General features: G+C 58.6%; 44 protein-coding genes (2 of these 44 only partly in view). 12 read left to right on the top strand and 32 right to left on the bottom strand.

What is annotated here, in order from left to right:
- Window positions 1-917, bottom strand: partial view of an aconitate hydratase AcnA gene (gene acnA, locus HFP54_RS06720; RefSeq protein ID WP_168564514.1) — the start only. 1,792 nt of this gene lie to the left of the window's left edge; 917 of the gene's 2,709 nt are visible here — the first part of the coding sequence; its start codon is at window positions 915-917; its stop codon lies beyond the left edge, outside the window.
- A 356-nt stretch (window positions 918-1,273) separates the two neighbouring features.
- Between acnA and HFP54_RS06715 the strand changes: the two genes are divergently transcribed.
- Window positions 1,274-2,080, top strand: a complete 807-nt coding sequence (locus HFP54_RS06715) for a hypothetical protein (protein ID WP_168564513.1) — start codon at window positions 1,274-1,276, stop codon at window positions 2,078-2,080.
- Window positions 2,081-2,115: 35 nt separating this feature from the next.
- Here the strand turns inward: HFP54_RS06715 and HFP54_RS06710 are convergent, their stop codons facing one another.
- Genes HFP54_RS06710 through HFP54_RS06685 form a run of 6 tightly spaced genes read right to left on the bottom strand, consistent with a single transcriptional unit; the run spans window position 2,116 to window position 7,196 of the window.
- Window positions 2,116-3,240, bottom strand: a complete 1,125-nt coding sequence (locus HFP54_RS06710) for a glycosyltransferase (RefSeq protein WP_168564512.1) — start codon at window positions 3,238-3,240, stop codon at window positions 2,116-2,118.
- Between the two features lies 1 nt (window position 3,241).
- On the bottom strand, window positions 3,242-4,090 hold the full coding sequence (folP, locus tag HFP54_RS06705; RefSeq protein ID WP_235951303.1) for a dihydropteroate synthase: 849 nt from the start codon (window positions 4,088-4,090) through the stop codon (window positions 3,242-3,244).
- Between the two features lie 60 nt (window positions 4,091-4,150).
- On the bottom strand, window positions 4,151-4,720 hold the full coding sequence (gene lptE, locus HFP54_RS06700) for an LPS assembly lipoprotein LptE (RefSeq protein WP_315853854.1): 570 nt from the start codon (window positions 4,718-4,720) through the stop codon (window positions 4,151-4,153).
- A gap of 20 nt (window positions 4,721-4,740) precedes the next feature.
- Complete coding sequence (locus tag HFP54_RS06695; RefSeq protein ID WP_168564511.1) at window positions 4,741-6,072, bottom strand: tetratricopeptide repeat protein; 1,332 nt, start codon at window positions 6,070-6,072, stop codon at window positions 4,741-4,743.
- Complete coding sequence (gene recO / locus HFP54_RS06690) at window positions 6,069-6,851, bottom strand: DNA repair protein RecO (protein ID WP_146410434.1); 783 nt, start codon at window positions 6,849-6,851, stop codon at window positions 6,069-6,071. Before recO ends, HFP54_RS06695 begins: the two co-directional genes overlap by 4 nt.
- A gap of 3 nt (window positions 6,852-6,854) precedes the next feature.
- The gene (locus tag HFP54_RS06685; RefSeq protein WP_168564510.1) at window positions 6,855-7,196 is read right to left on the bottom strand and encodes a tetratricopeptide repeat protein; all 342 of its coding nucleotides are present in this window, start codon (window positions 7,194-7,196) and stop codon (window positions 6,855-6,857) included.
- A 202-nt stretch (window positions 7,197-7,398) separates the two neighbouring features.
- Here HFP54_RS06685 and HFP54_RS06680 point away from each other — a divergent pair, with 202 nt between their 5' ends.
- Window positions 7,399-10,362: a DUF11 domain-containing protein gene (locus HFP54_RS06680; RefSeq protein ID WP_206036025.1), complete on the top strand. Its 2,964-nt coding sequence runs from the start codon at window positions 7,399-7,401 to the stop codon at window positions 10,360-10,362.
- Window positions 10,363-10,450: 88 nt separating this feature from the next.
- Here the strand turns inward: HFP54_RS06680 and HFP54_RS06675 are convergent, their stop codons facing one another.
- Window positions 10,451-11,632 carry a ribonuclease D gene (locus tag HFP54_RS06675; RefSeq protein ID WP_146410437.1) on the bottom strand — a complete coding sequence of 394 codons (1,182 nt, stop codon included), beginning with the start codon at window positions 11,630-11,632 and terminating at the stop codon, window positions 10,451-10,453.
- Window positions 11,633-11,814: 182 nt separating this feature from the next.
- Here HFP54_RS06675 and HFP54_RS06670 point away from each other — a divergent pair, with 182 nt between their 5' ends.
- Window positions 11,815-12,606, top strand: coding sequence for a (5-formylfuran-3-yl)methyl phosphate synthase (locus HFP54_RS06670; RefSeq protein WP_168564508.1), 792 nt, complete (start codon window positions 11,815-11,817; stop codon window positions 12,604-12,606).
- A gap of 28 nt (window positions 12,607-12,634) precedes the next feature.
- Here HFP54_RS06670 and HFP54_RS06665 read toward each other — a convergent pair whose 3' ends face one another.
- Window positions 12,635-12,862: a hypothetical protein gene (locus HFP54_RS06665; protein WP_145303641.1), complete on the bottom strand. Its 228-nt coding sequence runs from the start codon at window positions 12,860-12,862 to the stop codon at window positions 12,635-12,637.
- A 517-nt stretch (window positions 12,863-13,379) separates the two neighbouring features.
- Here HFP54_RS06665 and HFP54_RS06660 point away from each other — a divergent pair.
- Window positions 13,380-13,787 (top strand): hypothetical protein, encoded by a 408-nt coding sequence (locus HFP54_RS06660; RefSeq protein WP_197135813.1) that lies wholly within the window; start codon window positions 13,380-13,382, stop codon window positions 13,785-13,787.
- A 57-nt stretch (window positions 13,788-13,844) separates the two neighbouring features.
- Here HFP54_RS06660 and HFP54_RS06655 read toward each other — a convergent pair whose 3' ends face one another.
- From HFP54_RS06655 to HFP54_RS06630, 6 genes are all read right to left on the bottom strand, one after another.
- Window positions 13,845-14,672 carry a sugar phosphate isomerase/epimerase family protein gene (locus HFP54_RS06655; RefSeq protein WP_146410440.1) on the bottom strand — a complete coding sequence of 276 codons (828 nt, stop codon included), beginning with the start codon at window positions 14,670-14,672 and terminating at the stop codon, window positions 13,845-13,847.
- A 225-nt stretch (window positions 14,673-14,897) separates the two neighbouring features.
- Complete coding sequence (locus HFP54_RS06650) at window positions 14,898-19,019, bottom strand: hypothetical protein (protein ID WP_168564507.1); 4,122 nt, start codon at window positions 19,017-19,019, stop codon at window positions 14,898-14,900.
- 124 nt (window positions 19,020-19,143) lie between these two features.
- A complete protein-coding gene (locus HFP54_RS06645; protein ID WP_146410442.1) occupies window positions 19,144-19,383 on the bottom strand; it encodes a hypothetical protein in 240 nt (79 codons plus the stop codon).
- Between the two features lie 406 nt (window positions 19,384-19,789).
- Complete coding sequence (gene ettA / locus HFP54_RS06640) at window positions 19,790-21,469, bottom strand: energy-dependent translational throttle protein EttA (RefSeq protein ID WP_146410443.1); 1,680 nt, start codon at window positions 21,467-21,469, stop codon at window positions 19,790-19,792.
- 147 nt (window positions 21,470-21,616) lie between these two features.
- On the bottom strand, window positions 21,617-23,212 hold the full coding sequence (gene guaA, locus HFP54_RS06635; protein WP_146410444.1) for a glutamine-hydrolyzing GMP synthase: 1,596 nt from the start codon (window positions 23,210-23,212) through the stop codon (window positions 21,617-21,619).
- Between the two features lie 108 nt (window positions 23,213-23,320).
- On the bottom strand, window positions 23,321-23,911 hold the full coding sequence (locus HFP54_RS06630) for an RNA polymerase sigma factor (protein WP_168564506.1): 591 nt from the start codon (window positions 23,909-23,911) through the stop codon (window positions 23,321-23,323).
- Between the two features lie 471 nt (window positions 23,912-24,382).
- Here HFP54_RS06630 and HFP54_RS06625 point away from each other — a divergent pair, with 471 nt between their 5' ends.
- On the top strand, window positions 24,383-26,632 hold the full coding sequence (locus HFP54_RS06625) for a sensor domain-containing diguanylate cyclase/phosphohydrolase (RefSeq protein ID WP_168564505.1): 2,250 nt from the start codon (window positions 24,383-24,385) through the stop codon (window positions 26,630-26,632).
- Window positions 26,633-26,792: 160 nt separating this feature from the next.
- Window positions 26,793-27,416: a superoxide dismutase gene (locus tag HFP54_RS06620; protein ID WP_168564504.1), complete on the top strand. Its 624-nt coding sequence runs from the start codon at window positions 26,793-26,795 to the stop codon at window positions 27,414-27,416.
- A gap of 91 nt (window positions 27,417-27,507) precedes the next feature.
- Here the strand turns inward: HFP54_RS06620 and HFP54_RS06615 are convergent, their stop codons facing one another.
- Both HFP54_RS06615 and HFP54_RS06610 read right to left on the bottom strand, forming a co-directional pair.
- The gene (locus HFP54_RS06615; RefSeq protein ID WP_168564503.1) at window positions 27,508-29,739 is read right to left on the bottom strand and encodes an NADP-dependent isocitrate dehydrogenase; all 2,232 of its coding nucleotides are present in this window, start codon (window positions 29,737-29,739) and stop codon (window positions 27,508-27,510) included.
- Window positions 29,740-29,934: 195 nt separating this feature from the next.
- Complete coding sequence (locus HFP54_RS06610; protein WP_146410449.1) at window positions 29,935-31,734, bottom strand: 30S ribosomal protein S1; 1,800 nt, start codon at window positions 31,732-31,734, stop codon at window positions 29,935-29,937.
- 369 nt (window positions 31,735-32,103) lie between these two features.
- Between HFP54_RS06610 and rpiB the strand changes: the two genes are divergently transcribed.
- Window positions 32,104-32,577, top strand: coding sequence for a ribose 5-phosphate isomerase B (rpiB, locus tag HFP54_RS06605; protein WP_146410450.1), 474 nt, complete (start codon window positions 32,104-32,106; stop codon window positions 32,575-32,577).
- 38 nt (window positions 32,578-32,615) lie between these two features.
- Here rpiB and HFP54_RS06600 read toward each other — a convergent pair whose 3' ends face one another.
- Both HFP54_RS06600 and HFP54_RS06595 read right to left on the bottom strand, forming a co-directional pair.
- Window positions 32,616-33,053 carry an AP2/ERF family transcription factor gene (locus HFP54_RS06600; RefSeq protein ID WP_146410451.1) on the bottom strand — a complete coding sequence of 146 codons (438 nt, stop codon included), beginning with the start codon at window positions 33,051-33,053 and terminating at the stop codon, window positions 32,616-32,618.
- A 379-nt stretch (window positions 33,054-33,432) separates the two neighbouring features.
- Complete coding sequence (locus tag HFP54_RS06595; RefSeq protein WP_168564502.1) at window positions 33,433-34,437, bottom strand: superantigen-like protein SSL4; 1,005 nt, start codon at window positions 34,435-34,437, stop codon at window positions 33,433-33,435.
- Between the two features lie 287 nt (window positions 34,438-34,724).
- Between HFP54_RS06595 and HFP54_RS06590 the strand changes: the two genes are divergently transcribed.
- Window positions 34,725-35,303, top strand: coding sequence for a hypothetical protein (locus HFP54_RS06590; protein WP_168564501.1), 579 nt, complete (start codon window positions 34,725-34,727; stop codon window positions 35,301-35,303).
- 140 nt (window positions 35,304-35,443) lie between these two features.
- On the opposite strand, the gene HFP54_RS06585 is transcribed toward HFP54_RS06590, so the two are convergent.
- Complete coding sequence (locus tag HFP54_RS06585) at window positions 35,444-36,643, bottom strand: S1 family peptidase (protein WP_146410454.1); 1,200 nt, start codon at window positions 36,641-36,643, stop codon at window positions 35,444-35,446.
- A 155-nt stretch (window positions 36,644-36,798) separates the two neighbouring features.
- Window positions 36,799-37,416 (bottom strand): hypothetical protein, encoded by a 618-nt coding sequence (locus tag HFP54_RS06580; RefSeq protein ID WP_168564500.1) that lies wholly within the window; start codon window positions 37,414-37,416, stop codon window positions 36,799-36,801.
- A gap of 392 nt (window positions 37,417-37,808) precedes the next feature.
- Here HFP54_RS06580 and HFP54_RS06575 point away from each other — a divergent pair, with 392 nt between their 5' ends.
- Together HFP54_RS06575 and HFP54_RS06570 are read left to right on the top strand one after the other, a co-directional pair.
- The gene (locus HFP54_RS06575; RefSeq protein WP_146410456.1) at window positions 37,809-38,189 is read left to right on the top strand and encodes a hypothetical protein; all 381 of its coding nucleotides are present in this window, start codon (window positions 37,809-37,811) and stop codon (window positions 38,187-38,189) included.
- A gap of 160 nt (window positions 38,190-38,349) precedes the next feature.
- Window positions 38,350-39,246, top strand: coding sequence for a hypothetical protein (locus HFP54_RS06570; RefSeq protein ID WP_168564499.1), 897 nt, complete (start codon window positions 38,350-38,352; stop codon window positions 39,244-39,246).
- 129 nt (window positions 39,247-39,375) lie between these two features.
- Here the strand turns inward: HFP54_RS06570 and HFP54_RS06565 are convergent, their stop codons facing one another.
- From HFP54_RS06565 to HFP54_RS06550, 4 genes are all read right to left on the bottom strand, one after another.
- Window positions 39,376-40,626 (bottom strand): chorismate synthase, encoded by a 1,251-nt coding sequence (locus tag HFP54_RS06565; RefSeq protein WP_168564498.1) that lies wholly within the window; start codon window positions 40,624-40,626, stop codon window positions 39,376-39,378.
- A gap of 193 nt (window positions 40,627-40,819) precedes the next feature.
- Window positions 40,820-42,673 (bottom strand): sulfatase-like hydrolase/transferase, encoded by a 1,854-nt coding sequence (locus HFP54_RS06560; protein ID WP_168564497.1) that lies wholly within the window; start codon window positions 42,671-42,673, stop codon window positions 40,820-40,822.
- Between the two features lie 285 nt (window positions 42,674-42,958).
- Window positions 42,959-43,129 (bottom strand): hypothetical protein, encoded by a 171-nt coding sequence (locus HFP54_RS06555; protein ID WP_165701497.1) that lies wholly within the window; start codon window positions 43,127-43,129, stop codon window positions 42,959-42,961.
- A gap of 110 nt (window positions 43,130-43,239) precedes the next feature.
- Complete coding sequence (locus HFP54_RS06550) at window positions 43,240-44,616, bottom strand: glycerate kinase type-2 family protein (protein ID WP_168564496.1); 1,377 nt, start codon at window positions 44,614-44,616, stop codon at window positions 43,240-43,242.
- A 141-nt stretch (window positions 44,617-44,757) separates the two neighbouring features.
- On the opposite strand from HFP54_RS06550, the gene HFP54_RS06545 reads away from it, so the two are divergent.
- Window positions 44,758-47,244 carry a DUF3516 domain-containing protein gene (locus HFP54_RS06545; RefSeq protein WP_168564495.1) on the top strand — a complete coding sequence of 829 codons (2,487 nt, stop codon included), beginning with the start codon at window positions 44,758-44,760 and terminating at the stop codon, window positions 47,242-47,244.
- Window positions 47,245-47,334: 90 nt separating this feature from the next.
- Window positions 47,335-47,826, top strand: coding sequence for a DinB family protein (locus tag HFP54_RS06540; RefSeq protein ID WP_146410462.1), 492 nt, complete (start codon window positions 47,335-47,337; stop codon window positions 47,824-47,826).
- 42 nt (window positions 47,827-47,868) lie between these two features.
- On the opposite strand, the gene HFP54_RS06535 is transcribed toward HFP54_RS06540, so the two are convergent.
- The 7 genes from HFP54_RS06535 to HFP54_RS06505 form a co-directional block, all read right to left on the bottom strand.
- Complete coding sequence (locus HFP54_RS06535; RefSeq protein WP_168564494.1) at window positions 47,869-49,566, bottom strand: vWA domain-containing protein; 1,698 nt, start codon at window positions 49,564-49,566, stop codon at window positions 47,869-47,871.
- A gap of 66 nt (window positions 49,567-49,632) precedes the next feature.
- Window positions 49,633-51,057 (bottom strand): magnesium chelatase ATPase subunit I, encoded by a 1,425-nt coding sequence (locus HFP54_RS06530; protein WP_168564493.1) that lies wholly within the window; start codon window positions 51,055-51,057, stop codon window positions 49,633-49,635.
- A gap of 442 nt (window positions 51,058-51,499) precedes the next feature.
- Window positions 51,500-53,155 carry a hypothetical protein gene (locus HFP54_RS06525; protein WP_168564492.1) on the bottom strand — a complete coding sequence of 552 codons (1,656 nt, stop codon included), beginning with the start codon at window positions 53,153-53,155 and terminating at the stop codon, window positions 51,500-51,502.
- Between the two features lie 28 nt (window positions 53,156-53,183).
- Entirely contained in the window at window positions 53,184-53,999 is an 816-nt protein-coding gene (locus HFP54_RS06520) for a TIM barrel protein (RefSeq protein ID WP_235951302.1), read from the bottom strand.
- Window positions 54,000-54,203: 204 nt separating this feature from the next.
- Window positions 54,204-56,606: a carboxylesterase family protein gene (locus tag HFP54_RS06515; protein ID WP_168564491.1), complete on the bottom strand. Its 2,403-nt coding sequence runs from the start codon at window positions 56,604-56,606 to the stop codon at window positions 54,204-54,206.
- The gene (locus HFP54_RS25165; protein ID WP_206036024.1) at window positions 56,606-56,986 is read right to left on the bottom strand and encodes a hypothetical protein; all 381 of its coding nucleotides are present in this window, start codon (window positions 56,984-56,986) and stop codon (window positions 56,606-56,608) included. Before HFP54_RS25165 ends, HFP54_RS06515 begins: the two co-directional genes overlap by 1 nt.
- 272 nt (window positions 56,987-57,258) lie before the next feature.
- Window positions 57,259-57,671 carry the 3' portion of an RNA polymerase sigma factor gene (locus tag HFP54_RS06505; RefSeq protein ID WP_146410467.1) on the bottom strand. The gene runs 196 nt beyond the window's last position, so 413 of the gene's 609 nt are visible here — the last part of the coding sequence; its start codon lies beyond the right edge, outside the window — the gene reads right to left on this strand; it ends in the stop codon at window positions 57,259-57,261.

The following is a 57,671-nucleotide window of genomic DNA, read 5'->3' as shown; positions in this document are numbered from 1 at the left end:
ATGTTGGCGATCGTCGCACGGTCGGCGACGCTCATTTCGTTCATGCCGGTGCCGAAGAATTCGACGAACTTACCCACGACGCCTTCTTCGCGAAGGATTTCGACGACTCGCAGGACCATGTCGGTGGCGGTCGCCCCGCTGGGCAGGGCACCGGTCAATTCGAATCCGACGACTTCCGGCATCAACATGTACAGCGGTTGGCCAAGCATGTTGGCTTCGGCTTCGATCCCGCCGACGCCCCAGCCCAAGACGCCCAGGCCATTGATCATCGTCGTGTGGCTGTCGGTGCCGACCAGAGTGTCGGGCACGGCCACCGGACCATCGGGAGTGTCTTTCAACGCGACGACGCGGGCCAAGTATTCCAGGTTGACTTGGTGGACGATGCCGACATTAGGCGGGACGACGGAGAAGTTGTTGAAGGCTTGTTGGCCCCACTTCAAGAATTCGTACCGTTCGCGGTTGCGTTGGAATTCGATTTCAACGTTGTGCTGCAGTGCCGTGGCGTCGCCAAAGAAGTCGACTTGGACACTGTGGTCGATCACCAGGTCGACCGGGATCAATGGATTGATTTTTTCGGGATCACCACCGATTCGCTGCATCGCCGAACGCATGGCGGCCAAGTCGACGACGGCGGGAACGCCGGTGAAATCCTGCAGAACGACCCGGTAGGGCTTGAAAGGAACCTCGGCCTTGGCCGGTGCCGCCGCGTTCCAGCCGGCCAAATTCTTGACGTCGTCTTCGGTGACCTGGAATCCGTCGCAGTTTCGCAGCACGGCTTCCAACAGCACGCGGATGGAAAATGGCAACTGGCTGATTTTTCCCAGACCGGCGTCTTCCAGCCGGCTGAGACGATAAATGGTGGCGGAACCGTTGCCGGTATCGAAAGAATCACGAACGCCGAAGGGATCGAAAGTCACGGTCGAAGGTTCTCTGTCGTGCGAATCGGAAGGCTTCAAAACAACTGGCCCCGCAGTTTAACCGCGTCGTCGCGTTCTGTCTTGACGCCCCGAATCGGTGGCGTTCAGCCCAGTTTTGCCAAGCCACGCGGGCGGAATCTTTGCCCCAGCAGGCGTGAATCGGCATTTTCCTGGGGACTCTTGGGCGTCGATCGGGCCGGCGGCGACCGGCGCCCCGTCGGACCTGATCCGAGGTGACGCTGGTGGTTCAAAACGGGCAGTTTGGGAAAGGCGTTCCGCTTCTGCCGATTCTCTTGTTCGTCCGGGTTCTGTCGCGTCGATAAGCCCTGCTGTCAAGACAGAGCCTGAGGAATGCCATGACCTTTCGATCCAGTTTCATCACCCGCCGCCAGCGTTTGGCCGCCGCCCTGATGTCGGTCACCGTCGGTCTTTCGTCGATGATGATCGGCGGTTCCGCCATCGCGGGATCGGCGGACCACGGTTGCCAGTGCGGCCAATGCGCGACGGCGTCGATGGACTGTCCGTCGTGCGACTGTGGGTGCGAATCGACAGGCAAACGCAAGTTCAGCGTCGCGCAAACGCCGCTGTACAAGGCGCTGGACGCGTTGGCCGGCGGCATCGAACGGGCATTGTTTCTGGACCGTGACCACCACGGAAAAGTGACCCAGTGCGATGACATCAGCGGATGTGACGACGCCTGTGACGCGGCGACCCTGCAAACGCTGCAGCAGTGGGAACAGTCGCCACCGCTGGCGGTGCCGCAACCGATTCCGATTGATGCAATGCCCAGCAATGCAGTGCCAAGCGATGCAGTGCCCAGCGATGCAGTGCCAGTCCAGCCGTTGCCGCCGCCCGGATCGCAATACCAGCCGGCCCATCCCATGGCCCCACCAGCGGCGACGCCACAACCGATGCGTCGCATCACCACGCCGCCGGAACAAGATGCACCACTGGACCGTCTGGATCCGCGTGCCAATCCTTTCGCCGACGACCCGATGACGTACGACCAACCGACCGGCAGCGGGCTCAGTCCCGTTCGCTTTGACAGTGACGTGCGGCTGAAGACCGTTCCGGTCCGACAGGCGTCGCGGACCACCCAAGTCAAATCCAGTGTTTCGACATCGCGATCGACGAAGTCGCAACGCGGGGGGCGGTTGCGGTAACGCCTGCGATCATGCCAGATGATGCATCCGGTCGGTCATCTGATCCGTGATCGAGCAGCAAGCAGGTCTTGGTAGACTTGGCGATAGTGTTCGATCATGCCGACGGTCGAGAATTGCTCTTGAACCACACGGCGGTTTTCACCGGAAAGCAGTTGGCGCAATTCGTCGTCGGTCTGCAGTCGCTGAATCAACCGTGCCATGGTGACGGCGTCCTCCGGTGCAAACGTCTGTTCGTGATGCCGGTGCCCCAGCAGTTCTTGACTGCCTTCGACGCGACTGCACACAACCGGAGTGCCAACGGCCATGGCTTCCAAAACCACGTTGGGCATCCCTTCGTAGCGACTGGGTAAAACCAGCAACCTGGCAGCTTTCATCAGCGGTGCAACGTCGCTTTGCCACGGCAAAACCCGTACCCGGTCGTGCCCGACCGATTCGGACCAACGGGCCAAGTCGTCCCGCAGTGGACCATCGCCGACCAGGCAAAGCCGCTGGCGAGACCCGGCGGGTGCGATGGTATCGATCTGGTCTTGCAGCAAATCCAGGCCCTTTTGCGGGTGCAGACGACCGACGAACAGTGTGACCTGGCTGTCCCTGGGCCATCCCCACCGCGACCAGTCGGCCGGTTGGCAATCCGCGAAGCGGCCAACATCGATGCCGTTGGGGATCACGCGCAGTTGTGACGCTTTCGCACGCAGGTGCTCCGATGCAAAGGCTTGTGTTTGATTGCTGACGCAGACCAACAGGTCCATGCGACGCACCGCGGTTCGTTCCAGCCAGTTGCGCCAGCGAATCGGTTCGGCGACACGCAGACCACCGATTCGCACCGTCGACGGCGTTGCGGCCGCTGATGCATGAGTGCCAAGAACGTTGGCATGGAATAGAAAGGTCTGGCAGATGTCGGCGGGGCCCGCCGACATCCATCGTTTCAAGGTTGTGTAGGCCTTGGCCACGCCCCGCGGTTGCGAGGTTCCCGCCGTGGCGATGTCGATTCCGTAACCTGCCAAGCGTTCAACGAACTTGGCTTGCGGCCCTTGGGGCAGGGGGGCGATGGAAAACACACGAACGTCGTCGCCGGATCCATGGAGTCCGATGGCCAATTCGGTCAGGCATTTTTCGGCGCCTCCGACGAACAATTCGGTGATGACGAAATTGATCCGCATGTCAGGCTTTTCGGCTGCCCAAACCGCCGGAGGCTTCAAACAGGGTCAATGCGTCCCGGGTGGCTTTCACGTCATGGACACGTATGACGTGTGCACCGGCCGCCGCGACGGCCAGACTGACGCCCAATGTTCCTGCGGTGCGATCGGCCTGTTTGTCACCGATCAATTTGCCGATAAAGCCTTTTCGTGAATGCCCGATCATCACCGGTGATCCCAAGGCCACGAATCGATCGGTGGCTTTCAAAAGTTGCAAGTTGTGTTCGTGCGTTTTGCCGAAACCGATGCCCGGATCCAGACAGATTCTGGATTCGTCGATACCCGCGGCGACGGTGTCGCGACGACGCCCGGTCAGGTACTGCGCAATTTCGGCGACGACATCATCGTACGTCGGATCGTCTTGCATGGTTTGCGGGGTGCCCCGCATGTGCATGATGCAAATGCCGGCGTCACACCGCAGGGCGACGTCCAACATGTCGGCATCGCCCTGCAATCCCGACACGTCGTTGATGATGTCGGCACCCGCGGCGACCGCTTCTCGGGCAACCACGGCCTTTTGTGTATCGATGCTGATCGGGATGTCCAAGTCCGCGGCCAATCGTTCGATCACGGGCAACACGCGGCGGCGTTCTTCGTCGGCGTCGACGGGATCGGCGTAAGGTCGCGTGCTTTCGCCACCGATGTCGATGATGTCGGCACCCTCGTCACGCATCCGTGTGGCGGCCGCCACCGCCAAGTCGACGGTGTTGAATTTTCCACCATCGGAGAAACTGTCGGGCGTGACGTTCAGAATGCCCATGATGTGGGGAACACCGGTCAAGTCCAGCACGCGGCGTCCCAGATTCCAATGCATGGTGGGGCCTTTTGATGTGATCGATTCGCGGGATCTCGTCATGGAAAGCGAACGTGTTGTTTACCAGCGACTTTCCATTTGAGACACGATTCGCGAAGCGATGAATTCGACGTTTTCCAGGTTCGCGGTGTCGATCGACTGACCGGCTTCCGGGACCATACGCGAATCGCTACTGAAGGTGATGCCTGATAGTTTTTCCGGAATCACGCTGTCTTGCATCAACGCGACACCGCCGCGACCGATCCAGTTTGCATTGACGACAACGGCCGCGTCCAACGCACGGGGATCGTCGCTGTCGGTTTCGGTCAGCACATGCTTGATTTCCGATTGGATCGTGCACACCAGCGTGCTGTCGGCCACCGGACTGTCGGTGACTTTATAAGGCGTCCGCATTTCGATTTCACGGACGAGCGCTTCGTGCAACTGTGGTCCGAGTTCATGACGAAACGTTTCGTTGCGGACCGACGGCACGTGAACGGTGCGGATGCCGGAAGGAAACAGACCCGCGTTGCCGAACTGATAGGGGGCACACCCGATACCGCCGATCGTCATCACGATCAACGCCGAGGCCCACCACAAAACAACAGTGGGGCGGAAGCGACGACGGGCGGTTTGTATCAGAATGCACACGGCAAAATTTGCTCGCGGAACTATCGCAGAATGGTTTCGTAGGTCGGTTCCAGCGGCGGCTTGTTGTTGCCACGATCGGGGAACAGGTTCTGCAGCCACGACAAACGCTTGGCCGGACGTACCGGTTGATCATTGACGGCTTGCAATCGTTCGCGGGCGGTCTCGGCAAACGGCGTGTCGGGATAATTGTCCAAGATCCGTTGATAGTAGCCGGCCGCGGCGCCGAAGTACTTTTGCTTGTCACGATACTGGGCGCGTTTGAACAGCTTTTCGGCTTTCAAGTAATCAATTTCTGCGGCCGCACGCGCGACCATGTCGGCGTACTTTTGGTCCCGCATTTTGTCGGGGAAGCGGGTCCGCGTTTGTTGGACCAATTTGTCGGCTTCGTCCAACAGCAGGGCGCTGTAGTGCGGGCCGGCGTAAACTTCCAGCTTGCATCGAATGCCCATCAGGTGGGCCAAGAACAGGTGTTCGCTGTCGGGAAACGATTCTCGCAGATCGGTCAAGAATTCATCCGCCCGTTCGAACTTTCCTTGGCGAATGTATTCGGCGGCGGCGGCCATCGTCGCATCGTCGGCCAGCCGTCCGGTCGGGTCGTCGTAGCGGATTTGGTCCAGAACACGGACGGCATTGCCGTCGGCATCCAAACGCGGCTTGGTGCGATCAAAAAGGTCCAAGGTGAACCAATCATCTTCGGTCGCCCTTTCGACATCGATCCAGTAACGGCTGATCGAAAACAGCCGTGCGGCGACGCGGTCGTTGTGTCGGTTGCGTGGAAAGTCTTTTTGCAACGTTTGATAGACGTCGACCGCGTCGGGCAATCGATCGGCAAAGAACAGACTTTCACCACGCATCATCATGGCGTCTTGTTCGATCGCGGTACCCGGTGCGGCTTCGGCGGCACGTTTGAACAGTTTGGCTGCCGCCAGAAAGGCGTCTTGCGCTTCCTGCCGATCCATGCCGCTGGCACGCCGGAATTCTGCGTCACCTTGCTGGTAAAGTTCTTTGGCTTTTGAATGATCGACCTGTTCACGTCCGGTGACGAAGTTCATCACGCTGGTTGCCTGGTCCTGGGTGGCTTCCCAGGTGGTCTTGTCGGCGGCGGCCGGTTCGATGTCACTTTCGGTCGTGTGACTGACTTGTGAAATCAGGTTTTCGCGTGCCGGCGGCTCGGCTGTCGTGTCCATCGATTCGTCGGGGCGGCCAAAGATTTCGCCGAACCCCGTCGGCGTCCCCGGGATCGATTGACATCCGGTGACGCAAGCCAATGCAACCAACGACCAGGTCGTCGTCAATGCGGTATGGCGTCGCCGGGACGCCAAGATCGGACTTGGTTGTGGGGCTGATATCATTTCACGCCTCGACCGTTAAATTCCGTTTCCAGTTGGTTGGGCAGGTACGGCATCATCCGTGGCGATTTGCCCAGCAGCGATTGCAAGTATCGGTTGATCAGCGTCCGAATCGGACCGTAATGCCGGGAAGCAAACGGATCCGCCTGGGGGACGTCCAGGGGTAAGTTGAACAGCCCGCGAAGAATGTCGACCGTTTCGCGTCCCAGGGAGATCACCTGTTGTTGTCGCGATCGACACGTTTGGCAGACCAATCCACCGGCATCCAAAGCAAACGACAAACGTGATTCCGGCTGGACCGACGAACCACAATGCGTACAGCGATCCAAGCCGGGGGCATTGCCCAGCAGTTTCAGTGCCGCGGTGTCGAAACGCAGCAGCGCCATGGGAACGTTTCCGGTCCCGTCGATTTGCGTCAAGGTTTGGATCGTCAAGTCGTACAGTTCGGGCAGGGGATCGTGATCATCCGTCAGCAACCGCAGCATTTCTGCGACGTAGTAGCCGGCGTAGGTCCGTTGCAGCGATTTTTCAGCCGCGCGGAACCGGCGATGCAGCTTGGCCTCGGTCAACAGATCGAGTCCCGCATGCGGTTTGCGAATGACGACTACACGACAGACCGACAACAGGTCAAGCGAACCTTCGAAAGGACCTTTCGGGCGACGGGCCCCTTTGGCCAGTGCCGACAAGCGTCCGAAGTCCCGACTGAGCATCGTGACGATCAAACTGGTTTCGCTGAATTCGACCGTCCGTAGCACCACGGCGATGGAAGTTTCACCGACCAAGTTTCACAGCTCGTCGGATTCGTCGGATTCACCCAAATGGCCCAGCGAAGCCAGCAATTCGCTCATTTCAGCCGCCGCGTGGGCGTCATTCTGGGCCCGGGCTTGTTCGATCCCGTCACGCAAAAACGTGCGGGCTTCGTCGATACGACCCAGGTCGGCCAATTGCTGTGCGGCCATGAAAAACGCCGGAACGTAGGGCGGTGTTTCACGCGACAGTTCACGCAGACGACGGATGCTGTCTTCGTGTTGGCCTTCGCGACGCAGTTCCATCGCCAAGCTGTAGCGCAAGAAAACGTCCTTGGGATCCTCCGCCAACATGGCTTCGATCTTTTCTTTGCGATTCATCGTGGCGGTTCCGTCAAGGATTTCTGGGCTGGTCCGCGGCAGGCCGACCGTTGCGGCGCGGCGCCGCCGGGTGTCGTCAAAGTTTACGCGGTTGGAATTTTTGTTGCGAACCACCAATTTGGCTGAAAGGTCATAAGCTGAACAGCCGATAGCTTGGATGATGAACCAGATCTTCTTATGGACCTCCAAGCGAGATCGACGGATGCAACGCGGCACCCTTTCCCGTTATTTGATGCACGGCATGCTGGCCACCGCCAGTGTGTTTACTTTGGCCGTTCCAGCGATGGCGCAATCGGCGACGCAGGCTCAGCCAGCGGTGACACACGCTGTCGGCGGCAATGCGGCACACGACGGATCAATGATTCGCCAGGTGATCGGCAAGCAGCCCAGCAGCCAGCCGCGTCGTGCCCTGAATATCTTCGGCGGACGCACGACGTCGTCGTCCAGCAACAGTAGCAGGAGCAATAGTAGCGGCCGCGGGTTGTTGGACGGGTTGTTCGGCAGCCGATCGTCGTCATCCTCCTCACCCGGAACCGCTGCGGCACCGATCAATCCCGGCAGCGTGCCGGCGCCCGAACCGGCGGATTGGGACGGCATTCCCTATCACCAGGTGCAATCGTCCAACAGCCGCAACGTGCCACAGCCCATCCGGGATCCTTCGGCGACCGCGAGCACCTCGCGACCGGCGCCCATGCCGCGTCCGGCACCAGCACCCCGGACAACCGCGCCGCGATCGCAAGTGTCCAATATTCCCAAGCCGCCCGCCGATGACACTCGCATTGTTCGTCGTCGCACCACCAGCACGATCGACGTGCCCACGGTCGAACAACCCGCCGTCGTCAGTCGTTCGACCAGCCCTCTGTCGGATCAGTCCAGCAGCCGCCGGTCGTCGCGTCTGTCCAGTCGTGACATGACCGAGGAAAAGCTATCGGCCGTCGAAAGCATTCAACAGCGTCGTCGCGAGATCCGAAGCGACGATTCCATCGACGATTTGGTCCCGCGTGTCGCTCGCCGAAAATTAACGCCGACCGAAGAAACCAAGGCGAAGACGCAGACAAAGACCAACGCCCCGGCATCGGCCGACGTCGCAGAATCAAAGCCCGAGACGAGCGGATCGTCACGTCGCCAAGCCGAAGCACCGCAGTCGAAGAACACGGTCGCCAAAGCCGAAGCAAAGCCGGCACCGAAGCCCAAGCAGCCGGTGCCTTCGGCGGAAGTCACAACCATCGCCAAGACGCCGGCTGCTCCGGTGCAACAAGATGTCGCATTGACGCCGCCGGCCGACACCGCAATCGCGACCGAATCGGCAACGACACTGCAACCGCCGACTTCGCAGCCCTACGCGGCGTCGCAACCGTCGCCCAGCTTGGCGATTCCGCCGGCTCCCAGCGACGCGCTGGCGTCACCGACCGGCAGCGCCACCACCAACGGACAATTGACCGGTTACCCCAACAAAGACACCGTCAGTACGCCACCGGCACTGCAGATGCCGCCAGCGGCTAGCACCCCGGCGCAAACCGAATCGACGAACGGTTCCGATAATTTCGCGGCCACCGATCCATACGGCCAACGTGATGCCGCCGCCGTTTCGATGCCCGCAAACGCTGCATCGTCCACCGCGGCATCCAAACCAGCGACGACTGGGAATTCGTTGTCGGCCAGCGGTTCATCCATGACCGAGATCAACCAGGGCGGCATCCCGGCGATGTCGATCCCCGCGACCTCGGATCGGTCAGCACGCCAATTGAACGCCGGCGAGACCGCCGTCGCAACCGAATTGCCGTCCATCCGTGTGATCACGCAGGGCCCGGCGGAGATGATGATTCGCCAGACGCGACCCTACGTTGTCCGCGTGGAAAACCGGGGCAGCATCGACGCCGAAGGCTTGTTGGTGCGTGCGTTGGTCCCGGACTGGGCCGAGGTCAAAGGCCAGCAAACGACCGACGGCAGCGTGGAAAGTGGCCCCGAAGATTCCGCCGAACGTTTGGTTTGGACGATCGATCGCCTGCCCGCCGGACATAGCGAAACGTTGACCATGCAACTCAAAGCGATGCGTAGCGGCTTGTATGACGTCGATGTCGATTGGACGCTGGTGCCGCAGCGAAGTGTCGCCAAGGTGCGTGTCCAGCAACCGAAGTTGGCTCTGTTCATCGACGGTCCCGACGAAGTCGTCTACGGCGAATCGGAATCCTACAAGGTTCGCGTGCTGAACCCCGGCGACGGTGTGGCACCAAACGTCGTGTTCACGCTGTCACCAAATTCCGCAACGCCTCAATCGCAAAAGGTCGGTGACATTCCGGCCGGCAAGGAAGCACAGTTCGAAGTCGAACTGACCGCCCAGGACTTGGAAGATTTGCGTATCCACGGTTTGGCCGCGGGCGATCTGGAACTGCGTGCCGAAGCGGAAAAAGTCATCCGCGTCAGTGCCGCCAAGTTTGAAGCCGTGCTGAGCGGTCCCGAACTGAAGTACCAAAACAGCGAAGCGTCCTATCACTTGGACCTGCAAAACGTCGGCACCGCCGTCAGCAAGCACGTCGTGGCGACGCTGACCCTGCCGCCCGGTGTGAAGTACCTGGGTGGGTTGGACGGAGCCAGCGTCAACGGAAGCCAACTGCGATGGAAGATCGATTCGCTGTCGCCCAAGGCAGGACGCAGTTATGACTTCCGCTGTCAAATGACGACGACCGGCGAACAAGTCTTTGCGTTCGATTGCCGCGGTACCGCCGCCGGCAAAGCGGAAGTCAGCTTGGGAACCGCCGTCGAAGCCATCGCCGACCTGGTATTGTCGATCAACGACCCGCCGGCGCCCGCACCCGTCGACCAAGACGTGATGTACGAAATCGTTGTTCGCAACCGCGGTAGCAAGGAAGCACGTCAAGTGCGTGCCATTGCCCAGTTCAGTCACGGAATCGAACCCACCCGAATCACGGGACAAACCGGCGAAGTGCTGACCGGTCAGGTCTTGTTCGACCCGATCGATCGTATTGCTCCGGGGCAAGAAGTCCGGCTGCAGGTGGTCGCTCGAGCCCAGAATGATGGTCATCACCGATTCCGGACTGAAATCCGCAGCGGTGACATCACGCTGATGGCCGAAGAAGCCACCCACTACATGAACCCTCGCAGCGATCGCGTCAGCCGTCGCAGCACGGACGCCAGCAATCGCTGATTGTTCTGGACGCACGGCCCGCAGGCGGCATTGATTCGCCGGCCGGATTGACCGGCCGGGGTTGTGGCGATCGATTCGTCGGGTCGGCCTAAGGGTCGACCGAAATGAATTCCAGCGGCTGGGCTTCCTTGACGTCGGCGACTCGAATCGCCAGTTCGCCGGCCAGCAACTGGCGGAATGATTTGCCGACGATTTCACCCCGCCAGCCTTTCAATAGGCTGGGCGTCGGGTCACCCGGTTTGGGATCCAGTTCATAGCCCAGCAATTCACGCACGTCTTCGGCGTTACCGACGATCGATGGCGATAAACGATGCTGGCGACTGATACAGGCGATCGACGTCGACAGGAACTGGCTGAGCATCGGTGAAACAACCCGTCGTGATCCCTTGGCCTTTTGTGGCAGCTGTTCGTCGGGAACATCGATCGCTTTCTGAATCGCCGCAGCGATGTTTTCGTACTGCGATTGAAGGTTGCGACGTTCCATGCCGCGAATGCTGCGGATGCGTCGAAGATCGGTGCTGCCGCGGCGTGCCAGTTCGACGATCAGATCGTCCCGCAAGACACGCTTGGGAATCCGATCCCACTGTTGGGCGACGCTTTCGCGCCACAGCCACAGCTGTCGCACCATTTCCAGTTGTCGCGGACGCAGCCCCGACGAACCGCTGACACGACGCCAGTTTTCCTGAGTTTCGGCGCGGATGATTTTCTCTTGAAAGACCTGCGTTTCTTCATCAACCCAGGCTTGGCGACCCAACTGATCGATCTTGCGACGGATCTTGTCGTACAACGCACGCAGGTCGGTAACGTCCTGCAGCGCATAATCCAACTGTGCGTCGGAAAGCGGACGCTCGCGCCAATCAGTTCGGGTTTCACCTTTGGGTAACTTCTTGTTCAACAACCGCTGAACGAGTGTCCCCAAAGATGCAGGATATTCGATGCCGACGAATCCTGCGGACAATTGCGTGTCGAACAAGCCGGCGATCGGCCGTCCGGCGAAACGAAAACAGAAACGCGATTCTTCACGAGCCGCGTGGGCCAGGACCGTACGGCCTTCTTCGGCCAACAATTCCCAGAACGGTGTGGTGTCACCGGCCATGTAGGGATCGATGACCGCCAAAACGTCATCGGCAGCCACTTGGATCAGACACAATTCCGGACGATAGCTGTCCTCGGAAACGAATTCCGTGTCAAATCCGATGACGTCACATTGGGCCAGTTGATCGCAAAGGCGATTCAGCTGTTCGGGGGTCTTGATGGCTTGGTATTGCAAGGTCGACGATGGCGTTTGAAAACGTGGTCGGCTGGAAGCGATGAATGTAGTGCACGCGGAGCCGATGGCCTATCCGACAACCCCGCGCCACGGAACCGAAGTTGATCCGCGAAACCAGGCCCAGTGTCATCCGGTCCAATGTTTCCAGGCACAGTACCTACGGGCTCGGTAACACTCGACGCATGACCGCTGTGATGATGCAATCGGCGACCGGCGAGATCGACAACGCCAGCGGCAATAACGTCCCACAATTGTTGGTCAGCGTGCAGGATTGGCCAGAAGCGATTGCGGCGATCGACGCTAACGTGGATCTATTGGACTTCAAATCGCCTTCACGCGGTCCATTGGCACCAGTATCGCCGGCCTTGTGGCAAAGGGCTGCGTGTCAAATCGGGACCAGCACCCACGGTGGACCATCCAACGTTCCGCGATTGTCTGCTGCCCTTGGGGAAACGGACCAGGCACGTGACGTGGCGGCGTCGGTCCCGCCCGAATTCGCCTACGCCAAGGTCGGCCCATCGGGTTGCGGTTCCCGAGCCGAATTGATCCGGCTTTGGGACCAGATTCGAAACGATCTTTCGCCACACACGCAGCTGGTTGCGGTTGCCTATGCGGATCACCAAGCCGCGAAATGTCTTCCCTGGGACCAGGTGCTGATGGCGGCGCTGTACGCGGGGATGACTCGGTTTTTGGTCGACACTTTCGACAAGACGTCCGCGTCATCGATCCAGTTGATGGGGTGGCACGGCATGGCCCGTTTGCACCAGCGTTCGCGACAGACCGGTATCCGCTGGATGGCCGCCGGGCGTTTGAAGATGACGGATGTGACGGGATTCGCCAGCCGAGGTTGTTTGCCGGACGGTTTTGGCGTGCGTGGTGACGTGTGCGGGGGCAACCGAGTTCGCCCGATCGATCGCCAGCGTGTGGATCGTTGGCGTCGTCAGGTCGCGCTGTGTCGGAACAAAAATCCGTGAAACAAGACCTGGGAAAAAGGGCGCGATGTCAGGCCCAATCCAGACCGGTCAGCCGTCGCAAACGTTCTTCGAAATTTCCCAGCAATCCGCCCACCAAAACCCAGCCATCGGCGCGACGCAATTCGATTTCGCCGTACTTGTTGATGCGGACGATGGAATCACCGGTCACGCCGGCTTGATGCAACTCTTTGAAGTCGATTTCGCCTTCGTTCACAACGTCAAGCAGCGTCTTGCCGGTCAGCTCGATGAATTGCATCGCGATGCATCCTGGGATTTCGATCGAGAAAGAATAGGAAAAGTAGGGGACAGTGTTTGGTCCGGTCGATCGCGGCCGTTTCGGCATCCGTCACGCAGGCTGGAAAAGGGGCCGCCTGAGCCAAGTTCGCGATCAACACCAAACACTGCTACGGTGGGTGGAGTCCGGCCATCAAAGCCGTGGCTATCAATTTACACCGGGTGGTGTATCTGGCGATATCGGGGATCATCGCCCAACCACCGTCGTCGAAGCGACCACGTCGCATTCTAGTTCGACGAAAAAAGGGGACATGAAAAAAACAAGGGACCCCATTTCCGCCTCAGCGCGCATTGGTGTCGCCACGGGGGCCATGCGGATTTCACGCTATTTACGTCTGGCAATTATCTTTGGTATCCCCGCAGGAATGGGCCGTGCGGAACGTCGGCGTTTCCTTGATCTGGAACGCGGCACCGGGCACCGGCCGACCGCCAGTGGTTGCCGGGCGATGGCCTTCCCCTGACACGTTGGGAGGCAAAACATGTCATCGATCTTTACGGTCTATTTGATCGCCGCAGCCGGTCTGCAATCAGCTTCTTCGGCTCACCGCCAAGTGGCCCGCGTCGACTTGATTGAACTGAATCATTTCGTCGACGAAGAAGGCCGCGAAGTCTTTCGGCAACTGATCTTTTACGATTGGTCCGATCAACAGAATCGTTTCTTGGTGCGTTCGTGGCGATTGATCAAGTCAGCCGATCATCTGCCCAAGCGTTCGTGGAATCCGCGAGGCTATTTTGCGTCGTGGCGTGAAAACGGCAGCATTCGAAGAGTCGAAGCCAGCCAGTTTCGCGAAACGTGGACACAGAAAGATCCGGAGAAACAGAACCGGCGTTGGCTGCCAGAGGATCAACGCAAAGCGTTGTGGGCCGAAAAGCCGGCAAGCCGTTGATTTGGCCTGCCACCTGACAGTGCTGCGAAACGCCGATCGGTCGCGTGCACCGATCGGTTAGGAAAGCGTCGCTCGGGTGGCATCGGGCAACACGCGATCCAAGAACCCTTTCGCGTGATCCAGGATGCAATCGTACTGAAGCGTTTCGACGTCTTCGCCGATGACTTCGACTTCGATCGGACCGCGATAGTTGTGCATCCGCAGCGTTTGCAACAACGTCGCAATTGGGACGTTGCCTTCGCCCAACAAGCAACGATTCATTTCGCCCAGCGGGCAATGATGGCCGTCGCCAAGCTGCAACAGACGCAGGTGCGGGATCACGTCCGGTAACCAGCGGACGATGTCGTCGTCCATCCCGACATGATACGTATCCAACGTCACGCCCAGGTTGGGGCTGCCCACCGCGTCGATGATTTCCAGGCAAGATTCCAGGTCGTTGATGAACGACCATTCGTAACCGCACCCGGGATGAATCGGCTCCAACGACAGGGTGACGCCGAATTCTTCGGCCACGCAGCTGACACGTCGCAGTGCTTCCAGCAAGGTGCGTCGCACGTGATTGCGGATGTGATTGTTGCGGCCGCCTGCGAGAACGATCAGGGTGCCGGCACGTAAGTTCGCTGCTTCACGAATGGCGACCATGGCATCGTCAACAGCCTCGTCGAACCGACGGCCGTCGCTGCCGGTAAAACCACCGGCCCAACTGAGCGACGTGGCGCTCAGCGACGATTCGGCCAATAGTTCAACCGTCCGGTCCAAGCCGAAGTCCTCCAGCTTGGGACGATAAATTCCGATGCCGCTGAAGCCTCGATTCGCGTACGCCAGGGCGTCATCCTGCATGTCCCAGCGAAGCGTCGAAAGCTGATTGATCGCTAACGTGTTCATCCGTGCGAGTGTCGATCTCCCGTCGTCCGAGCTGAGTTTCTTTCCGGGGCGTGGCGACCGTTTACGGTTGCGTCCCTGGTTCGTCGTGCCGCTGATGTCAGCGGCAGGAGTATGCCTGTCGTCGCGATCATTGTAAAGATTTGTTTGGCGTCAAAACGACCGACGCCAAAAGTTTCGGTGACAAGTTTTGATGCGACAAACGGAAGGATTCACCGGAGCGGGGCGTTATCGTCGGTGTGGCAAACGCCGGCCTTGCGTGCTGGCAACGGCCAACTGATTGTTCAATTCGTCCAACGACAGCGTGACGTAGCGAATGGTCATCAAAGCTTGCGGATCGATCTCACTAGCCGCCGCTTGTTTTGCTAGCTTTTCAACTTCGTTTTCCAGTGCGGTCAACCATGCCGGTGTATCCAAACCGACGCCGGCGGGCGTTTCGGCCAACTGTTCGGCTTCTTTTTCCAGCAGTTCGAACTCGGTGCACAACGTGTCATCTTCGGCGGCGTCCAGCGACGGTGCGACCAAGGCACGCATGCGGTCGATGGTCATGGGACGCGCGAAGCGTTCGCTGATGCGGTCGGCGACGGTCGGCATTCGCATCGCGTATTCTTTTTGCAGCTTCTGTAATTTTTGAACGTAGACCTCGGCTTCGCTGCCGATCCGCTCGCTTAGCGAACGTCGCCAGATCATGGCGGCCTGATCCATTCCCGCGTGCACCAAGACTTCGTGTGCCCACATGACGGGCTTCAGGTTCCAAGCGATTCGTTCGTAGCGAGCCCGGAGTCGCAAGAAATCCAAGAACATGTAAATCAGTTCGCCACGATCACTTTGCGTCGTGGTGCTGTTGTAGTCCAGGTATTCGGCATGGTGGTCGAACACCGATTCGTAGACCAGCGTGATCGCCCGCGATGCGGCGTCGACGGTGGTTTGGCCAGACAACAGATCGTCGAACAATCGCGTGTCTTGCAGTGAATCGTCGCCTTCCTTGATCGCGCGCTGCAACCACGACGAAACGCCTTGGTGCAATACAGCACGGATGTTGCCCAATTGCAAAAAGACCTGCGTGAACAACGGATCGCCGTAACGATCGATGAACGACACCAGCGAATCCCATTTCCGGGGATCGGTCACGGTTTCCAGCGGGGATAGCCGCAGCGTCTTGCTGTGTTCCAGCCAACTGCCCAGCATGATCTCGGTCAAGCGTTCGAGCGCAGGGATCAATTGTTCGGCCAAGCGTCGGTCGTGACCGATCGCCAAATCACGTCGCGCCTTGACCGCTTTTTCATCGACGTCGGTTCGTTCCGATGAGGATGTTTGGTGAGCTTGACGCACCGAGTGCACCACGGTGGAAACCAACGCGCGAAAACCGTCGGCGAACAAACCGTCAAACTCGGTGACCGCGCCGACGCCGATCGGATGATGCTGTTCCATCAGCCGTGCCGTTTCGATCAAGCGGCACGTTTCAATGATCAGTCCGCGTCGCGGCAGCCAATGGACTAAGTGCCGCAAGACGCGTTGCCGCAATCGCGCGACATAGATTTTGACGGGATCACCACCACGCGACAGTGGAATGTACAGCAGGCTTTTGTTGTGGATGACATCCAGGAATTCGGGAAACAACAGCCTGGCGTTTTCTGAGTTTCCGGAAATTAGTGCCGCAAACAATGCGACCGCTTGCGGATCATCCTCGGGGAACCGATCGGTGATCTCGCCGTCCGGTTTGCCCGACATCGCGTCAATTGCGGCGCACAGCAAGCGACGCGTGTCACTCATTTCGACCGCCGTGCCGATGACTCGTTCCATCAAAGAATCACGTAACAACCGTGTCCGGTCGTACGCTTTCATGGATTCCTTGTCGGTCCCGGCGGGTTTGATTTTGTAGTTGCGAATGTCATCCAACAGTTCCAGCAATCCGATGCGGTTTTCCCTTGCGCGGTCGGCCCAGGACGTCAGGTAGTCCAAGCTTTCCTCGGGTGCATCGTCTGGTTTGCTGGCGTGTCGGCTGACCAGCATGTCGGCGGCCAACGCCCACATGCGTGCCAGGGATTGCAAGAAGGCCAAGTGTTCGGTCAGACGTTTCGATTCGCTTTGCAGTTCGGTCTGGCTGCCGTTTTCTTCGCCGAACTCAAAGACGGCCCCTTCATTGCCGTCGTCAGTGGAATCTTCGTAGGTGACGTTTTCGTAGGCTGCGGCGTACGGGTTTTCTTCCTGGTCGTCTTCGTCCCATCCGTCCGCTTCGTTGGCTGCGGTCAGTTCCGCATTCCAATCGACCGAATCACGGGATTTGCGGTGGCCGTTGCTGCCCAAGTTGAATTCAGGCGCCGACCAATACTGTTCCGCGTTGGCTTCGTAGTAGTCGAACAGTTTTCGAACCAATGCCCAGTCCGGCGGTACCGAATCGTTCGCCGTGTCGGTTTCCGATCCATCGGCATCGGTCGTGGCCGTTTGCTGACCGCGGACGCGCAGCAGCCAGCGTTCGGACAACCGCGGCAGCGAACTACCGCCTTGGGAAAGACCAATTTCGTCGGCCCGACCCAGCCAGTGAACCAACAACGCCATCGCGGGAACAAAGTCCATTCGTTCCAACAGAGCCGAGATGACCAACGTGTAAGCACGCGGCGAATCGAACAGGTCGGCGTGTGGCGCCCAGAATTTCACATCTCCCGCCGCCGCACCGCCGCGGTGCCAAAGACGCAAGGCACGCGAAACCAACTTAGCCGACTCGTAGGATTCCAGCGGATCGGTCGCTTCGATCGAATCGATCGTGTGCGCGGCGAATTGACGCCACCATTCGGCGATCCGTCGATACAGTTTTTCCAGATGATCGTAGGCTTCGGTTTCGTCGCGTGCCGCCGCTTCGCTCCAGACACGCGCGATGTATCCGAAAAGCTGGTCCATCACATACAGGATGTCATCGACCCGCCCATCGTGGACCGAGTTTTCCGGCCCGGGGTACAGCGAAAAATTGCCACCGAATCCCAGGATGTCCCACGGGTCGATCAGGGCGCCGCATTGAATGGCCCGCTGCAAACGTTGGAATGCGTCATCAACAACGTCGACCGCAACCGACAGCCGACCGGCACGCAGGGCTCGCAAACCCGCGGTGACGTCACAATCAATCTTGGACAGCAGCCGGGCCGACGGAACCGCCACGACATCGGATTGTCGTTTAGCGGCGTCGGGATATCCCATGCGGGCGTACAAACGTGCCAGTTGGGCGTGCTGGACCTGTGTCGCGCGACGTTTGGCCAGCGAAGCGTTCAGGTACTGTCGTGCGGCGCCGAAAGGTTGGTGATGCGTTTGTTGTTCGGACACCAACCGCTGGGCATGGTCGGGGGCGATCTGGGTCAAGCGATCTTTGTAGAACGCATCGCGATATCCCGCGATGGGTTTCATCAACGAACCCAATGTGATTTCGCTGCCATATGCCGCCGGCCCCCAGCCGCTGATTCCGGAAGCCATCAGGATCGTGCCGGCCAGGACCGATGCCGATTCGACCAGCAATTCCTCGCGGCTCAGTTCCGAAGGCTCGTTGACCCGATCCAGCAACGCATTGAGTGTGACCTGCCGCAGCACAAACCGGTGAAAGCATCCGTCGTCTCCGACGCTGCGATCATCCCAACCACCGAAGTGATAGTTGGGGCGTCGATTGACGGGGTGATCAAAGTCATAGGCTCGCGGATCGAATGCCAATTCATCCAGACGATCCAGGTCCAGGCCCGCGGCGCGACAAATCGATTCGTCGGTATCCCGTAGCGTTTGCAGGGTCAGTTCGATGATCGCCTGGTACGGACCGGCCGAAACACCGACGTCGCGCAAATACAGCGGAATCGGGCGGACGAATTCGTGGGGGTACGGTTCGCCACGCCGGTTTTCCAACGTGGCGACCGGGCGATAACCCACATAGTCGTTCAGCCGATCGATCGAAGCAGTGACGACATCGGCGTCGTTGCCACGATCCAAATGGCACAGGATCGCCTCAGCCGCCTTGGCCAGAAAGAACCCGTTGAATACGTCTTCGGGCTCTTGATGAAAGAGCAGGTCGCTGTGGAAGTCCAAATAGGCCGGCAGCAATTCGCTCCATAGCAACCGCACGACACGGTCGGCTTGTTGGTGATCGGCGAATGCGGCTTGGTCCTTCTTCAGCTGCCGCAGCGTGTTGCGAAGCCATTCCTTAAGCACCAGCCATCCCGGCATCCCGATCAATGCGTTCTCACCGATCGCCTCACCGTAGACCGTGTTCCAAGCGGCCAGCGTTGTCAGGTCTGTCTTTCCCGAGGAAAAATTCAGGTACCCGGCAAGACGCTGCAGCGGATCACGAAGATTCTCCGGTACGGCGGGTAGCAACATGGGACGAAGGGGATCACTCGAGGTGATGGTTAGTGGCTGGGGGCAAGATTCAAGCCACGGGGGCAGGGGATCGTGGGGCGGGGCAGGACGATGTGGATCTGGTATCCGGGGGCAGGGGCTTCGCTTACTTGGACGACTTGGTCTTGCCGGCTTTCTTTTTCCCGGTCTTCTTCTTGGCCGATGCTTTGGCGGGCTGCGACTTGGCGGCCTTGGCTTTGGTAGCTTTCGGCTTAGCAGCTTTCGCCTTCTTGGTGGTCTTGGTCTTCTTCTTGCTCGACTTGGACGAGGTGCCGGTTTGGCCACCAAAGATCGCGTCCCAGCCTTCGCTGTATTTTTCGTTCGTGCCGACTCGCAAAATCGTCATGACTTCTTCGGGTTATTGATAGGGGTAGGGGAAAGGTGTTGGGGAAATGGAAGGGAGGCGGGCGGACGTTGCCACGCGGCCGACGCCAAGTAGGTCCGGGGCACCAGCGGATTGGTTCGCTGGTCCCGTCGACCGTGACGGGGAAAGCCGGCGTCATGCGACTTGCTTCGCCCCAAAGTTCGCCAAAGCGGCCGATCGAATCCGCCCCATCGCCGCGTTCTGTATTCGGTTGGCAAACGGGGATATTCGGGTCGCAACGGCGTTCACGTGTCCCCCCCGCCCACGCAAACGTCGGCGTCGGGGGGAACACGAATGGTTGGCAACGCGCGGGCACGGCCACGGTTACCAGGAATCGGGCGACGCCCCGATCGGGATGCCGTCGCGCCGAAGCGGTGGCAAGATTTCGCTAGGTCGCGTGGATGCTTTTGTAGCGAGACTTGCGGAATTCTTCTTCGCTGACCGATCCCAGTCGTTCGCGGAGATTGCGTTCGTAGTCGTCAAAATTCCCTTCGAACCAAGTCACGTTGCCATCGCCTTCAAATGACAGGATATGCGTGGCAAGCCGATCCAGGAACCAGCGGTCGTGGCTGGTGACGACCACACAGCCGGCGAAACTGGCGATCGCTTCCTCCAAGGCGCGTAGGGTGTCGACGTCCAAGTCATTGGTCGGTTCGTCCAACAACAGCACGTTGCAACCTTTTCGCAGCAACGACGCCAAGTGCACACGATTGCGTTCCCCGCCCGATAGGGTGCCGACCTTTTTCTCTTGGTCAGCCTTCTTGAAATTGAAACGCGACACGTAGGCACGGGAATTCAGGTGGCGGCCGCCCATTTCCAGGCTGTCATAACCGCCGCTGATTTCCTGATACACCGTCTTGTCGGGATCCAATGCGTCACGGGATTGATCGACGTAGCCCAAGTCGACGGTTTCACCGACACGGATCGAACCATCGTCCGGTTCGTCCTGGCCGGTCAACATGCGGAATAGGGTTGTCTTGCCCGCCCCGTTGGGGCCGATGACGCCGACGATTCCGCCCGGGGGCAAGCGAAACGACAGGTCTTTGATCAAGACCTTGTCGCCGAACGCCTTGCTGATGTTGTTGGCTTCGATGACGACTTCGCCCAGCGGTCGGCTGGCGGGGATCTGGATTTCCAGTTCGTCGGGACGGTCTTCAAACGCTTGAGCGGCCATCTGTTCATACGACTTGATCCGTGCCTTGCTTTTGGCTTGGCGAGCCTTCGGGCTCATGCGGATCCATTCCAGTTCGCGAGACAGGGTTTTTTCCCGCGCCTTTTGTTGACGTTCTTCCAAGGCCATCCGCTTGGCACGGTTTTCCAACCACGCGGTGTAGTTGCCTTCGAACGGGATCCCCTTGCCGCGGTCGATTTCCAGAATCCACTGGGCCACGTTATCCAAGAAGTAACGGTCGTGCGTCACTGCGACGACGGTTCCGGGATACTTTGCCAAGTGTTGTTCCAGCCAGAACACCGATTCGGCGTCCAGGTGGTTGGTCGGTTCGTCCAACAACAACAGATCGGGTTGGCGGATCAGCAACTGGCAGATCGCAACGCGGCGTTTTTCGCCGCCCGACAATTTGGTCACGTCGGCGTCACTGGGCGGCAGGTTCATGACCTCCATCGCGACTTCGACTTGACGGTCCAGTTCCCACAGGTTGTGCGTGTCGATGGTGTCTTGAAGCACCGCCATTTCATCGCACAGTTTCTGCATCTGGTCGTCGTCGGTGACTTCGCCCAGCAAACCGCCGATTTCGTTGTAGCGATCCAGAATGGCTTGACGTTCGGCGACCGCTTCTTGAACGTTTTCGAAAACATTCTTGTCCGGATTCAGCGGTGGTTCCTGTGGCAGATAGCCCGCGGTGAAACCTTTGCCCAGCCGCGCGGTGCCATCGAATTCGTTGTCTTGGCCGGCCATGATCCGCAACAGCGTCGACTTACCGGCGCCGTTGGGACCCAGGACGCCGATTTTGGCACCCGGATAGAACGCCAAGTGGACGTTGTCCAGAACGGTTCGCTGGCCATGCTTTTTGGTCAGGCCTTCGATCTGATAAATGAACTGTGTACCCATAAGGAAGCTGTAAGCGATGAGCTACTAGCGACAAGAAAGTGGTGAATCGGATGAAACCCGTGACAGCGGTTTGGTCACGGACGTTGGATTGTTTGAATCAACGGTTGGGGTTGCCTGAATAGGTTGATCGCCGCGATGCGTCGGTGATCATTCCCATTCGATGGTCGCCGGCGGTTTGCTGCTGATGTCGTAGCAAACGCGATTGATGCCTTTGACTTCGTTGATGATTCGCGTGCTGATCTTGGCCAGCAAATCGTACGGCAGGTGGCTCCAGTCGGCCGTCATGAAATCGTCGGTGTTGACGCATCGCACGGCGACGGCGCGGTCGTAGGTTCGGGCATCGCCCATCACACCGACACTTTGCACGGGCAACAGAACGGCGAACGCTTGGCTGGTTTCTCGATACAGTCCGGCGTCTTGGATTTCCTGGACGACGATGGCATCGGCTTCCCGCAGGATCGCCAATTTGTCTCGGGTGACTTCGCCCAGGCAACGGACAGCCAACCCGGGGCCGGGGAAAGGGTGTCGCCATACCAGGGATTCGGGCAACCCCAGTTCCAAGCCCAGACGCCGGACTTCGTCTTTGAACAAATCACGCAACGGTTCGATCAGTTCGAATCCCAGTTCGTCCGGCAAACCACCGACGTTGTGATGCAATTTGATGGTGGCCGCCGGACCATCGGGGTCGGCCCCACTTTCAATGACATCGGGGTACAGCGTTCCCTGGGCCAAGAAGTGCGCGTTTTCAATTTTCTCGGCTTCGTCTTTGAAGCATTCAATGAACGCGTGACCAATGCGTCGACGTTTTTCCTGCGGTTCGGTGATGCCCGCCAAGTCGGCCAGGAATCGATCTTCGGCGTCGACCACATGCAGGTCGGTTTTGAAGTGATTGGAAAATTCGTCGATCACCAACGACTGTTCGTTTTTCCGTAGCAATCCGTTGTCGATCAGAATGCACGACAACTGATCGCCGATGGCACGATACAAGAGCGCCGCGACGACGGAGGAATCGACGCCGCCGCTGAGCCCACAAATCACACGCCGATCGCCCACGATTCCACGGATCCGCTGGACCGCTTCGTCGGCGAAGTCGGACAAACGCCACGAATCTTCGCAACCGCAGACGCCGCGGACAAAGTTCCGCAAGATCTGGCTGCCCAGCGGTGTGTGGGTGACTTCCGGGTGGAACTGCATGCCGAAGATCGGACGGCTGCGGTGACGGATGGCGGCGAACGGGCAGGTCGGGGTGGCCGCCAAGGTTTCGAATTCGTCGGCGATCGCGCTGACTTGATCCCCGTGGCTCATCCAAACTTCGATCGATTCGGGCAGCCCGGCGAACAGACCATCCGACACCTGCACGTTGCAGGACGCGCGGCCGTACTCGCGGCTGGGCGTGTGGTCGACCTTGCCGCCCAGTGCGGCACACGCCAATTGCATCCCGTAGCAAATGCCAAGGACGGGGATGCCCAAGTCGAACAACGCCGGATCACATTGCGGGGCGCCGTCCTGGTAAACGCTTGACGGACCGCCCGACAAAATGATGCCTTTGGGGCGGAGTGCCGCGATTCGCTGGGCCGTTAAATCATGGCGAACGATCTGGCAGTAAACGTTTTGTTCGCGGACGCGACGCGCGATCAGTTGGGCATACTGGGATCCAAAATCCAGCACCAAGATCCGCTGATCGGTTAATTCTCCGGCGACCGAAACGTCCGCTGACGACGACCGGGTTTCTGTCGAACTCATGCCCGTATATCCCGTGACTTGGCACTCTGGCTAATCCGGGATTCTAGGAAACGGTGCGCGATGTCCCAAGGGGCAACATCACGCGGCATGCGGCAAACGTTCGGGTGATCAGCCCGATTCGGTGGCCGTTCGGTCTCGCCGGTTCGAATCGTCGCGTAGCTTTTGGCGGGCGCGACTGAGCAGCGATCCGATGCTGTTTTCCGACATGCCGACCGTCTGGCCGATTTCCCGGTACGACTTGCCTTCCAGGTGATACATCCGCACCGCGTCGGCTTCGCGGGGGTCCAAACGCAAAATCATTTGTTCCACCCGGTCGCGGTCGATCACCCGTTCGATCGACGTGTCGGTGGCGGCTTGCCGATCCAGCTGTTCGCCGGCGACCGAGGGCGGTTGCTTCTGAAACGACACCAGACGGCGGACGATCACCCGCCGCGCGATCACGGCCAAATAGGTCGCCAGGGAACAATTCCGCCGAAAGCGACGCAGCACCGCGCGATCGTTCTGCAGCAGGACGACGAAGACTTCCCCGACCAGGTCCTTTTCCGTTTCGCGATCCAACGTCAACCCACGCGACTGCGCCGTGTGATGGGCGACGTGAATGACCAAGCCTAGAAACCGGTCGACGAACTTGTCCCAGGCCTGCGGGGCACCGGCCAAGCAGCGTTCGAGCAGACGAAAATCGACTTCGGAAAGACTCACGGGGCGGTAACTTTGAAGAGAAGACGCTTCGATCCGTCGTCGTCGCAGGGATTATTTTGAATGCGAGGGGCAATGGCGGGACGCCGGCGACCGTGCAGGAGCGGGACGCCAATCACAATGATAGTCGCCTGGCCGCAGAAGTCGCAGCGATCGCTGGCGGCTTGCCCGTCCTTTTTTCCTGTCCACCCGATCCCGCCCGATCGGGCGGGAATGCGGAAGTGACGTGCTTTTTTGTATACTGCGTCGCGACGCCGGTCTCGTTGAGGGTGCGTGTTTTGAGCGTTTTTGGTCTTGTGGAGGGGTTGTGCAACGACAACGTCAGCTGGAGGTGACGGATTTCGGCAAAACGTCCGGATGGGGGCTTTTTGAGGGGCATTCTGACCTAGGTTTCATTCAGCGGGAGGGCTGATTGTCCAACAACGGCACCCGCAATCGACGGACCCACGCTCACAACTTGACCGACCAACCCCCATGTCCGACCTGAATCCATCGTGCCCTCTGGAATCTTCGGCAAACCCCGCCTTTGCACCCGTGGTGGCCGCGTCGCCCGCTGCGTCTGACCCAACGAATCCGTCGGTCGCACCGCCGGAATCACGCGTGGGGGATCTGCTGGCGGGGCTGCGCGAAAACGCCTTAGCACCGGCCGATTCGGGAACTGCGTCCCAGGAAGCTAAATTCGAAAACCATTTGGCGATGGTTCGTCTGGGCATGGCGACATCGCTGTACTACGCATTGCGCACCAAGCACGCACCGACGGCTGCACACTGCTTGCGTGTTGCCTTGGCGTGTTCGGCCTGGGCGCAGCGTCTGGGGTTGAACGACGAGTCACGCGATCGCATCGAAGTCGCCGCGCTGCTTCACGACTTGGGCAAAATTGGGATCCCCGATCGGATCCTGCGTAAGCCTGGAAAGCTTTCGGTCGACGAACAGTTGGCGATGGGCACTTGTCCGCAAATCGCTTGCGAAATCTTGCGTGGATGCACCGCGGATACGGAATTGTTGGACATCATCCGCTACGCGGACACTTGGTACGACAGCCGCCGCCAGGACGAATCGATGCGTGGCGACGCGTTGCCGTTGGGATCGCGAATGCTGTCGATCGCCAGTGCTTTTGACGCGATGACGACTGACCAAGTTTATCGGCCGGCACTCAGCCGCGAACGCGCGATCAGCGAACTGATCCGAGGCAGCGGCACACAATTCGATCCGGAATTGAGTTTGGATTTCGGCGTGATGCTGGAACAGCGTCCCGAGTTGCTGCAGGGGGCCGTCGTCAATCGCTGGCTGCAGAAGTTGGGCCAAGATGTCGATCGTCCGATGATCGGTGGCGACGCCGCAGCGTTACAGGTCAACACGCAAACCACCCGCAAGTACGTCAAGCGCCGCGACGAGTTCTTCCTGGAACGTCTGTCGGATCACATGACCGAGGGGATGGTGTTCGCCGACGGCGAAGGCACGGTCGAGCGTTGGAATCACGCGATGACACGGATGACGGGCATCGCCGCCGACGCGATCATCGGCCAGCGTTGGAAGGATGAAACCCTGCGTTTGCGGGATACCGATGGAACGCGATCAGGATGCCCCGTGACGGATTGTTTGCGCGGCGGAGGCCAGGTTTCCAAGAAAATGATGATCGAGCGTCCCGGCAAAGATCCGTTGCCGGTGCACATTCAAGTGTCGCCCGTGATGGGCAGCGAGCCTGGATTGCAGGGCGTCGTGGTCATCCTTCACGACTTGTCCGACAAAGCCGACTTGGAACAGCGTCTGGAAAAACTGAACAACAAGGTCACCCGTGATCCTTTGACCGGGGTGGCCAACCGTGCCGAATTCGATCGGCAATTGTTGGAACTGACCGAGTCAGCCAAATCCGGGGAAGCGACGTTCAGTTTGGTCATTTGCGACATCGACCACTTCAAACAAGTCAACGATGTGCACGGTCATCCGGCCGGTGACGATGCTTTGGTTCAGTTCGCCCGTTTGCTGGAATCGCACAGCCGCGACGACGATTTGGTGGCCCGTTATGGGGGCGAAGAATTTCTGTTGTTGTCCGCCAACTGTGACAACGCCACGGCGACTCGGCGTGCCGAAGCGGTTCGGCAAGCGTTGGAAGTGATGCCGCTGAAGAGCATCGGCAACGACTGTATCACGGCCAGCTTTGGCGTCACAGAATTCCAGTCCGGCGACACCAGCCAAACCATTTTGGCACGAGCCGATCGCGCCCTATTGCAAGCCAAATCCAATGGCCGAAACCGCGTGATCCAACTGGGCAGCGGCCGTGCCACCGATGCCAGCGAATCGGTCGGTAAACGATCCGGTTGGCTGGGCTGGCTGGACGGAAACCGCAAGGCGGCCAAGGAGGAGTTCGTCGTGCTGACGACGGTTCCGCTGGAATTGGCCGTGGAAAAACTGCGCGGCTTCATCGCCGACCATCACGCGGAAATCATCCAGGTCAAAGCCGACCAGTTGGAATTGCGAGTCAACGCCCTGTGCAGCAGCGGCGGCCGACGTGTCGCCGACCAGCAGATCACGTTGCAGGTGTTGTTGACCCTGAGTGATCAGATGAGCGGGGCACGCGTGCGTCAAACACGTGTGCACGCCCATATCCGCCCGGTCCGCAACCGTGACCGCCGTCGTCGCGAACTGCACGCCTGTGTTTCGCAGGTCGTCAGCAGTTTGAACTGCTATCTAATGGGCCAGGTGCAATCGGCCGAGGAAGCCTAGACTCGTCGCCACGGCTGGTCTGTCAATGTCCTAGCCCGCTGCCGCTGACGGTCGCGGTCATGGCCCCCCGTTTCGCCACCGCTGGGCGAACCGCTATGGTTTTGTAGGTTTTGTGTCCTTTCACGCTTCAAAACTTCTTAACCCGAGTACGGACAGCGACATGGCTTACACCCTTCCCGATTTGCCCTACGCATACGACGCGCTGGAACCCCACATCGACGCGCGGACGATGGAGATCCACCACACCAAGCACCACAACGCCTATATCACCAAAGTCAACGCGGCGATCGAAGGCACCGATCTGGAAAAGCTGAGCATCGAAGACCTGGTCAGCAATCTGGGTAACGTCCCGGCCGACAAGCTGGGGGCGGTTCGCAACAACGGCGGCGGACACGCCAACCACAGCCTGTTTTGGACCGTGATGGGTCCGGGCAAGGGCGGCCAGCCCAGCGGCGATTTGGCCGACGCGATTAACAAAGCCTGTGGATCGTTTGACGGTTTCAAAGAAGCATTCAGCAACGCCGCAGCCACCCGCTTCGGCAGCGGTTGGGCTTGGTTGTACGTCGACGGCGGCGAACTGAAAGTCGGCAGCACGGCCAATCAAGACAGCCCGTTGATGGGTGCCGACATCGCCGGCATCTCGGGCACGCCGATCCTGGGATTGGATGTCTGGGAACACGCGTACTATCTGAACTATCAAAACCGTCGCCCCGATTACATCGGCGCGTTTTTCAACGTGGTGAACTGGGACGCCGTTGCCGAACGCTACGCCGCCGCAAAGTGATCAAGCGGTTCCAAACGCAATGAAAAAAAGCCTCGCCGGTGATGGTTCGCCGGCGAGGCTTTTTTGTGGCATCGTCATGGATCATCGGCGGTTACGCCAGCTTTTCAATGATCGCGTTCAGGGTTGGGCTCGGTCGCATCGCCGCTGATGTCTTCTCGCAATCCGGCAGATAGTATCCGCCGATGTCGACCGCCGCGCCCTGGGCGGCATTCAGTTCATTGACGATCGTCGATTCTTCTTGCTTCATCGCCGCGGCGATCGGTGCAAACGTTTTCGCGATGTCCGCGTCTTTGTCTTGGTTGGCCAACGCATCGGCCCAGTACATCGCCATGTAAAAGTGGCTTCCGCGGGTGTCCAGTTCACCGACACGCCGCGAAGGCGATTTGTTTTCCGACAGGAACGTTTCGGTGGCCTGGTCCAGGCACTGGGCCAACAACCCGATCTTGTCGTCGTTGCGTTTTCGTCCCAAGTCGTCCAGCGACGCGGCCAACGCCAAAAATTCGCCCAGCGAATCCCAACGCAGGTGGCCTTCTTCGACAAACTGTTGCACGTGTTTGGGGGCCGAACCGCCCGCACCGGTTTCGAACAATCCGCCGCCGGCAAGCAACGGGACGATCGACAACATCTTGGCACTGGTGCCCAGTTCCAAGATCGGGAACAAGTCGGTCAGGTAATCCCGCAGGACGTTGCCCGTCACGCTGATTGTGTTTTCGTTCTTGGACGCCCGCTGGCAGGCATGCAGCGTTGCATCGACCGGTGCCAAGATTTGGATGTCCAGCCCGTCGGTGTCGTGATCCTGAAGGTATTGCTGGACCTTTTGAATCAAGTTGGCATCGTGGGCTCGGTTCTTATCCAGCCAGAAAACGGCGGGCCAAGACGTCACGCGGGATCGTTCGACGGCCAAACGCACCCAATCCACAACGGCCACATCTTTCGTTTGACACATCCGCCAGATGTCGCCCTTGTCCACGGCATGTTCGAAAATGACGTTACCGTTTTCGTCGGTGACTTTGACGACGCCGTCGGCCGGGATTTCGAATGTCTTGTCGTGCGAACCGTATTCTTCCGCCTTCTTGGCCATCAAGCCGACGTTGTTGACGGTGCCCATCTTGGTCACGTCGAAGGCGCCGTTGTCGCGACAGAAATCGATCGTCGCCTGATAGACGCCGGCGTAGCAACGATCGGGAATGATCGCTTTGGTGTCGTGCAGTTTTCCGTCGGGACCCCACATCTTGCCGCCGCTGCGGATCGCCGCCGGCATCGACGCATCGATGATGACGTCACTGGGGACGTGTAGGTTGGTGATCCCACGATCCGAATCGACCATCGCCAGGGCAGGGCGTTGGGAATAGGTCTGCTGGATGTCGGCGTTGATTTGCTGCTGTTGTTCTTCCGGAAGCGATTGAATCTTATCCTCCAAGCCGCCCATGCCGTTGTTCGGATTCACCCCCAGTGATTCCAAGGTGTCGGCGTGCTTGGCAAAGACGTCCTCAAAGAAAACGCTGACCGCGTGGCCGAAGATGATCGGGTCGGACACCTTCATCATGGTCGCTTTCAGGTGCAGCGACAGCAGGATACCTTCACGCCGGGCCGCATCGATTTGCTCCGCCAGGAACGCCCGCAGCTTTTTTACGCTCATCACGCTGGCGTCGACGATTTCGTTGTCATCCACGGCGACGGCTTCTTTCAAAGTGACCGTTTGACCGTCGGTGGTGTCCAGGCTGATTTTCAGGCTGCCAGCCTTTTCGATCACCGCCGATTTTTCGCTGCCGTAAAAGTCGCCGTCGGACATGTGGGCGACGTGTGCTTCGGAATCGGAGGCCCAATCACCCATGGAATGCGGATGAGCCTGGGCGTACTTCTTGACCGGCGCTGCGACACGGCGGTCGCTGTTGCCTTCCCGCAGGACGGGATTGACCGCGCTGCCCAAAACCTTGGCGTAGGTCGCGCGGATCTGTTCTTCCTCCGGGGTGGACGGTTCGGCGGGATAGTCCGGGACGCGGTATCCCTTGGACTGCAATTCCGCGATCGCCGCGTTTAGCTGAGGAATCGATGCGCTGATGTTGGGCAGTTTGATGATGTTTGCATCGGGCGTCTTGGCCGCTTTGCCAAGCTGTGCCAACGCGTCGGGATACGCACCGCCTTCGGGCATGCTGTCGGGAAACGCCGACAGAATTCTTCCAGACAGGGAAATGTCCTTGGTTTCGAACCGAATGCCCGCGGCGTTGCCGATCGCTTGAACGATGGGCAGCCACGAAAACGTCGCCAATGCGGGAGCTTCGTCGGTGTGGGTGTAGGCGATGGTCGGTGTGGTTTCAGACATGCTGGCCTGTCGAGTTCGGGGCGAAATGACTGTGAAAAGCCTGCGTTTGGCAGCAAAAATTGTCAATGCGTGGTGGACGGCTGACCGCCGGGCCCGCGGGGAAGATGCGTCCATGAAAAAAGCCGTGGTGCGGGTGGCACCACGGCTTTTGATTTGACGACCGACGACGTCACGTCGGCCTGGGCACGGGCACGATTACTCGTCGCCGCCGGTCGGGATCAGCGGACCTGCGCTGCCCAAACCACCCTTCAGGTCTTCGTCGCTGACGCTGCTGCTCGGGACACCGCTTTCGGCGGCTTCCTGTGCGGCGGCACTCTTTTCTTGTTCCTCGCTCCAGTCGACCCGCTTCAGCGACAAGCCGATCTTGCGTTCGTCGGTGTCCACACGCAGGACCTTGACCTCGATTTCGTCGCCGACTTTGACGACTTCTTCGGGGTCTTCGACCTTGTGTTCGGCCAGTTCGCTAATGTGCAGCAAGCCTTCCAGGCCGTCTTCGAGTCCGATGAAGACGCCGAAGTTGGTGATCTTGGTGACCTTGCCCTTGATCAGCTGGCCCGGTTGATACTTGTCCGGAATGTCGCCATCCCACGGGTCGTTGTCCAGTTGCTTCAGACCCAATGCGATCCGGCGGCGTTGTTCGTCGACGCTCAGGACGCGGCAAGCCAGTTCTTGGCCCTTTTCCAGCATTTCGCTGGGATGGCTGATCTTGCGGGTCCACGACATGTCGCTGACGTGCAGCAGGCCGTCGATGCCTTCTTCCAATTCGATGAATGCACCGTAATTGGTCAGGTTGCGGACCTTGCCGTTGACGTCGGTACCTTCGGGGTAACGTTCCAAAACGTCGTCCCACGGGTTCTTTTGGGTTTGCTTCATGCCCAGCGACAATTGCTGGCCTTCCGGATCGACGCCCAAGATCATCACGTCGATCTTGTCGCCGATGTTGACCAGTTCGCTGGGGTGATTGACCCGTTTTGTCCACGACATTTCGCTGATGTGGACCAAGCCTTCGATGCCGGGTTCCAGTTTGACGAACGCCCCGTAGGACATGACGTTGACGACTTCGCCGGGGTGAACCGAATCGACCGGGTACTTCTCTTCGATGTTTTCCCAGGGGTTGCGGTCCTTTTGCTTCAGACCCAACGCGATCTTTTGCTTCTCGCGATCGATGTGCAGCACCTTGACTTCGATCTCTTGGTCGATCGAAACCATTTCGGTCGGGTGTCCGATGCGTTCCCAAGCCATGTCGGTGATGTGCAACAGGCCGTCGATGCCGCCCAAGTCGACGAAGGCACCGAAGTCGGCGATATTCTTGACGATCCCCTTGCGGATCTGGCCGACTTCCAGTTCCTGCATCAGATACGCGCGGTCTTCTTCGCGTTGACGTTCGATCAGGCTTCGGCGGCTGATAACGATGTTGCGACGGGTGTCGTCGATCTTCAGCACTTCGGCTTGGATCACGCGGCCGATGAAATCGCCGATGTCGCCCGGACGGCGGATATCGACTTGGCTGCCCGGCAGGAAGACGTTGACGCCGATGTCGACCAACAGGCCGCCCTTGATCTTGCGAATCACGGTACCGGTGACCACTTGGCCCTCGGCGACCGATTCCATCATCTTTTCCCACTCGATGATCTTTTCGGCTTTGCGCTTGCTCAGCGCGATCATGCCGTACGGGTCATCGGCGGCGCCCAGTTCGTCCTCCATTTCCTCGATCAGGACACGCACGGTGTCGCCGACCTTGGGCGGGTCTTCGTCGGCACCCCATTCGTCCAGCCCGACGGTGCCTTCGCTCTTGAATCCGACGTCGATCAATGCCCATTCGTCATTGAGTTCGACGATGCGACCGTCGACGATTTTGCCTTGGGCGTAATCTTGTTGCTCAGCGGCGATCGCATCGAGCAGCCAATCTTCGGCCTCTTCCTCCGGAGCCAGCACGGCCAGTTCGTTGAGGATGTCGTCGTCTTCGAGGTTGCGAATGAGGTTACGGTTGACCATGAAAAATTCCGGGGACGCAGGCGGTCGGTCTTAAGAAAAAATGCGTGACCGCGCTGGTGGGGTTGGAGGAACGGGAAATCGATCGCCCGGCCGGGGAAAACCCGCAAAGAAGGCCGGTCGGCGGATCGGCGCATGGGGACACGTTCCATGCACAGGGTCTGGGAGGGTAACAAAGCCCCGCGGTGATCACAACGTCTATCGGCCGACAAATCCCGGCTTTGCATGACCGGGACGATGAATTCCCCCACGTCTAGCCATGAATCCGATGCGGGGTTATGAAAGTCGGCCTTCCCAAGCGGCCCGGCCCCTGTTTCCCCCCGCCCGTTTCACGATTTCCCCCCAACACAACATTTCGTCCAGATCTCGATCATGTCCAAGAACTTTGATGTCCGCCTTGCCCTGGGGGGCGATCACGCCGGCTTCACCCTGAAATCCGACGTTGCGAAGCGGTATGCCGACCAAGTCGTTTCGCTGGTCGATTGTGGGACGGACACGGCGGAAAGCTGTGACTATCCCGATTTCGCCGTCGCGGTGTCGAAAGAACTGTTGGCCGGACACGCCGACAAAGGCTTGCTGATTTGTGGCAGCGGTGTCGGGGTCAGTGTCGCGGCCAACAAGATCCCGGGAATCCGCGCGGCAATCTGTCACGACACCTATTCGGCACGCCAGGGTGTGGAGCACGACGACATGAACGTCCTGTGCATCGGCGGCCGGATCATCGGCAGCGAATTGGCGTTTGAGATCATCGATGCCTTTTTGAACGCCGCCTACGCACCCCAGCCGCGGCATCAGCGTCGGCTGGACAAGGTGCTGGAGATTGAAAAGAAGGGCATCCAGGCCTGATCGACCATGGCAACGGATGGGCGTTGCCGTCAATTGGGCTAGCGGTCTTCCATTTCGGCGACGCCCTTCTTGCGGGCCTGGACCGCCATTTTATAGGCCTTGTCTTCGCCATACTTTTCGACACTGAATCGCTTGGTGCGGCGGACGCCCTTTTGCGGACTCCACTGGGCCACCCAGTATCGGTAGGTCGGCTGTGAAGGCCAACGTGGGTCCTTTTCTTCGACCAAGCGAACGCCGACGACTCCGGAAGTGTTGTTGCTGCGTTGTTTCTTGGCCAGCTGCTTGGCGCTGTATCCCGCCAAGCCGCCTTCCAGTTCATCGCGGTACTCTTTCGCCGCGGCCAGAGCCTTTCGTTTGCTGCCGTACTCCTTGTCGCTGAAGTACCAGGACGTCAATTCGCCCCGGCGCATGACACGGACCAGATAGCCGCCGGTCGTTTTGCGGTCGATACGGGTGATGTTTCGGTTGGCTCGCATGGATCTTTAGCCCCGTGGGATGGGGCCCTGGCAAGAGGATGTGGGGATGGGGCGGGGCAGGGTCGTCCGTGGGGATGTCGTTCATCCATGCTCGTCCGATCAGGGCGATCGGGCCGCCAAGGGAACATCATCCTAACCAATGCGTTTTGTTCCTATCGGGTGCATCGATTGGAAACGGAATCACCGATCCGGTGCATCGCGTGGTTCCCGCGGCGGACCCCCTATTCTAAACACATTCTCCGCGTGGCGAAACAAGCGGGACAGTCGGGGCGGGGCGGCGGTCGGATTGCGGCCAACCGATGCGACGGACCGCGCACGACCCTGGCCGCCCGCGATCGAGTCGCGGGCGGCCAGGGTCGGTTGTTTCTTTCGGTCCGAATCAGCCGGCACGATTGAATTTTAGTCCGCCGTTGTTGGCACCGTCCAAGGTGAAGGTGAATTCGTCACCGCCGCCGACCCAGGTGCCCTGCATCTGTTGCAGATCGTTGGCTCGAACCAAAGTCAGCTGTTTGTCCTGCAGGCGATACTGTCCTTGGAAGGAATTCGATTTTCCGCCCCGCGTCGCGGTCCAGACGAACTTTCCGTCGTCGCCCAAGGTCAAGCGGACCGATTGGTTGCCCGACAAATTGACCGACCAGGTGCCGACTTCTGCGCCGCCGGCCGGCGATTCACTGGCCGCGGCGGAACTGAATTCCGGGATCGTTGCGGCGGGTTGTGCCGGGGCCGTTGCGGTGCGTGACGACTGTGTGGCAGTTTCGGTCGACTTGCTTTCCGTGGTCGAAAGCGATGCCAGGATCTGCAACGCGGACTGCTGAGCGTTCACGCTGGTTTTCGCTTCAGCCGTTGACGGTTGCGTCGCGGGCTGTTGTGTCGTGGGCGCCGCGTTTTGGGGGACCTGGTTGGTTGCGACACGGTTTTGCACCGGAGCTTGATTTGTCGGAACACTTGCAGTGTTAACGTTCGGTTGCACCGGAGCATTGCCCGTGGTCGCCTGGGCGGCAGTCGCGGGGGAGGCGATTTGGCGTTGCGTGATGGTTTGCGTCGCTGGGATGCCTTGCGGTGCCGCCGGTCGGATCGTCGACACGCTAGACGACTGCGGGTAACCCGTTTGGGCGTGGTAAGTTGCAGGGGCCGCGTACGAATTTGGTGCCGAGTAATGGCTGGTGGTCGCACGATGCGTGGAGTAGGTCGCTTGGTGACGGGTGACTTGCTGGCGGCGAGTCATCACCGGCGGTGCGCCGGTGGCAAATCCGCGGCCGCGGAACGAACCCAAGCGTGAACTGCTGAATCCGCCTCCGCCACAGGCTTCCGCGGCAGGTGTGCCGGCGACGGTGATCGCGGCGGTGACGGTCAGGACGAACAGCTTTTTGATGGAGCGTTTCATGGCAGTATTCCGGTTCAGGGCGGTGTGTGTGGTGGATCGTCGTGGCAGGCGACTTCCTTGCCTCGACAATGGACTCAGCGTGAACCCCGCCGCGTTGTTACAGCGAAATTTCCTGGATTCTGCGGATTCAGATTCCTCCCGTAGCTGGACGCGCCAGCGTTCAGAGGCCATCGCGGCCTGAGCCCTCCGCGGGCCCAGCTACGGCTTGATTTGAAAAAGTTCGCGTTGCATTCAGCAGCCCTCTGCCATTTCGGGGCGATTCCAATTTCCTCGCAGATCACAAAATCATGCCGCAGGACGACTACCTAAAGCGTCTCTGTCCGGGGGCTTATCAGGGCGAATCTTGGGTCCACTGGTCGCTGACGATGGACGGGCGCGCCACCGGTTGGTTGGATCCTCGGTTTTTGTATCGATTTCGCGAGATCCTGACGCACACCGGATTCAGGCATCGGATCGCTTGCCTGGTGTATTGCCTGATGCCCGATCACGTCCACATGCTCTGGCATGGATTGGCCGACGATTCGGATCAGCGCGCGGCGACGAGTTTTTTTCGCAAACAAACCAACCTATCGCTAAAGCGAATTGGTTTTCGGTGGCAATTGCAGGCGTACGATCGCGTTTTGCGTGACACGGAGGTCGAACAGACTGAGCTGCGGGCGATTGTGGAATACATCGTTCGAAATCCCGAGCGGGCGGGCTTGATCGATCACAAACGGTTCGCGTCATACGCATATTCCGGCTGTCGACTGCCCGGTTTTCCCGACCTGCGGTTGTTCGAAGAAGACTCGTGGCCGCGACTCTGGCGGGCGCTTTCCTATTTGAAACGAACGGATTTGTTTCATGTGGCTGATTCAAAGCGAGGCTGATGGGATGGAATTCAAAAGTAGCTGGACGCGCCAGCGTTCAGGGGCCATTGCGCCCTGAGCCCTCCGCGGGCCCAGCTACGGATCTTTATGTGCTGCGCCCTGAGCCCTCCGCGGGCCCAGCTACGGGTTGCTGGACTCGTTCAGTCGGCCAGCCAGGATGCCAGGGTGGCGGCAGCCGATTTTTCCTTGGCGTCGGGGTTCAGTTCGCTGTTCATCGCCCCGGCGATCTTGGCGACGTATTCGATCGTTCCGCTGACGGCTTCGTCCGGGGCGGTCGCGTCCAGTTTGGCCATGTAGATCAACAAGAATTCGCCATTGTCGTTCTTTTCAACGGCCCACGAGCCGATCTTCGTCGCGGAACTTTGCCGTAACAGCCGCATCATCAGCTCGGTCGACGGGGATTCCTTGGACACTTGGACCAGCGACCAAACACGTCGTACGTCGGCACGCTGGTAGTATTCCGTGTTCTTAGCGACGAAAACCTGCTGTTTCTTTCCCGTGGCATATTCGAAGTCCACGCGATAGTGGCCGGTCGAGTGCTTTTCGTGCTCGATGCCGGCGTTCTCCAGCAGGGTCTTGGTTGCGACGGGGGCCTGTTTCCAGCCTTCTGCCATGAATTTCCGGATTTCCAGAACGTCCACGCAAAAGCTGACCAACGGGCTTTGAGGCGAAAACGACTGGGCGATCGCCACCAATTGGCCTTCGTCATTGACGACCGGGCCGCCGCTGTCGCCAGGCTTGATCGGGCTTTGGGTCTCCACGGCGCGAAAATCGTGTTCGCCGTGGCTGGATTTGAATTTCTTGTCATAGACACTGCGGACGCGGCCGGCGGTGTACACCCACAGCACGTCGCTGTCCCCCGGGTTTCCGATCGTGTCGACCTTGGATCCCGGCGTGGTGCTGGTTTCGGCAATCGTGATCGCTTCGGCGTTTTCGGGGGCTTTGGGCAACTGAATCAGGGCCAAATCCCGACGCCGATCGATCGCCACGACTTTGCCGGGCTGGGCCAGTTTGACGACGTTGGTCAGGTAGTGTTTGCGTTCGACCCGCGGCAAGCCGTTCTTGATATCGGGGAAGAAGACCACGGCCGAACGGCTGTCGCCGACCACATGAGCGTTGGTCAGCACCAGCCGCTTTTCCGCGTCGACATAGACGCCCGTTCCGGTGGACGTTTCGTCGTCGGCATCGCTGGTGATGATCCAAGCGGTACTCTTCAAGACACGGTTGTAATTCTCCGAATCGGCGCTCGCGTTCGTGCCGGTGCCGACGGCAATCACTGCCATCGCCAGGCCGAAGATGCACCGAATCAGGTTCCGGACGGATCGTTCAGACGTGTTCATGGGATTGTCTCGTGGTTGAGGCCCGCGATGAGCATCGCAAAGCCGGGCAGAAAAAAGGTTCTCGATGACGGTTTCATGAATCCAAGCGGCAAGTCTCAGCCGATGTAACACGCTTCTTTCCTGCTTCGGCGTGTTTTCGCGGTCGGCCAGCTGAGTCACTTGGCCCGGTCGAAACGCAGCGTGGTCGTGCCAAGCGTCCAATCAAACCGATCGGCGGCGGCGATGTTCAGTTTGCCGCGAAGCGTCAGTTTGTCGTCGCCGACGAGCGTTAGAACGTCTTGGCCGCGTGTCGCTTTTCCCCGCGAGATGTTCGGTTTTTGTCCTTTCAAATGGACCAGCACGAAGCTCGCGTCTTTGGCGAACTCGATTGCCATCGCGTCGCCACCCGGAAGCCGGGTCGACCAGCGTCCGACCAGCGATATCCGTGGTTTTGCCGGCAATTCGGCCACCGAAGCCGGCGTGGGTTTCGTGGCATCAGCTGTCGACTTCTTCGGTTCGGCGGCCGCAGGCGATGACGCGGCGTCTTTGGGCGATTCGGTTTCGACGGCCGAAAGCAACTGTTTCAGCAGTTCCGGGTTCTTGCGAATCAGCCGGGTCAATTGCTGGAGGTCGTTTCCGTCCGAAGTGCTGTCCGAATCAGCTTCCTCGAACACTTCGCCCATCGACAGTTCGGAAAACAGGCCTTGTTGTGCGTTGACGTTGGATGACCCGGCGGCAGCCACCGTGAATGCGAACAGGGTCAGGCACAGGATTCGGTAGATCGAAGGAGTCATGGCACGGGCCTCTCGAAGTTTCAGGGGGGCAGTCCGCGACCGGGGTGTTGGCCGAACGGGACGCCACGCGTGTGTTCTTTCTTTCCAAGCGGAATCCAGACGCATGCGTTACATCGACATTGACTGGCAGTTGCAGACGCGGCCGTTCGGGTCCCGATCTCTACGTCCCTAAATGCGCCGGCATTCAGGCCCCGGGCTTCCGGTGCTGGCATCAGCATTCCGGGTTCAACCTCGGTATCGGAACCAGAAATGGAATTTTCGGATTTCCGTGTAACACATCCGTTTCGCCCTCGCTTGGCTCGTTAGTCACCTGACGAGCGAAAACGACGAGGCTTGGCAGACTCGCGATTTCGTCATTTGAAAAACTCGACTGCCTTCTAAGGAACGAAACGATGTTGAAGAAGATCCTGTTCGCTGTTGCTCCCATGGTCCTGTTCGCCGGCAACGTGATGGCTGACGACAACTTGTTGGAAATGGTCGCCAAGTTGGAAGCGTCGCAAGACGAAGCCAAGGTCGCCAAGGCTGACGAAGACCTGCTGGGCCAAGCCGATGTGGATGCCCTGTTGGGGGAAGAAGGCGGCAGCGATGAAGAAGCCATCGCGGCCTGCTACCGTCGCTATCGCAGCTACGGTCACTTCGGATACCGCAGCTATGGCTACCGCTACTACACCCCGGTTTACCGCAGCTACTGCTACCCCGTGGTTCGCCACTACACCCCGGTCACTTACAGCTACTACACGCCCGTCTACAGCAGCTACTGGGGTTGCTGGTGATCCAACCGGAGCTGCCAAGCCATCGTCGCGGCAGCACGACATAGCTTCCGCAGCCCGGTCGCCGCAACCATCGGCCGCCGGGCTTTTTTTGTGCCCTCGTTCGGCAATTGAAAACCCGTCCACCCAAACATTCTTTGATCACATCAAGGTGAAAGAAACCATGAACTGTTCCAAAACCCGTCTGTTTTCCATGATGCTGCTCGCGATTGCAGCGACATCTTTCTCACCCGTGTCCGCCCAGATCGTGCGAACCGATGATTTGTTGACTGCGTCGCGATGCGACCACGTGATCGGCATGATGCACCGCTATGGCGTCAACAACAGCATCGATCGGTCGGCATCGTATTCCATGCTCCATCACGGCCCGTTCGGTGCGGCGGTCATTCCGGTCGGCGAACTTGGCGATTTATGTATCGCCAACATCAGCCGTGTGGCCGACGATAACCCGGCCTGTGGGCCCAAGATCGCCGTCGATATCAAGAACCACAGCATTCGTGACGTTTGTGATTTTCATGTCACGGCCGTCGCAGTGCTGGGCCGCATCTTTCCGACCAGCCCCAACGTGACGGCGAAAGTCGACAAAATCTGCGCTGGCCAAACCGTCCAAATTCAATTGACCCTGCCGCTGGACGCACTGGCGATGGGCAACCGCAACGGTCAAGCCATCGGTTTTCAACGTCTGGTCGTTGCGATTGACAGTCACGACGTGCTGATGGAAACGAACGAAGCCAACAACTTGCGTGCGTTGGATGTCACCGAGATTCCTTGGCTGACAACGACCGTGACCACGGAAGTCAGTGCCACGGAGGTGGGCAGCGTGGAAACGGGTGCGGGGACCGTTGTCACGACCAGCGCCGCCAATCCCCAAGCCCAGGCGGCAAGCGTTGCACCCACAGCAACGGAGACGACCGTGGCCACGCCACCCGCCTCGTCGGCCAACGGCGAAAGCCAAGGTCAGGCTGAACCGACCGTTCCGATGACGGATCTGCAGTCAGCGATCAAGCAGATGGGCCAGTCCTCGGTCACAGCGGAAAAGGCGGCTGCCGGCACGTTGTGATTCCCACGCGTCGGAAGGAAAAGCGATCGAGATCACCTTCGGCTCGCCAATGAATCCGTCGTGCATTGATTGCCGCGGATTTTCGGCGAGCCTTTTTGATTGATCCGATCGCGTTGCTTAGGTCGGGCGTTAAAACAGCGGCTGGAATGGCTTGTCCAACAGGCCGGCTTGGTGGGAAAGGGCTGCGTTGATCACTTCAATCGCCATCCGCGATTCCAGGGTCACGCCGGCACGAACGCCAACGCAGGGGTCGTGGCGACCTTTTTTTAATTGGAAATCAATCTCGTCCAGGTTCTTGCGGACGCTTTTCTGTGCCGAATGAATCGTCGACGTGGGTTTGAATCCGACCCGCATGACCAAGGGCATCCCGCTGGTCATGCCACCCAGTAATCCGCCATGGGTATTGCTTTGATACCCGTCGTGACGGATCGGGTCGTTATTGCGGCTGCCGACGCGGGCGACGACATCGATGCCGTCACCAACCTCACACGACTGGACGGCGTTCAATCCGCCTAGCGTTCCCATCAGCCTGACTTTTAGGCTGTCATACAGCGGATCGCCCAACAAAGGCGGTACATTGATCCCGATGACTTCCACCATCGCGCCCAGTGAATCGCCTGCTTTGCGTGTCTGTTTAATCAATTCGGCGGCATTGGCGGCAAATTCGTGGTCAATGGACGGGATCTCCGGTGCATTGATTTGATCTTCGATGCCGGTGATGGCCTCCGGATCCAACCGGACTCCCGGCTGGGACGTCACCATGTCATTGATGACCGATGCCAGGCTTGTCTTCGCAGCGATGGGACCGACGCGGCAGATCGATGACAGAAAAACCGTGCCAAAGGTTTGCTGCAAAAACAATCTGGCGATCGACCCGCCGATGACATCGCTAATGGTGCTGCGATAGCTGGAACGACCACCGCCACGGACGTCGACGCGTCCCCGCGACTTGTGATACTTCAGCAGATCGGTGTGTCCCGGTCGGACTTCGCCGGTCGGCCCGGTGAATTGGCCGTAGTCGCCCGATTTTTTGCTGGTCGACAGAACCATCGCGGCGATCGGTTCGCCGGTGGTGTATCCGGCTTCGTAGCCCTCGGTCGAAAACTCGGCACCGTCGGCTTCGACCTGGATCTTGGTTCCGGTCAGCAATTCGTCGTGATCGTCTTGATACAGCCCCGACAGAAAGACCACCTTGTCTTTCTCGTTGCGCGGTGTGCCGTGCTTGTTCCCACCGGGGCGTCGCCGGTCCAGAAAATTCTGGATCTGCTGGCGACGGAAAAAGAAGCCGGGCGGACAACCGCCCACGATGGTGGTGACCGCCGGCCCGTGGGATTCACCCGCGCCGGCGACCGTAAACAGCGGCCCGCCTAAGATTTCCATCGTGACCTGTCTTTGCCTTGGATCGACTCTGTCTAACACGTTTGCGAACCGGATCACCGGCCGCGATGACCAATCCCATCGGGCCGGTCACAGCTTCCCTAGCGTAGAAAACAGATTCTGAATTGGCCATTGGTCCGCAGCGGTCGACGCGACGGGCGTGCCGGCCGCTGCGGTTCTTGGACCGTTCGTCGGATCAGGGCAACGATTTGACGCGATTGAGCAGACGTCCGACGTACCCGCTGACGCGCTGGGGAGCGTTCTTAGTCTTTGGTGGCAACGATTCGACACGTTCCTGCAGTTCGGCGGGCAGTTCCGACCAGTACTGATCCAGCACGTTCAATGCCGCAATCGGAACGAGTTGGCCATAGTTGTCCACGTCCGCCAAGCTCACAAGAACTGCGGGGGCACGGTCGCGCAGTGGACCGTCCATCAGCATCGCCACCTCCGCCGCGGCCACACGGACGCTGGGAGAATCATCCAGCAACGCGGCTTCCAGCATCTTGGCGATCGATGCGTCGTTCTTCCAGGCATCGTCCGGACGGCACAGGAAACTGCGCACCGCCCAGTAGCGGACGCCCGACTCGCTGCTACGAACCCATTGGTTCAGCTTGCCCAACGACGGCGGGTTTTCTCGGTCGGTGCAGGCATAGGCGACCTGGACCAACTGTTCGATGTCATAGTCGGGGCTCAACCCGAAAGTCCGTGGCGCCTGATCGCCGCTGCGTCGATGGATTTCCGCTTCAGTCAGCAAGCCCAAGTCGCGGGTTTCGATGCTCCAGTCTTGCATCGCCTGACGCATCCGACGAAGTCGATCGGCATGCTCGGGGCGACCAGCCAAGTTGACGGTTTCATCGGGGTCGCTTTCCAGATCGAACAATTCCTCCGACGGCTTGGGTTGCCAGAACTTGCTCTGGGCATCGTTCAGCTTGCCTTCGTCGAACATCCGCTTCCACACTTGGGTGGTCGGCGTTTGGAACATGTATTCGACGTGCTTCAGGTACGGACGATCGGGATAAAAGTGCTTCATGTACACAAAGCGACCATCGGTGCAGCTTCGGACCTCGTCGATTCGTTCGTCCATCCGGCCGCGATAACCGAAGATGAACGGCTTGGCTTCGCCGGCGAACCGACCCGCAAAGGGGACCCCTTGCATGTTTTCCGGCGGTTGGATGCCCGCCATCGACAACGCGGTGGGGGCCAAGTCAACAAAGGCAACCAATCGGTCCGACATGCCGCCGGGAAGATAGTTCTCCGGTGCAACGGAACGAAACTTTTCAGGGACATGAACCAACAGGGGGACGTGCAGTCCCGAATCAAACGGCCAACGTTTGCTACGTGGCATGCCGCTGCCGTGATCACCGTAGTAAAAGACGATGGTGGAATCGTCCAAGCCGTCGGCCTTCAAGTCATCCAAGACCTTGCCGACCATCGCATCCATTTCGGTCAACCGGTCGTAATACTGCGCCCAATCACGCCGGACCTCCGGTGTGTCGGGATGATAGGCGGGCAGTTTGGCTTTGGCCGGATCGTGGATCAGAGTGTGGGGCTTGTTGCGGATCTTGCTTTCGTGGCTGACCGTGAAGTTGAAAACGGCAAAGAAAGGCTGGTTTTCAGCGCGACCACGCCAGTGCGCTTGGCGACTGCTGTCGTGCCAACCGGGTTCGGGGTTCGCGAAGTTATAGTCGGTCTTGTTGTTGTTGCTGGTGTAATAACCGGCGTCGCGAAAGACCTGCGGATACAGACGCATCGCATCGGGCAATTCGACGGCGCTTCGCATGTGATGCCCGCCCAGGCTGGTGGCATACATGCCTGACACGATGGTCGTTCGCGCCGGCGCACAAACCGGGGCGTTGGACCAGCAACGCTTGTATCGAAGCGATCGCGATGCCAGCGCGTCAATTCGCGGCGTATCGGCGTATGCGTCGTTGTAGCAACCCAGTTCGGGCCCATTATCCTCGCTTGTGATCCACAGAATATTCGGGCGGTCTTCGGCCGGCGCCGTGTGGATGGTGCCCAAGATGAACGAAGCCGCACCGAGGGCGATCATCGTTCGGGTAACGATACGGGTGTAGCGTCTACACATTCCATTTCCCCACGTTTCTTTGGAAAGCCGACAACTTTGGGAAGACCCATGTGTCGGGAAAGACTGTTGGTGCGATCGTTTGACTCACCTGACCCTTCGGCCGAGGGATTTCGTCAAGCGCTGGTCGTTGCCGCTGCTGGCGACAACATTGAAAACGACGACAGTCTACCAAAGGGTGGGGGGGCAAGGGCTCGCCAGTGGCCTGAGAAAGGCGAGCGGAAAGAAACGGTCGGGCCCTCGAACGCAGGCCTACCAGTTGAACGGCCAGAACCAATACTTCTTCAAACGCCGTTCGCATTGGTGACAGCCATAAACAGCCTTCACCAACATCAGCTTTTCGTACCACCGCCTTCGTTCACGATAAGCCGTTGTTCCGCAACGTTGACAATGCCCTAGATCGGTAACGAGTGTGGTCGTCATTGGTTGCTCCAAAGACGGGAAAGTCGACCCCCCGGTATGCACAGAACACCTGCGTGCGGTCGCGCCGGTCGCATGCCTTTGTTGTAGCGATCAAACGGCAGGACGCACTATCAAAAACAAGATGAATTTTTGATAACCGCAACGCGGACGTCACAAACGTTCGTTCCGGTCGGTCCAGTGATCAAAAGTCCGCCGCAGTGTAGGAAAAAAGAATACGCATCGTTTCGTTGAAGGTGGTCTTGAATATCCAGTCCGGCATTGCGAGCGCGTCGATGCACCTGAGCATCGATCATTGCACCCGCCGCATCGGTGGGGCCATCTTCACCATCCGTGCCACCAGACAGGATGCAAATTTGTTCCCACTGTTGCGGGGTAAGGTCTTGCTTCAACAGTTCTTCGTACGCGGCCAGGACCAGTTGTTGATTCCTGCCGCCTTTGCCGCGTCGTTCGGGTGGGGCAAGACGAACGGTTGGTTCACCACCACTGATCAGACAGTTCACCGGATGGGCGGAAGCATCGCGTCGCAGCATGTCGGTGGTCATGCGGGCCAAGTGTCGCCCAACGTCTTCGGCGATGCCTTCGGATTCGCGGGCCGACTGCATGACGTGGTTGTAGCCAAGGGATTCTGCGCGAATGCCGGCTTCGTCGACGGCCAACGGATTGTTCCCCAAGACAACGATGTCGTGAGGCAGGTTACCCGTGGTGTCTGACTTTCTGGGATGTTGCAAACATCGATAAACCGATTGTGGCAACGTTTGTTGCGGATCGTACTTTCGCAGCACTTCGATTGCGTCAAGGCTGCTGGACGGATCCATCACAGTCGGCCCTGATGCGATCAGATCCAATGGATCCCCCAAGACGTCCGACAAAACCAATGTCACCAGTCGCCCCGCACGGCAGGCCGACAGCAGCCCGCCGCCTTTGATTCGGCTGAGGTGTTTCCGAACGGTGTTCAGTTCTTTGATGTCGGCGCCGGCACCGCTGAGCCATCGGGTCACTGCAACCTTGTCATCCAGGGTGATGCCGGCCGATGGTGCGGGCAACAGGGCACTGCCGCCGCCAGAAATCAATGCGATGCACAGGTCGCGTGGACCGGCCTGTGCAACGATCTCCAAAATGCGATTCGCCCCGATCACCGCATCTTCGGTCGGTTCGTTCACGCCGGCCGGCCGGCCGACGTGGACTGTGATTCCCGGCAGATCGCTTTGCGTGCCGTCGGGAACATTGATCCATCCGCTGACCGGGACGACGTCTTGGACGGCATCCAATAAACCCTTCGCCATCGCGGTTGCCGCTTTTCCGGCACCGACGACGATCAATCGGTCAAACTGTGTACGTTCGATTCGGACGTCTTCGATGCACAACATATCGCCGTCGAAACGGACACTGCGTGCGACCAGCGGTCGGGCTCGTACGGCGTCCAATCCGGCATGCCAGATATTTGTCGCGTCTTGACGAGGTGTCGTGGGGTGGGCGGCATCGTTCATGTCAATCGACATCCGGTGACGTGCGAAGCGGCTGATTGGATGAAGATTTGCCGTCCGCTCTCGGCCATCAATTGTTCGATCGCAATCTTCGATCTGGGAAGCCGAAGAACAAGCGGCGGTAATCTGCTACAACCGTCCAGCATGAGCACTGAAGATGGATCCACCAAGACGCCTCCGACCCGCGATGATGTCGCGACGGAGTATTTTGATCTGCTGAAATACGACCCTTATCCGGTCCAGGAAGAAGCGTTGCTGGCGTATTTTGCCGAGCCGGCTGAAGATGCGTCGGACGTCGGTGAAGGGGTGTTGGTTTGCGCGCCCACGGGCACCGGCAAAACGTTGATCGCCGAAGCCGCCGTGTACGAAGCGTTGCGGACCGGCAAGCGGATGTACTACACGACACCGTTGATCGCGTTGACCGATCAAAAGCTGGACGAATTGCGTTTATCGGCCGTTCGCTGGGGATTCGATGCGGATCAAGTCGGGCTGGTCACCGGCAACCGCACGGTCAACCCACAGGCGCCGGTCTTGGTCGTCGTCGCCGAAATCCTGTTGAATCGCCTGTTGAATCCGGAAGCCTTCGAATTTGCGGAGGTTTCATCGGTCGTCATGGACGAATTTCATTCGTTCAACGATCCCGAACGTGGCATCGTTTGGGAATTGACATTGGGATTGCTGCCACCCCATGTTCGCTTGCTGTTGTTGTCGGCAACGGTTGGCAATTCAATGGAATTCACGTCTTGGCTTTGGCGATCGCACCGGCGAAGAGTCAAGCTGGTGCAGGGGACCGAACGAAAAGTCCCGTTGCAGTATGAGTGGGTCGAAGACGAAATCTTACAAGACTTTGCCGAAAAGATTTCTGCGGGCGACGATGAAGTTCGGCGAACGCCTGCGTTGCTGTTCTGTTTCAGTCGTTCCCAATGTTGGACGACCGCCGAAATGTTGAAAGGCAAAAAGCTGATCGACAAAGAACGTCAATCAGCTTTGGCTGATTATCTGGATGACATCGACATGTCCCAGGGCGCCGGACCCAAGTTAAAAGCGATTCTGCAGCGAGGCGTTGGCGTGCACCATGCCGGAATCCTGCCACGCTATCGACGTATCGTCGAAGACCTTTTCCAACGCAAGCTGCTTTCGTTTTGTGTGTGCACCGAAACCCTGGCCGCGGGGATCAACCTGCCGGCCCGCAGCGTGGTTTTGCCCAGCCTTTTAAAGGGTCCCCGGGACAAGAAAAAGCTGGTGGATATCGCATCGGCGCAGCAGATCTTTGGCCGCGCCGGACGCCCACAATTCGACGATCGTGGTTACGTGTATTCGCTCGCGCACGAAGACGACGTGAAGATCAATCGATGGCGGGAAAAGTACGACGCGATTCCCGAGGACACAAAAGATCCGGGCCTGCTGAAAGCCAAAAAACAGCTGAAGAAAAAGATGCCCAAACGCCGGTCGGGCGAATCTTACTGGACCGAATCTCAGTTTCTGCAGTTGCAGGAAGCGTCCGCTGCCAATCTGGCCAGTCGGGGACGATTGCCGTGGCGATTGCTGGCGTACTTGCTGCAGCGAAATCCGGACGTCCAGCCCATTCGCGATCTGGTGGCCAGTCGTTTGCTGTCGCCCAAGGGTGTTGAAAACGCCCAGAAAGATCTGAACCGCATGCTGATCACGCTGTGGTCGGCTGGCTACATCGAACTGGATCCGAAACCACGGCCTAAATCGGCCACGCCCAAACCCAAAGCGTCGAATTCGGAACAGGAACAACCCACGGCCGGCTTGTTCGGCCATCTGTTGGATGAAATGAAGGCCAAGGGGCATGACGTGTCGTCGGACGAGGCCGACGATGAATCCGAAAACGTCGACCAAAGCCGTGGTTACGAAGTTGAAGATTATCGGCCCGATACTGCGATGCCGACCGAACGTCTGCAACGCTTAGTGTATCTGCGAAGCATCAATCCGTTGTACGGCGTCTATCTGGCCGATCAACTGGCGATCGCGGACCCCAACGAACGCATCGCGACGTTGGAAAGTGTTTTGGAAGTGCCCGGTACGGTCGCGCGATTGGCTCGAGTGCCGCAAGCCGATGAATTGCCGCCAGGCCCCTTGGCGACCACGCGATTGGATTCCCAACTACTGCAGTTGGGCTTAGCGACGCCGGAAGAATTGGGGGCTCGCAGCGATGAAGACGATGATGAACCGGTTGCCAACCGTGGGTTTGGTCGCGTCATGTTTGATGAACCGCGAGTGTGGCCACTGACGATCGGTGAAAAACTACTGCGGATGTTTCGACACGAATTTCCACGTGTGGATGACGTTCGTGTCCGTCCTGTTTGGATCGTCGGGGAATTGTTGGAATTCGGCGGCGATTTCAACAAATACGTAACCTCACGCAAACTACAGAAAGAAGAAGGCATTCTGTTTCGACATTGTCTGCGGATGATCTTATTGCTTGATGAAATGGCAAACGTCCCGCCGTCGGAATCGACGATCGAAACTTGGGAAGACCCGTTGGACGAATTGGCCGAACGCTTGACGGAAACTTGCAAGCAGATTGATCCACAAAGCACCGACGAAATCCTCAGCCCCAACCATCAACGAAACGATGAGCTGTTGGCGCCGGGGCGACGCAAGTGACCTGTGCGATGCGATGGTTCGCCTTCGGCCATCACCTTTTTCCAAGTCATTTCCCCTGTTCCCATTGAAACTACTTTTTCGAGTTTGACGATGAATGCAAGAGACGCGATTCGATATTCGATGCAACTGAGCGACCAAGTCTTCAAGTCGTATCTATCCGATTTGGACGATGGCGAAATTATGAATCGTCCAGGTGAAGGTTGTAATCATGTCGCGTGGCAGTTGGGGCATCTGATTTCTTCGGAAGTCCAACTGCTGCAGCAAGCTTGTCCAGGGCAGGGCATTGACCTACCCGACGGCTTTGCCGAAGCCCACAGCAAAGAACAGGTGGGATGTGACGACCGAACCAAGTTTCATTCGCTTGGCGAATACCTGGAACTATATGACAAGGTCCGCGCCGCTTCGGCCAAAGCACTTGATGCGATGTCGGACGAACAACTGGACGCCGCGGGTCCCGAAGCGATGCGGGAATTTTGCCCGACCGTCGGCAGCCTTTTTACCCTGATTGCCACGCACCCCATGATGCATGCGGGACAGATCGTGCCGATTCGTCGACGACTGAACAAGCCGATTCTGTTTTAGGTCGTTCCCAACTGACGATCGGTTTACCGTGCCTCGGGGGCATCAACCGATGATTTCCCGACGGTGATTGACGTAATCCCAGACGACAAAGCGGTCCAAATTGTTACCGCTGGTAAAAAAGACGCGTCCGCCGGTGGTTTCGGCCATCCGACGCGCAAAGCGGATGTCTTCTTCGCTCTGTGACCAACTGGGGACCAAGAAGATGTTGATGGTGATCCCTTCTTTGTTGCACAGCATGGCTTCGCGCATCGTGGCTGCTTCGGTCCGCGGGTCCGGTGGATACAGCATGTACAACCATTCGTCCTCCAGGTGCGCGGTGGGCAATCCATCGGTGATCAGCACGATTTGACGATTGGGGGTGTCACAGTTGACTAGGTTCTGCCTGGAAAGCTGTAACGCGTGTTGAATGTTGGTGAAGTGGGGGTGAATTTGATGTTCGCTGATCTCATCATCGGACATGTCACACTTCAGTTGCACCCAAGGGTCGTGGATGGTGACCGGCTTGGGCATCAGTTCGATGATTTCGCCGGGAGCCCTCAATTTGGCGAACGTATACATCTCAATGAAGCGAAGAAAGTCACCGGGGTATTCACTGGTGATCAACCCCTGCAGGGCCAGGGCCATTCGTTTGACGTTGATGTATTGGCCGTCGTAGCGCATCGACCCCGACATGTCCATGATGACACTGGTGGCGCACTTCGGATGGTTGCGTGTTTTGTGAACGACAATGTCATCGCTGTGCAAACGAAGCGGCCGTTGATCGCCATGTCGCAGCAAGGCATTGGTAACGGTTTGCGGCAGGTCGATGTTGGCGACGCTGTCGCCGAATTCATACGGTTTGGTTTGCTGCAGTTCCACGGCACCTTCCCCGATCACATCGCCATGATGGCGACCGCTTCGTGACGGTTGAAGTTCGCTGAAAATACGCTGCAGCAATTTGCCTTGAAAGATTTTGTAAGCCTGGGGTGTCAAACGGAAACCACCACCAGGCTTGTCTTGTTCCAGGCCCTGACGTTGGGCGTGTTCACGCACCAAGTTTTCGACTTGCTGTCGCATTTCCTCCAAGGATTGCATGTCGCCAGGTTCGGCAAACTCGCTTAGCAGATCCATGTCGATGATGCCGATCTGCGCCGTTTCGGCGGCCTGTTCCAATTGCTTCAACAGTTCATCGATCTTCTCCAGTTCCTCCTTGACTTCCAGTGCTTTGGGAACGGACATGGATTGCTGGCCGGTGAAGTCATACTTGCTGGCCAATTCTTGAACTTGGTGTTTGTCCGACATCCGTTCGGTCACGTTCAGCAAACCGCGGGCGGTGTCGCCACCGTCGTCGCCGGCTTGAAACCATAGTCGTTCCAAAAGGTACGGCTGTTCCCGATGAATGGCTTGGCGGAACAAGCTTTCCATCTTCTTTGGGACCTTGACGCGTTTGGCCGCACTCTGAAATGCCTTGCGAGCCTTCTTCTGAACGGAGTAGGTCTCGTAGGTCTCCAAAATCTTTCGTTTTCGTTCCTCCAGCATGGCCCGCAACATGTCGAGGCTGGGACCGAGGCCGGCGATCTGGCTGGGATCCAAGCGAACGGCATTGGCCAATTCCTCTTCGGTCAGCTCGCGATAATTCCCGTACATCATCGCCTGTTCGAACGCCGACGACACCAAATCGGGCGGCGGTGCCGAAGGCGGTGGGAACTGGACAGGATCGTATTTTTGGTAGGCGTGAATGACGCCGCCGATTCGTCGCATGGCGATGATTTCGATACGGGGGAAACGCTGGAATCGTCAGAGACAGAGACGCGAAGGTCACGCCGCCTAAAATTCGTATTCGATTTTGCCGAACTGGGTGGAACGGCTGATCTTGTCCATGGCGTACAGGCCTGCCAGCACGAATTCGACGCACGATGCACGCACCGCTTGGTCTTCGCTGGCATTGACCTCGAAAGCCTTTGCCCATGCCGGCGGTACGCTTTGCAATCGTTCGGCGTATTGGCTGCTGGGCAACTGGTCGCCGACTTCGACGCGTACACCGCCGCGGAAAATTTCTGCGATCTCTGCCAGCCCGTGTTCTTCGACATATTCCCCGAAAACGGTTTCGATCGCCTGGGCGACGATCGAATCGATGATGTGCTTCTCGCTCATCTGGTGCGAGCCCATCAGGTCCAATTCCAGTTTGCCCAGTGCACTGGAGTACAGGTGCCCCAGATCGCTGATTCGCGGCACGGCGGGTTTTTCCCCGTGCAGGATTCCGCGTTGACGGGCCGAAGCGACCATATTGCGGAAGTTCGCCAAGGAAAAACGAGCCGATACACCGGAGGCCTGGTCGATGTACTTGCTACGCCGTGCCTGGGCCGTGATCTCTTCGACGATTTGGTACATGAAGAACGGCACCTGCACCGGGTAGTCACCATCCAGGTCATCGGCCAATTCTTGACGAAGGATCTCAATCCCCTCCACACGGTCGTGTGGGTAGTGAGTCTGGATGATGGATCCGATGCGGTCCTTCAGCTGCGGAATCACCTTTCCGCTGCGGTTGTAGGTCGCGGGGTTGGCCGAAAACAGAATGGCGATATCCAAGTCAAATCGAATCGGAAAGCCGCGGATTTGCACGTCACGTTCTTCCAGAATGTTGAACAAGCCGACTTGGACCAAGTCGTCCAACTCGGGAAGTTCGTTCATGGCAAAGATGCCACGGTGCATACGAGGGATCAGCCCAAAGGAAAGCGCTTCTTCGGCACCCATACTGACGCCACCGGTCAACTTGGCCGGGTCAATCTCGCCAATGATGTCGGCAAACTTGGTTCCGGGGCTCAAACGTTCGCTGTAGCGTTCGTTTCGGTGCCACCACGCGATCGGGATGTCTTCGGGATCATGTCGTGCAATTAGGTCCTTGCCCAACGATGTGATCGGACGATACGGGTCTTCGTGTACCGGCAATTCGGGGTGATCGATGTAGGGTACCCACGGATCCAAAAATCGCGGCAACAACCGCATAATCTTTGACTTTGCTTGGCCCTTTTCCCCCAGAAAAAGCATGTCGTGCCCGGCAAGGATCGCCAAATTGATTTCAGGGATCACGGAATCTTCATAGCCGACGATGCCGGGAAACAGTTCTTCGCCTTCGGCCAGCATCCGAGTCAGGTTGTCACGCATTTCGCGTTTGACCGTTTTGGATTGCCAACCGGTTTCGCTGAGCTGACGAAGGTTTGATGATTTCGGTGGAGCCAAAACGGCATTCATGGACATCTCAAGTCGAACGGGCGATGGAACAGAAAGGGCTGCGGCGACGGACAGCGAACGGAACGCGAGATTGTATCGGCTGGTGCAGTGTCACAAAAAAAAGACGTTCGCCGAGTGCGGTCCGCAACCGCGTTTCGCCGCTGATGGTGTTGGTCAAGTCGCCGATCGGATTCCAGCCGGACACCTGGTCAATCAATGGCGGTCAATCCCGGGCGACGGGACAGCCAACCGATGACCAGCATCTGCATCGACCCCGCAACACGGCCGTCTGGTGGGGCGGCGTTTGGCCGACGAATCCATGCGTCACATTGGGGGTGGTCGCATGCCTTGGGACAAAGTTCTCCGTGGCAAGATTGCGACCGACAGTCAAATGCCGCGATACAAAGACCGTCGTATAGAGATGGCGCATTGGGACGACGATCCGACGGATCCGTGTTCGACGTCAGTTCGCCGTTTGCACCGTGGGTAGGGAATCAAGAATCTCGTCCAATTCCAACCGTTGCAAATTCGTGGCGACTGCGGCCGCCTGTTGCAATTGGTCGCGGACGTACAGGTGAATCGATTCGCGTTCTCGACCTGATTCGTCGTCCGCGGTACGCAGCCACAGTTGTGCGACACGAATCAGTTCGCGCACGTCGTGGGGGTCACGCAGCAACTGTTGCTGGGCACTGCGTGCGAATCGTCCGCTGGCGGTCGGTGGCACCATCGCCAATCCGCTGTCCCAGTCGCGCAAGATCAAACAGCGGTAGCGGGCGGTTAACAACTGAGTTTCTGGGGACTGTTCAAACAGTTGCTGAAATCCGCCCACGCGTTCGGCGACGACTTTGGCTTGGTCGACATCCCGTCGCATTTGGTCCCACTGCTGTCGCTGTTGATGCGACAAGTTCATCGTGTCGACGCTATCGATCATCACATCGCAAGCGTCGAATGCTTCGTGGCAAAGGCTGGTCTCGCATGCGTCCAAACCGATTTGTGACCACAGGATCATTTGATCGGTGCTGATGGTCTGCTCGGCTGCCCACGCGAAAGCGGTTGCACACCGCTGATCCGGTGCGTCGATGAAAGATTGTGTCGATCCGGCGATTATTCGAAGGGCGGATACAAGGTCCGCGGTCAAATCGTTCCAGCGAATCTTCAGCAGGCTTTGTTGCCGTGCATCAAGCTCGCTTTGCTGGCGGTCCGATTCACCGTCAAATGGCAATGGTGTGTGGGCATCTGGCCCAGACGATTTGGCCGATTCATCGCCCGGTTTGCTGCGGAGCGAATCGATGGACTTGGCATCGATTTCCGGGGCTCCGGGTGTCATGTCGATGGATGATGCATCCGTTGCAATGATGCCGGATGTCGATTGTTCTGGTGGCTTCTTCGGCGAAGTCGATTCGGGTATCGGCAAAGTCACCCGGTCCGTCGCATTCGGTGTTGGCGTGACTACCTCAGCGTTGGTGCCAAGGGGCACGACCGCGGCGGGCAAGGACGCATTGGCTGGCAACGCATCGTTGGTCAAGGCTTTGGCCGGGGGATCGGACGAACGGATCGATCTCAGTACCGGCAAAATGCAAGCCAACGCGATCACGCAACCCGCGGTGAACCAAGCCCACTGACCGATCCACTGGGCTGGTCGATTGCCGCCTCGAGGCCGATGTGACCGAGCCGCGGGCGTCACAATCACGACGGGATCGTTGCAAAACCGCTGGTCGGTTTGAACTCGATTTCCACCGAAGCGATCCGCGTCGGCGGACAGCCATGGCGTGGTGCGGTCATCGGGCAGAATCAGCGGCTGGAACTGTGATTCGGCAATTTCGGAATCCGCCAACTCGCAGGGCAGTATTCTCGCCACGTGGGCACGCTGCACAAAATCGACACGGCGTCGTGGATCCAACAGCCGATAGGTGGACGTCGCAAGGCCGGAAAGGTGATTCGATGTTTCTTTTAAGTCAAAATGCTCTGACGCCGTCTGACTGAAAATGACTTCCGCGATTTTGGAAGCGCGATGTGCAGCGGCTTCGCGAATGACCGCTTGTCGACATTCGTCACGTCGGACTCCCAAACGACGGAAGTCGTTTCGCAGGTCGTCGTCGTGGTGAATGTCTTGGACCATCCAAGGGGCTCGAAATACCTAGTAAAAATCATCCCTGGCAAATCTGGAAAGCGTGTTTCAGCGACGCCATGGGGTTTTCGGCGGTGGGGATAAATTCTTGGGCCAAGAATCCGTCAAATCCGGTCCGCCGTATCTCTGTTATCACTGCGGGATAGTTGATTTCTTGAGTCTCGTCCAGTTCGCCGCGTCCTGGATTTCCTGCCGTGTGATAATGCCCCACAAAGTCGTGATAAAGGCGAATGTGACGGATCAGGTCTCCGTGCATGACCTGTACATGATAGATGTCGAAAAGTAGTCGAAAGTTCCGGGAATCCATCGACCTGACCATGTCGACGCAGCGGTGGACGTCGTCGCCAAAATACCCGGGGTGACCCTTCATGGGATGGCTGTCGTCGACGCTGTTCAGGTGTTCCAGGACCAAAGTGATCCCCTTGCTTTCGGCGTAAGGGAGCACCCTTTTCCAACACCGCAAACAGTTGGCGGTAGCGGTTTCATCCTGAATGCCCTTTTCCCGCATTCCAGTGAACGTGATGACATTGGGGGCCCCGTTTTGGACTGCCACGTCGATCGCTTCCACCAATTTGGCCTCGACCATGGCGTGATTCTCGGGGTTCACGGGCCCCTGACGAAATCCGTGGCTGCTGACCAGGCTGATCTCGAGGCCCATTTTTCGGACTTCCGGATAAGCCGACCGGTCGATTCCTTCGAGCGCGGAGTAGCCGATGCGTTTGGCATGTCGCGCCAGAGTCAACGCGTCCATGGGTTTGAAGCACCAGCCCATGATGGATTGTCGGAACGTCGGGTCGGTCACTTTGTTGGTCTCCGAAAGGGAAGGTGGAGACAACAGTATGACCAAATTGTCGCCGAGATTCCGGCGTGGGACTCCAGCGATCCGCCAACAATCCCCGGCCACCAAAGGACAGGTACTCTCGTCGAAGCTTTGCAAAAGCAGGTCGCGTCGGTCGCAACACCGATGACCGGCCAGTGAATCGCGAAGCGAAACGACCGCCTTCAAAACGCCCTGACGAAATCGGCAAACCCGACAACGTCAAGGAATCTGAATGAACATCCAAAATGGGCGACGTCGATCCGCACGACTGCGGACATCATCCAGCATGGTTTGCACACCGCCGTCATAATCGAACGACGCACGGCTGTTGGTGCCGTAGCGGATGATGATCGGTTCGGCCAAGTCGATTCCCATGTCGGGGGTCAAACCGATTCGAAACTCTTTGGCTGGTCCTTTAACGCGGATCTGGTTCCCTTCATTGACCTTGGAATCGATGGAACCGGCGCGGCGAACGTTCTCCCATAGCACCGGATCAACCAAAACCGCATCGTTCATCTGGTTCAATTCCAGCCACCAAAAATAATTGTCGGTCGGTCGCATGGTGGCCAGTTCCAAGTCACGCGGAATGGCGGGGCGGCGATGCGAAGACAACTGCATCCATTGAAACAAGTCGGGCGATTCTTCGAAGAAGTGCTCGTTGCCGCGGCCACGGTATTCGACCACGACTGAATCATCGTTGGGTTTCAAGTAGTCGTCATAAATGGCACCGTTACGTGCCAGGGGAGGCGGGCTGCCGTCGATTTCCCCGATCACAAAGTACTTGGGGATGTAACGCGAATTCTTGTCATAGTGCAGGATCGTCTTGTCCGGTTCACCGCTGATGGCGATCAATCCAGCCCAGTGATCCGGATGCGACACCGCGATGTCCCACGCGGCGGTGCCCCCGTGCCCGTGGCCGGCAATGAAGACGCGATCCGAATCGATCGACACGCGACGCATCGCGTGACGCAACGCCGACAGCACGCGATGGTGTTCGGTCGCGGTGTATTCATAACTGCGTTGACCTGGTCGATTCCATTGCGGGGCGACCACAACGAAGCCGTGACGGGATCCCAATCCGACACGCTGTTGCAGTCCTTCGTTGTACTGGCCTGCCCACCAAATGATCTGTTGTCTCGGGCTTCCACCGGCTGGATGTAAGGCAACGATGCAAGGATAAGAACGTCGGGGATCGTATTCCGGTGGCAGCTGGACTTCGTACTGAAAATCGGTGGTCACCGGATCAGAATCGTTCTCCGGTGCATCCGTTTGTTGTTGTGGTGGCCACGCGATCAAACCGACACGGTCTTCGACGAGGGATCGATCCGGATACGTCAGTGCCGGTCGAATCAGCGGCAGCATCCGAGCGATGTATTCAGGTTGGCCACCTTCCAAGCGATTGATGCGATCCAGGATTTCCGTGCGTCGCTGGGCGGTTGATTCACCCAAGTACTCCACGACCAGATCGCGGACTTCGATCAGTGAAGTGGCGACCTTCAGGTTTTGCTCTCCCGAACCACCGCCCATGATCCAGCCGCTGACCGCAAGAGCGACCCGGCTTTCAAGCGGTAAGTTGTCCAGTTCACCCAGGCGCAGATAGTCGCTTAGTCGATCCAGCGTTGCCGGGTTAAAGTCCCGGGCCAATTCATCCAGCCAAGGCTGAAGTGCGTCGGCGGAATGCTGTGGCAACTTGGCGACTTGCTCGATCAAACGCTCGCGCACTTCATCGACACGCTGCTGCTGCGATGTCATGGCCGCCTTTGCATCGGACACCTGCAGCCGACGTTCACGGCTTAGTTCGGCGACGGGGATTCGGTTCAAAATGTCAGAAGCCAGTTGAGGTTGGCCGGCATCCAACCGCGTCTGTGCTTCCTGCAAATACTGCATCGCGATTTGTTCGGACATCTCAGTGATGCTGGCATCAAGATCCAAACCGTCATTCGCGTCGGGAAAGTCTTTCTTGATCCGCTGAAGTTCTTCTTTGGCGTCGGCGTAACGCTCGGTGGAGATGAAAAAACGAACCGCCTTCAAGCGTTCTTCGCGACTCTGTTGGTCAAAGATGGAACCGAACAAGCGTCGCAGTGAATCGCTGCCGATGGTCGACGTCGCCACTCGCATGTCCCACTTGTAGGACGGTCGACCGGTCAATGCTTCTAGGCTGGCGTAACGCGGCGTCAGTTCAGTGATGCCTTGCAGCACGGCTTCGGTATCGCCCTTGGGGCCGCGGATAAAAATCTCGCGGCGTCCATAGGCGTTCAGCGGGCTGACGCCATAGATGCGACCCAAACCACCGACGGGAGTCCCGCTGCCGTGTTTAGGCTGCCAGATCTCGATGGCTTGACCCCGTGGATCGATCTGATTGACGCGAACGACCATGCCGCGTCGATGCACGTAAGTTCGTTTCAATCCGTCGTCGATCATGGCGATCGTCAGCGCACCGCCGCCGGTGGTCCCGCCACGCGAAAACGCGTTTTTGTCGATCGTAGGGATTTCGATGTAGTTGCCACGCAGTTCCATGCCATTGCGCAGCAGGACCAATTGTTCCGCAGCCACAAATGTGGGGTAAAACGCGGTGGTACCGCCAAGGACGACAGGCAAAACAAAGAACCAGAGCCGATTCATTAACTGGTTTCTCCGGCTCGGTCCGAAGCCAGCAATGCCATGGCTTTCAGCAGGGACCGACCGACCGGTGCAACACTGCTGCGGACCGAACGGACGACCGGCATGGTTTGGCCGACCCACATGTCCGGTCGCCATTGTTGCCAAGCCGGTACCGATGGTCCCGGCGTCGGACCTCCGGCCAGCCATTGATCCGAAAGCACAGATTGTGGCAGCCTGGGATCCGTGTTGGTGATGCGATCGATTGGCGATGACGGATCCGACGTCCCGACTAGCGCTCTTTCGTCAGGCGAAATCGAATTGGCGGAACGAACGGCCTGCGTTTCATGGCGATCGGCCGTCTGCGCCGATGGGCTGGCTGGATCGGGCCATACGTAAATCATCAAACCTAGCGCCACACAGGCCGCCGAAGCCCAGGTGATCGAAGACGGCTTGGTGCTCCGATTTTTGGAAATGCGATGCTTGGTGGCAGGTGTTTTTGGCGGATAATTCGCCGTGGCGACGGGCTCCATCTGCTGAATTGAACGAGCCACCGATAGATTCACGGCGCATGTCGAGCAGTGTTTCGCATGCTCGATCAGTTGCGGATCCTGATGGACCGGCTGGCGACGGTCCATTTGATCGTCCAATCGCTGTTGGAATTGTTCGCATCGGATCATGATCGGGCCTCCGAAACGAAGGACGGCGTCGGGGCAACCGCTGGCGTTACCGGTTCGTCGGGGCGAATTGCCGGCGTGACATCACGGTTCCGCAGGTGCTGCATCATGGCACGGCGTGCACGGTGAACCCAGGTCTTGGCGGTCCCGGTTGGGCAACGCAGTCGCCTGGCAATTTCGTCGTAACCGATGCCATGTTCATGAAACAATTCGAAGGCCTCACGCTGCTTGACGGGTAACTGCCGCAGCGCGAGGTGCAATTCTTCGCGAAGCAAGACCGTGTCCGGCTGGCCCACCGGGCAATTGGCGTCCGCCAACGCCGACATGGCCGGTTGGCGCGATTGTTTGGACAGCCAAGTTCGACAGCGGTTGGTCGCAATCGATAAAAGCCACGGGCCAAAGGGCTTGTCGG

The sequence above is a fragment of the Crateriforma spongiae genome, assembly GCF_012290005.1.
Lineage (GTDB): Bacteria > Planctomycetota > Planctomycetia > Pirellulales > Pirellulaceae > Crateriforma > Crateriforma spongiae.
The sequence above is the reverse complement of the archived record's forward strand: the minus strand, read 5'-3'. Positions and strand labels throughout refer to the sequence as shown.

Coding starts and splice junctions, on each gene's coding strand:
- HFP54_RS06715 (WP_168564513.1), top strand. CDS start 1,274: ATGACCTTTCGATCCAGTTTCATCACCCGCCGCCAGCGTTTGGCCGCC.
- HFP54_RS06710 (WP_168564512.1), bottom strand. CDS start 3,240: ATGCGGATCAATTTCGTCATCACCGAATTGTTCGTCGGAGGCGCCGAA.
- folP (WP_235951303.1), bottom strand. CDS start 4,090: ATGCATTGGAATCTGGGACGCCGCGTGCTGGACTTGACCGGTGTTCCC.
- HFP54_RS06695 (WP_168564511.1), bottom strand. CDS start 6,072: ATGATATCAGCCCCACAACCAAGTCCGATCTTGGCGTCCCGGCGACGC.
- HFP54_RS06685 (WP_168564510.1), bottom strand. CDS start 7,196: ATGAATCGCAAAGAAAAGATCGAAGCCATGTTGGCGGAGGATCCCAAG.
- HFP54_RS06680 (WP_206036025.1), top strand. CDS start 7,399: ATGCAACGCGGCACCCTTTCCCGTTATTTGATGCACGGCATGCTGGCC.
- HFP54_RS06670 (WP_168564508.1), top strand. CDS start 11,815: ATGACCGCTGTGATGATGCAATCGGCGACCGGCGAGATCGACAACGCC.
- HFP54_RS06665 (WP_145303641.1), bottom strand. CDS start 12,862: ATGCAATTCATCGAGCTGACCGGCAAGACGCTGCTTGACGTTGTGAAC.
- HFP54_RS06660 (WP_197135813.1), top strand. CDS start 13,380: ATGTCATCGATCTTTACGGTCTATTTGATCGCCGCAGCCGGTCTGCAA.
- HFP54_RS06655 (WP_146410440.1), bottom strand. CDS start 14,672: ATGAACACGTTAGCGATCAATCAGCTTTCGACGCTTCGCTGGGACATG.
- HFP54_RS06650 (WP_168564507.1), bottom strand. CDS start 19,019: ATGTTGCTACCCGCCGTACCGGAGAATCTTCGTGATCCGCTGCAGCGT.
- HFP54_RS06645 (WP_146410442.1), bottom strand. CDS start 19,383: ATGACGATTTTGCGAGTCGGCACGAACGAAAAATACAGCGAAGGCTGG.
- ettA (WP_146410443.1), bottom strand. CDS start 21,469: ATGGGTACACAGTTCATTTATCAGATCGAAGGCCTGACCAAAAAGCAT.
- guaA (WP_146410444.1), bottom strand. CDS start 23,212: ATGAGTTCGACAGAAACCCGGTCGTCGTCAGCGGACGTTTCGGTCGCC.
- HFP54_RS06625 (WP_168564505.1), top strand. CDS start 24,383: ATGTCCGACCTGAATCCATCGTGCCCTCTGGAATCTTCGGCAAACCCC.
- HFP54_RS06620 (WP_168564504.1), top strand. CDS start 26,793: ATGGCTTACACCCTTCCCGATTTGCCCTACGCATACGACGCGCTGGAA.
- HFP54_RS06615 (WP_168564503.1), bottom strand. CDS start 29,739: ATGTCTGAAACCACACCGACCATCGCCTACACCCACACCGACGAAGCT.
- HFP54_RS06610 (WP_146410449.1), bottom strand. CDS start 31,734: ATGGTCAACCGTAACCTCATTCGCAACCTCGAAGACGACGACATCCTC.
- rpiB (WP_146410450.1), top strand. CDS start 32,104: ATGTCCAAGAACTTTGATGTCCGCCTTGCCCTGGGGGGCGATCACGCC.
- HFP54_RS06600 (WP_146410451.1), bottom strand. CDS start 33,053: ATGCGAGCCAACCGAAACATCACCCGTATCGACCGCAAAACGACCGGC.
- HFP54_RS06595 (WP_168564502.1), bottom strand. CDS start 34,437: ATGAAACGCTCCATCAAAAAGCTGTTCGTCCTGACCGTCACCGCCGCG.
- HFP54_RS06590 (WP_168564501.1), top strand. CDS start 34,725: ATGCCGCAGGACGACTACCTAAAGCGTCTCTGTCCGGGGGCTTATCAG.
- HFP54_RS06585 (WP_146410454.1), bottom strand. CDS start 36,643: ATGAACACGTCTGAACGATCCGTCCGGAACCTGATTCGGTGCATCTTC.
- HFP54_RS06580 (WP_168564500.1), bottom strand. CDS start 37,416: ATGACTCCTTCGATCTACCGAATCCTGTGCCTGACCCTGTTCGCATTC.
- HFP54_RS06575 (WP_146410456.1), top strand. CDS start 37,809: ATGTTGAAGAAGATCCTGTTCGCTGTTGCTCCCATGGTCCTGTTCGCC.
- HFP54_RS06570 (WP_168564499.1), top strand. CDS start 38,350: ATGAACTGTTCCAAAACCCGTCTGTTTTCCATGATGCTGCTCGCGATT.
- HFP54_RS06565 (WP_168564498.1), bottom strand. CDS start 40,626: ATGGAAATCTTAGGCGGGCCGCTGTTTACGGTCGCCGGCGCGGGTGAA.
- HFP54_RS06560 (WP_168564497.1), bottom strand. CDS start 42,673: ATGATCGCCCTCGGTGCGGCTTCGTTCATCTTGGGCACCATCCACACG.
- HFP54_RS06555 (WP_165701497.1), bottom strand. CDS start 43,129: ATGACGACCACACTCGTTACCGATCTAGGGCATTGTCAACGTTGCGGA.
- HFP54_RS06550 (WP_168564496.1), bottom strand. CDS start 44,616: ATGAACGATGCCGCCCACCCCACGACACCTCGTCAAGACGCGACAAAT.
- HFP54_RS06545 (WP_168564495.1), top strand. CDS start 44,758: ATGAGCACTGAAGATGGATCCACCAAGACGCCTCCGACCCGCGATGAT.
- HFP54_RS06540 (WP_146410462.1), top strand. CDS start 47,335: ATGAATGCAAGAGACGCGATTCGATATTCGATGCAACTGAGCGACCAA.
- HFP54_RS06535 (WP_168564494.1), bottom strand. CDS start 49,566: ATGCGACGAATCGGCGGCGTCATTCACGCCTACCAAAAATACGATCCT.
- HFP54_RS06530 (WP_168564493.1), bottom strand. CDS start 51,057: ATGAATGCCGTTTTGGCTCCACCGAAATCATCAAACCTTCGTCAGCTC.
- HFP54_RS06525 (WP_168564492.1), bottom strand. CDS start 53,155: ATGGTCCAAGACATTCACCACGACGACGACCTGCGAAACGACTTCCGT.
- HFP54_RS06515 (WP_168564491.1), bottom strand. CDS start 56,606: ATGAATCGGCTCTGGTTCTTTGTTTTGCCTGTCGTCCTTGGCGGTACC.
- HFP54_RS25165 (WP_206036024.1), bottom strand. CDS start 56,986: ATGATTTACGTATGGCCCGATCCAGCCAGCCCATCGGCGCAGACGGCC.